General features: G+C 67.5%; 54 protein-coding genes, 1 tRNA gene and 1 riboswitch (1 of these 56 cut by a window edge). Of the genes, 32 read left to right on the plus strand and 23 right to left on the minus strand.

Translation table 11 applies throughout. The features are described 5' to 3' along the window. A partial coding sequence (locus tag CXY91_RS13105) for an amidase family protein (RefSeq protein ID WP_100961834.1) occupies positions 1-1,439 on the plus strand: 1,439 nt, incomplete at its 5' end. A 2-nt stretch (positions 1,440-1,441) separates the two neighbouring features. On the opposite strand, the gene CXY91_RS13110 is transcribed toward CXY91_RS13105, so the two are convergent. From CXY91_RS13110 to CXY91_RS13120, 3 genes are read right to left on the minus strand one after another with little or no spacing between them, the layout of a single operon-like run. After that, positions 1,442-2,467, minus strand: a complete 1,026-nt coding sequence (locus CXY91_RS13110; protein ID WP_100961835.1) for a DmpA family aminopeptidase — start codon at positions 2,465-2,467, stop codon at positions 1,442-1,444. 18 nt (positions 2,468-2,485) lie between these two features. Further along, positions 2,486-2,884 (minus strand): VOC family protein, encoded by a 399-nt coding sequence (locus CXY91_RS13115; protein WP_100961836.1) that lies wholly within the window; start codon positions 2,882-2,884, stop codon positions 2,486-2,488. Between the two features lie 17 nt (positions 2,885-2,901). Further along, positions 2,902-3,432 (minus strand): hypothetical protein, encoded by a 531-nt coding sequence (locus CXY91_RS13120; protein WP_091837621.1) that lies wholly within the window; start codon positions 3,430-3,432, stop codon positions 2,902-2,904. A 356-nt stretch (positions 3,433-3,788) separates the two neighbouring features. Here CXY91_RS13120 and CXY91_RS13125 point away from each other — a divergent pair, with 356 nt between their 5' ends. Both CXY91_RS13125 and CXY91_RS13130 read left to right on the plus strand, forming a co-directional pair. Beyond that, on the plus strand, positions 3,789-5,171 hold the full coding sequence (locus CXY91_RS13125; RefSeq protein WP_100961837.1) for an aminotransferase: 1,383 nt from the start codon (positions 3,789-3,791) through the stop codon (positions 5,169-5,171). 531 nt (positions 5,172-5,702) lie between these two features. Further along, complete coding sequence (locus CXY91_RS13130; RefSeq protein ID WP_100961838.1) at positions 5,703-6,599, plus strand: metallophosphoesterase; 897 nt, start codon at positions 5,703-5,705, stop codon at positions 6,597-6,599. A gap of 27 nt (positions 6,600-6,626) precedes the next feature. On the opposite strand, the gene CXY91_RS13135 is transcribed toward CXY91_RS13130, so the two are convergent. Then, positions 6,627-7,223 (minus strand): L,D-transpeptidase, encoded by a 597-nt coding sequence (locus CXY91_RS13135; RefSeq protein WP_100961839.1) that lies wholly within the window; start codon positions 7,221-7,223, stop codon positions 6,627-6,629. A 233-nt stretch (positions 7,224-7,456) separates the two neighbouring features. Between CXY91_RS13135 and CXY91_RS13140 the strand changes: the two genes are divergently transcribed. Further along, complete coding sequence (locus tag CXY91_RS13140) at positions 7,457-8,386, plus strand: histone deacetylase family protein (RefSeq protein ID WP_100961927.1); 930 nt, start codon at positions 7,457-7,459, stop codon at positions 8,384-8,386. A gap of 10 nt (positions 8,387-8,396) precedes the next feature. Here CXY91_RS13140 and ribB read toward each other — a convergent pair whose 3' ends face one another. Both ribB and CXY91_RS13150 read right to left on the minus strand, forming a co-directional pair. Further along, positions 8,397-9,683 carry a 3,4-dihydroxy-2-butanone-4-phosphate synthase gene (gene ribB / locus CXY91_RS13145; RefSeq protein WP_091837631.1) on the minus strand — a complete coding sequence of 429 codons (1,287 nt, stop codon included), beginning with the start codon at positions 9,681-9,683 and terminating at the stop codon, positions 8,397-8,399. An 84-nt stretch (positions 9,684-9,767) separates the two neighbouring features. After that, entirely contained in the window at positions 9,768-10,973 is a 1,206-nt protein-coding gene (locus CXY91_RS13150) for a serine hydrolase domain-containing protein (RefSeq protein ID WP_100961840.1), read from the minus strand. 65 nt (positions 10,974-11,038) lie between these two features. Here CXY91_RS13150 and CXY91_RS13155 point away from each other — a divergent pair, with 65 nt between their 5' ends. Continuing rightward, the gene (locus CXY91_RS13155; protein ID WP_248307460.1) at positions 11,039-11,671 is read left to right on the plus strand and encodes a TetR/AcrR family transcriptional regulator; all 633 of its coding nucleotides are present in this window, start codon (positions 11,039-11,041) and stop codon (positions 11,669-11,671) included. Between the two features lie 4 nt (positions 11,672-11,675). On the opposite strand, the gene aroC is transcribed toward CXY91_RS13155, so the two are convergent. The 3 genes from aroC to CXY91_RS13170 form a co-directional block, all read right to left on the minus strand. Next, the gene (gene aroC / locus CXY91_RS13160) at positions 11,676-12,794 is read right to left on the minus strand and encodes a chorismate synthase (protein WP_100961842.1); all 1,119 of its coding nucleotides are present in this window, start codon (positions 12,792-12,794) and stop codon (positions 11,676-11,678) included. A 66-nt stretch (positions 12,795-12,860) separates the two neighbouring features. Beyond that, positions 12,861-16,868, minus strand: a complete 4,008-nt coding sequence (locus tag CXY91_RS13165; RefSeq protein WP_100961843.1) for a Pls/PosA family non-ribosomal peptide synthetase — start codon at positions 16,866-16,868, stop codon at positions 12,861-12,863. A gap of 224 nt (positions 16,869-17,092) precedes the next feature. Further along, positions 17,093-17,701, minus strand: a complete 609-nt coding sequence (locus tag CXY91_RS13170) for a histidine phosphatase family protein (RefSeq protein WP_199777421.1) — start codon at positions 17,699-17,701, stop codon at positions 17,093-17,095. A 145-nt stretch (positions 17,702-17,846) separates the two neighbouring features. Here CXY91_RS13170 and folP point away from each other — a divergent pair, with 145 nt between their 5' ends. Genes folP through folK form a run of 3 tightly spaced genes read left to right on the plus strand, consistent with a single transcriptional unit; the run spans position 17,847 to position 19,566 of the window. Beyond that, positions 17,847-18,680 carry a dihydropteroate synthase gene (folP, locus tag CXY91_RS13175; RefSeq protein WP_100961844.1) on the plus strand — a complete coding sequence of 278 codons (834 nt, stop codon included), beginning with the start codon at positions 17,847-17,849 and terminating at the stop codon, positions 18,678-18,680. Then, entirely contained in the window at positions 18,677-19,045 is a 369-nt protein-coding gene (folB, locus tag CXY91_RS13180; RefSeq protein ID WP_091837644.1) for a dihydroneopterin aldolase, read from the plus strand. The genes folP and folB overlap by 4 nt, the downstream gene beginning before the upstream one ends. Continuing rightward, entirely contained in the window at positions 19,042-19,566 is a 525-nt protein-coding gene (gene folK, locus CXY91_RS13185) for a 2-amino-4-hydroxy-6-hydroxymethyldihydropteridine diphosphokinase (RefSeq protein WP_100961845.1), read from the plus strand. The genes folB and folK overlap by 4 nt, the downstream gene beginning before the upstream one ends. Here the strand turns inward: folK and CXY91_RS13190 are convergent. From CXY91_RS13190 to CXY91_RS13210, 5 genes are all read right to left on the minus strand, one after another. Further along, positions 19,554-19,874 (minus strand): type II toxin-antitoxin system PemK/MazF family toxin, encoded by a 321-nt coding sequence (locus CXY91_RS13190; protein WP_100961846.1) that lies wholly within the window; start codon positions 19,872-19,874, stop codon positions 19,554-19,556. The two genes, folK and CXY91_RS13190, sit on opposite strands and share 13 nt — an antisense overlap. Then, positions 19,868-20,122 carry an AbrB/MazE/SpoVT family DNA-binding domain-containing protein gene (locus CXY91_RS13195; RefSeq protein WP_091837655.1) on the minus strand — a complete coding sequence of 85 codons (255 nt, stop codon included), beginning with the start codon at positions 20,120-20,122 and terminating at the stop codon, positions 19,868-19,870. The genes CXY91_RS13190 and CXY91_RS13195 overlap by 7 nt, the downstream gene beginning before the upstream one ends. A 108-nt stretch (positions 20,123-20,230) precedes the next feature. Further along, positions 20,231-21,070, minus strand: a complete 840-nt coding sequence (fabI, locus tag CXY91_RS13200; protein ID WP_091837658.1) for an enoyl-ACP reductase FabI — start codon at positions 21,068-21,070, stop codon at positions 20,231-20,233. Positions 21,071-21,167: 97 nt separating this feature from the next. Then, on the minus strand, positions 21,168-22,091 hold the full coding sequence (locus tag CXY91_RS13205; RefSeq protein WP_100961847.1) for a DnaJ C-terminal domain-containing protein: 924 nt from the start codon (positions 22,089-22,091) through the stop codon (positions 21,168-21,170). Between the two features lie 85 nt (positions 22,092-22,176). After that, positions 22,177-22,617, minus strand: coding sequence for an RT0821/Lpp0805 family surface protein (locus CXY91_RS13210; RefSeq protein WP_248307461.1), 441 nt, complete (start codon positions 22,615-22,617; stop codon positions 22,177-22,179). 148 nt (positions 22,618-22,765) lie between these two features. Between CXY91_RS13210 and pdxH the strand changes: the two genes are divergently transcribed. From pdxH to CXY91_RS13235, 5 genes are all read left to right on the plus strand, one after another. After that, positions 22,766-23,380 (plus strand): pyridoxamine 5'-phosphate oxidase, encoded by a 615-nt coding sequence (gene pdxH, locus CXY91_RS13215; RefSeq protein ID WP_091837665.1) that lies wholly within the window; start codon positions 22,766-22,768, stop codon positions 23,378-23,380. Between the two features lie 71 nt (positions 23,381-23,451). After that, entirely contained in the window at positions 23,452-24,174 is a 723-nt protein-coding gene (locus CXY91_RS13220) for an SDR family NAD(P)-dependent oxidoreductase (protein ID WP_091838316.1), read from the plus strand. Next, complete coding sequence (locus tag CXY91_RS13225; RefSeq protein WP_349236591.1) at positions 24,171-24,665, plus strand: NUDIX hydrolase; 495 nt, start codon at positions 24,171-24,173, stop codon at positions 24,663-24,665. The genes CXY91_RS13220 and CXY91_RS13225 overlap by 4 nt, the downstream gene beginning before the upstream one ends. Continuing rightward, entirely contained in the window at positions 24,662-25,111 is a 450-nt protein-coding gene (locus CXY91_RS13230; RefSeq protein ID WP_100961849.1) for a TIGR02301 family protein, read from the plus strand. Before CXY91_RS13225 ends, CXY91_RS13230 begins: the two co-directional genes overlap by 4 nt. A 274-nt stretch (positions 25,112-25,385) precedes the next feature. Then, entirely contained in the window at positions 25,386-25,655 is a 270-nt protein-coding gene (locus CXY91_RS13235) for a hypothetical protein (protein WP_244543908.1), read from the plus strand. A 105-nt stretch (positions 25,656-25,760) separates the two neighbouring features. Here the strand turns inward: CXY91_RS13235 and CXY91_RS13240 are convergent, their stop codons facing one another. The 4 genes from CXY91_RS13240 to CXY91_RS13255 all read right to left on the minus strand — a co-directional run bounded on the left by CXY91_RS13240 (position 25,761) and on the right by CXY91_RS13255 (position 28,780). Then, positions 25,761-27,035 carry an RNA polymerase sigma factor gene (locus CXY91_RS13240; protein ID WP_100961850.1) on the minus strand — a complete coding sequence of 425 codons (1,275 nt, stop codon included), beginning with the start codon at positions 27,033-27,035 and terminating at the stop codon, positions 25,761-25,763. Between the two features lie 42 nt (positions 27,036-27,077). Next, positions 27,078-27,503 (minus strand): YciI family protein, encoded by a 426-nt coding sequence (locus tag CXY91_RS13245; RefSeq protein WP_100961851.1) that lies wholly within the window; start codon positions 27,501-27,503, stop codon positions 27,078-27,080. A 74-nt stretch (positions 27,504-27,577) separates the two neighbouring features. Next, complete coding sequence (locus tag CXY91_RS13250; RefSeq protein WP_091837674.1) at positions 27,578-28,000, minus strand: YciI family protein; 423 nt, start codon at positions 27,998-28,000, stop codon at positions 27,578-27,580. A 117-nt stretch (positions 28,001-28,117) separates the two neighbouring features. Continuing rightward, positions 28,118-28,780, minus strand: a complete 663-nt coding sequence (locus CXY91_RS13255) for a dihydrofolate reductase family protein (RefSeq protein ID WP_100961852.1) — start codon at positions 28,778-28,780, stop codon at positions 28,118-28,120. Between the two features lie 289 nt (positions 28,781-29,069). Between CXY91_RS13255 and ygfZ the strand changes: the two genes are divergently transcribed. Genes ygfZ through CXY91_RS13270 form a run of 3 tightly spaced genes read left to right on the plus strand, consistent with a single transcriptional unit; the run spans position 29,070 to position 31,191 of the window. Beyond that, entirely contained in the window at positions 29,070-29,957 is an 888-nt protein-coding gene (ygfZ, locus tag CXY91_RS13260) for a CAF17-like 4Fe-4S cluster assembly/insertion protein YgfZ (protein ID WP_100961853.1), read from the plus strand. Next, the gene (locus CXY91_RS13265) at positions 29,954-30,589 is read left to right on the plus strand and encodes a DNA-3-methyladenine glycosylase I (protein ID WP_100961854.1); all 636 of its coding nucleotides are present in this window, start codon (positions 29,954-29,956) and stop codon (positions 30,587-30,589) included. Before ygfZ ends, CXY91_RS13265 begins: the two co-directional genes overlap by 4 nt. Continuing rightward, the gene (locus CXY91_RS13270) at positions 30,589-31,191 is read left to right on the plus strand and encodes a YfbR-like 5'-deoxynucleotidase (protein WP_100961855.1); all 603 of its coding nucleotides are present in this window, start codon (positions 30,589-30,591) and stop codon (positions 31,189-31,191) included. Before CXY91_RS13265 ends, CXY91_RS13270 begins: the two co-directional genes overlap by 1 nt. A gap of 109 nt (positions 31,192-31,300) precedes the next feature. Here the strand turns inward: CXY91_RS13270 and CXY91_RS13275 are convergent, their stop codons facing one another. After that, positions 31,301-31,588: an SH3 domain-containing protein gene (locus CXY91_RS13275; RefSeq protein ID WP_244543909.1), complete on the minus strand. Its 288-nt coding sequence runs from the start codon at positions 31,586-31,588 to the stop codon at positions 31,301-31,303. A 198-nt stretch (positions 31,589-31,786) separates the two neighbouring features. Between CXY91_RS13275 and aceB the strand changes: the two genes are divergently transcribed. After that, on the plus strand, positions 31,787-33,394 hold the full coding sequence (gene aceB, locus CXY91_RS13280; RefSeq protein WP_100961856.1) for a malate synthase A: 1,608 nt from the start codon (positions 31,787-31,789) through the stop codon (positions 33,392-33,394). Positions 33,395-33,527: 133 nt separating this feature from the next. Here the strand turns inward: aceB and CXY91_RS13285 are convergent, their stop codons facing one another. Next, a complete protein-coding gene (locus CXY91_RS13285) occupies positions 33,528-34,544 on the minus strand; it encodes a DUF1254 domain-containing protein (protein ID WP_199777422.1) in 1,017 nt (338 codons plus the stop codon). Positions 34,545-34,960: 416 nt separating this feature from the next. Between CXY91_RS13285 and argC the strand changes: the two genes are divergently transcribed. Next, positions 34,961-35,935, plus strand: a complete 975-nt coding sequence (argC, locus tag CXY91_RS13290; protein ID WP_100961858.1) for an N-acetyl-gamma-glutamyl-phosphate reductase — start codon at positions 34,961-34,963, stop codon at positions 35,933-35,935. Between the two features lie 78 nt (positions 35,936-36,013). Here the strand turns inward: argC and CXY91_RS13295 are convergent, their stop codons facing one another. Further along, positions 36,014-36,517: a hypothetical protein gene (locus CXY91_RS13295; RefSeq protein WP_100961859.1), complete on the minus strand. Its 504-nt coding sequence runs from the start codon at positions 36,515-36,517 to the stop codon at positions 36,014-36,016. Positions 36,518-36,849: 332 nt separating this feature from the next. On the opposite strand from CXY91_RS13295, the gene CXY91_RS13300 reads away from it, so the two are divergent. The 3 genes from CXY91_RS13300 (at position 36,850) to CXY91_RS13310 (ending at position 39,511) form a co-directional block, all read left to right on the plus strand. Beyond that, complete coding sequence (locus CXY91_RS13300; RefSeq protein ID WP_100961860.1) at positions 36,850-37,881, plus strand: DUF3616 domain-containing protein; 1,032 nt, start codon at positions 36,850-36,852, stop codon at positions 37,879-37,881. 43 nt (positions 37,882-37,924) lie between these two features. Continuing rightward, positions 37,925-38,494 carry an NUDIX hydrolase gene (locus CXY91_RS13305; RefSeq protein WP_158673396.1) on the plus strand — a complete coding sequence of 190 codons (570 nt, stop codon included), beginning with the start codon at positions 37,925-37,927 and terminating at the stop codon, positions 38,492-38,494. A 120-nt stretch (positions 38,495-38,614) separates the two neighbouring features. Next, on the plus strand, positions 38,615-39,511 hold the full coding sequence (locus CXY91_RS13310; protein ID WP_100961862.1) for a hypothetical protein: 897 nt from the start codon (positions 38,615-38,617) through the stop codon (positions 39,509-39,511). 15 nt (positions 39,512-39,526) lie between these two features. Here the strand turns inward: CXY91_RS13310 and CXY91_RS13315 are convergent, their stop codons facing one another. Then, positions 39,527-41,914 (minus strand): AI-2E family transporter, encoded by a 2,388-nt coding sequence (locus CXY91_RS13315; RefSeq protein ID WP_100961863.1) that lies wholly within the window; start codon positions 41,912-41,914, stop codon positions 39,527-39,529. Between the two features lie 137 nt (positions 41,915-42,051). On the opposite strand from CXY91_RS13315, the gene CXY91_RS13320 reads away from it, so the two are divergent. The 9 genes from CXY91_RS13320 (at position 42,052) to CXY91_RS13360 (ending at position 55,208) form a co-directional block, all read left to right on the plus strand. After that, positions 42,052-42,807, plus strand: a complete 756-nt coding sequence (locus tag CXY91_RS13320; RefSeq protein WP_100961864.1) for a GntR family transcriptional regulator — start codon at positions 42,052-42,054, stop codon at positions 42,805-42,807. 49 nt (positions 42,808-42,856) lie between these two features. After that, positions 42,857-43,054, plus strand: a riboswitch (cobalamin riboswitch). Positions 43,055-43,173: 119 nt separating this feature from the next. After that, positions 43,174-45,117: a TonB-dependent receptor plug domain-containing protein gene (locus CXY91_RS13325; protein ID WP_248307462.1), complete on the plus strand. Its 1,944-nt coding sequence runs from the start codon at positions 43,174-43,176 to the stop codon at positions 45,115-45,117. Between the two features lie 287 nt (positions 45,118-45,404). Next, positions 45,405-46,226, plus strand: coding sequence for an ABC transporter substrate-binding protein (locus CXY91_RS13330; protein ID WP_158673397.1), 822 nt, complete (start codon positions 45,405-45,407; stop codon positions 46,224-46,226). Beyond that, on the plus strand, positions 46,223-47,248 hold the full coding sequence (locus CXY91_RS13335) for an iron ABC transporter permease (RefSeq protein ID WP_100961866.1): 1,026 nt from the start codon (positions 46,223-46,225) through the stop codon (positions 47,246-47,248). Before CXY91_RS13330 ends, CXY91_RS13335 begins: the two co-directional genes overlap by 4 nt. After that, on the plus strand, positions 47,248-48,039 hold the full coding sequence (locus CXY91_RS13340; RefSeq protein WP_100961867.1) for an ABC transporter ATP-binding protein: 792 nt from the start codon (positions 47,248-47,250) through the stop codon (positions 48,037-48,039). Before CXY91_RS13335 ends, CXY91_RS13340 begins: the two co-directional genes overlap by 1 nt. Next, on the plus strand, positions 48,036-49,043 hold the full coding sequence (locus CXY91_RS13345) for a DUF6925 family protein (protein WP_100961868.1): 1,008 nt from the start codon (positions 48,036-48,038) through the stop codon (positions 49,041-49,043). The genes CXY91_RS13340 and CXY91_RS13345 overlap by 4 nt, the downstream gene beginning before the upstream one ends. 104 nt (positions 49,044-49,147) lie before the next feature. Next, positions 49,148-50,755 carry an FMN-binding glutamate synthase family protein gene (locus tag CXY91_RS13350; RefSeq protein ID WP_199777423.1) on the plus strand — a complete coding sequence of 536 codons (1,608 nt, stop codon included), beginning with the start codon at positions 49,148-49,150 and terminating at the stop codon, positions 50,753-50,755. A gap of 159 nt (positions 50,756-50,914) precedes the next feature. After that, entirely contained in the window at positions 50,915-52,069 is a 1,155-nt protein-coding gene (locus CXY91_RS13355; protein ID WP_248307463.1) for an efflux RND transporter periplasmic adaptor subunit, read from the plus strand. A 4-nt stretch (positions 52,070-52,073) separates the two neighbouring features. Further along, entirely contained in the window at positions 52,074-55,208 is a 3,135-nt protein-coding gene (locus CXY91_RS13360; RefSeq protein ID WP_100961870.1) for an efflux RND transporter permease subunit, read from the plus strand. A 25-nt stretch (positions 55,209-55,233) separates the two neighbouring features. Here CXY91_RS13360 and CXY91_RS13365 read toward each other — a convergent pair whose 3' ends face one another. Beyond that, positions 55,234-55,632, minus strand: a complete 399-nt coding sequence (locus tag CXY91_RS13365) for a hypothetical protein (protein WP_100961871.1) — start codon at positions 55,630-55,632, stop codon at positions 55,234-55,236. Between the two features lie 147 nt (positions 55,633-55,779). On the opposite strand from CXY91_RS13365, the gene CXY91_RS13370 reads away from it, so the two are divergent. Together CXY91_RS13370 and CXY91_RS13375 are read left to right on the plus strand one after the other, a co-directional pair. Next, positions 55,780-55,856: transfer RNA gene (locus CXY91_RS13370), tRNA-Arg, on the plus strand. A 211-nt stretch (positions 55,857-56,067) separates the two neighbouring features. Beyond that, positions 56,068-56,163, plus strand: partial view of a metallophosphoesterase family protein gene (locus tag CXY91_RS13375; RefSeq protein ID WP_100961872.1) — the 5' portion only. 1,026 nt of this gene lie beyond the right edge of the window; the window shows 96 of its 1,122 coding nt (coding positions 1-96); the start codon lies at positions 56,068-56,070; its stop codon lies beyond the right edge, outside the window.

A 56,163-nucleotide genomic window follows, 5' to 3' on the forward strand; every position in this document is an offset into this window, starting at 1 on the left:
CCGCCACGAGCCTGCGCGCCGGTCTGCTTGCCAGACGCTTCACAGCGGCGGAGCTGCTCGAGGCGACCTTCGCCCGTATCGATGCGCTGAACCCCACGCTCAACGCCATCGTCGCGCAGGATCGCGACACCGCGCGGGCGATGGCAGCTGAGTCGGATCGGCGCATCGCCACTGGGCAAGCCCGCCCGCTCGAAGGCCTGCCGATCACGATCAAGGACGCCTTCGACGTCGCCGGCCTGCCCTCCTCCGGCGGCCTGCCCGCGTACAAGGAGCGCGTCCCGCAGGAGGATGCCGCAGCCGTCGCCCGCCTGCGCGCCGCCGGCGCGGTGATCCTCGGCAAGACGCTTGTTCCGGTCTTCTCCGGCGACTTCCAGAGCTACAACCCGGCCCATGGCATCGCCAACAACCCGTGGAATCCCGAGTATTCGCCCGGCGGCTCTTCGGGCGGGGCAGCGGTCGCGGTCGCCACGGGCATGAGCGCCTTCGAGCTCGGCTCCGATCTCGGCTCCTCGATCCGCTGGCCGGCGCAGGCCTGCGGCGTCTTCGGGCTCAAGACCAGCTGGGGCCTGGTCTCGACCTGGGGTCTGATCCCGCCGCCGCCCGAGCGGCGCACCTTGCGCAATGCCGACCTCGTCGTCGCCGGCCCGATCGCCCGCGCCACCGAAGACCTCGACCTGATCCTGCCGGTGCTGACCGGCCCGCGCGACCCGAATATAGCGGGAGCGCCGCTGCCCGCCCCGCGCAGGACGGAGGCGAAGGGCCTGCGGGTCGCAATCTGGGCGCAGGAGCCGTTCGCTCCGGTGACCAAGGAGGTCTCGGACACCGTGCGCGAAGCCGGCCGGCGCCTCACTGAGGCCGGCGCCATCGTCGACGAGGCCGCCCGCCCCGGCTTCCGCTTCAGCGAGGCCTATGAGGTCTATGCGCTCCTGAATCACGCCGTCGTCGCCTATGGCCTGCCGCCGAAGGTGCGCGCCCGCATCCAGGCGCAAGCGGCGAAGTTCGCGCCCGGCGACCTCTCGCATCAGGCGCTGCAGGCGCGCGGCGCAAGGATGACGCCCGGGCTCTATCAGCAGCTCCAGCAGCGCCGCCTCGCCCTGAAGCGGCAATGGGCCCGCTTCTTCCAGAACTGGGATGTGCTGCTCTGCCCGCCGGCGCCGGTCGCAAGCCAGAAGCACGACCATCTGCCCGATTTCCACGCCCGCCGGCTCGACATCGACGGCGTAGAGCGGCCCTATCTCGACTTCCTGTGCTGGGCGAGCCTCGCCACCGGCGCCGACCTGCCCTCGCTGAGCGCCCCGGTGGGCTTGTCGCAGGCTGGCCTGCCGACCGGTGTCCAGATCATCGCACCCCTCAGTGAGGACCGGACGGCGATCGCGGTCGGCGCGATGCTGGAGAGACTGGGTGGCGGCTATCGCGTGCCGCCTGTCGCTGCGGCCTGAGCCTACAGCCAATCCGCCAGCGACGGCCGGCGCTTGCCGTCGCGTCCGATCGTCTCCGGCGCGGCCAGCATCGCGTTCAGCACCGCCTCCTGCGTCGCCTCGGCCGCGGCGCGGAAGGGCAGGTCGATCCGGTTCTCATTGAGGACCGTGAGCGGGACGAGATCGGCCGCCTCGAAATGCGCGATCCGGCCCGCGGTCGAGAAGGCGATGGCGATGTCGCCGCTGCCATTGCCCCAGAAGGCGCCGAGCCGGGCCAGCCCCGCGCCGCAGCGCCGGGCGATGCGGCTGAGCTGCCGGCTCTCCAGCGGCAGGTCGGTCGCCAGGATGATGATCACCGAACCGCGCTCCGGCGGCTGGGTGCCTTGCTCGGGCGGCACCGGCCGGCGGCCATCCGGCAGGACGAGGTCGCCGGCATTCCCGAAATTCGCCTGCACCAGCACGCCGACCGTGAAGCTGCGGCCATCGAGCTGGACCAATCGCGAGGCCGTGCCGATCCCGCCCTTGAAGCCGAAGGCGCTCATGCCGGTGCCGGCGCCGACCGCGCCCTCCTCGACCGGTCCGCTTTTGGCAGCATCGAGCGCAGCTTCCGCATCGGCGATGGTCAGGCGGCGCGCCCTGATATCGGAGAGGAAGCCGTCATTGCATTCGAGCACGAGCGAATTGACCGTACCGGTGCTGCGGCCGATCTCGGGATTGGCCGCGAGCGCCCGCCCGACCAGCGCCTCGATTCCCGTCGCGACCGCAAAGGTGTTGCCGAGCAGGAGCGGCGTCTCGATCTGGCCGAGCTCGGCGAGCTGCATCAGCCCGGCGCTCTTGCCGAATCCGTTGATGACGTCGACGCCGGCCCTCACCTTCTCGCGGAAGAGGTCGCCGTCATGCGGCAGCACCGCGGTGAAGCCGGTGCGGATATCGCCCTCGCGGATGGTGCGGTGGCCGACGGCGACGCCGGCAACATCGGTGATCGCATTGAGCGGGCCCGGCGGCAGCGAGCCGCAGATCAGGCCATAGTCCCGCGCCCGCTTGCTCAATCGAGTCTCCAATTCCGATTAGACGGCGGTGTTGAACACGGCTTCGATGTTGTGGCCATCGGGATCGGTGACGAAGGCCGCATAGTAGTGCGGGCCGTAATGGGCGCGCAGGCCCGGCCCGCCATTGTCGCGCCCGCCATGCTGGAGAGCTGTCAGATGGAAAGCATCGACCGCTTCCCGGCTGGGAGCCGCGAAGGCGACATGGAACCCCGGTCCCGGCGGCCGCTGCCCGTCCGGGCGGTGCTTCAGCGCCAGACCGTCCCCACCGCCCGCAACACCGTAGCCGACCGCCTGATTGGCCTCGCCCGGCCGAAGATCGCTCCAGACCCGGACGTAACCCAGCGGCGCGAGCACGGCATCGTAGAAGGCCGCGGCCCGCGCGATATCGGCCACGCCGAATGACAGGTGATGCAGCATCGGCCGTTCCGGCACGCTCACGCCGCGGCCTTGACCTTCGCGACGGTCACACGCGGCCGTCCGCCTGCGAGCTCCTCGCGCAGGACCAGCCGCTCGTCTGCAGCGAGTATACCGAGCGGCACGTCATGCGTCGGCATGACGGCGGTCGCCGACTTGTTCAGGAAGACGATCACCGGGCGGTTGCCGGCGGCGGCCCAGCGCCGCAGCTGGGTCAGATAGGGCTCCTTGCGCCAGGCCTGCGGCGCGCCGGGGTCGAGCTGGACGAAGAGCCAGTTGGTCGCCGGGTCCATGGTCAGCACGAAGCGGGCTTTGTCGGGCTTCCATTCCGGCCCGAGGAAGTTCTGCGTCATCCAGAGGCAGAAGAAGGCCCGGCAATGATCCGGCCGCGTCGCATGGATGCCGCAGCCCCGGCCGGGCAGGCAATGCTTGCACCAGCTGCCGGCGACGCTCTCGACCGCCGGCACATCATAGACCTTGCAGCACAATGTGCACGTGCCGCAGTCGCGGCCGGGCGCCGGCTGGTTCACCATACGGGCGGGATCGATCATCGGGCTCTCTCGAAAGCGCGCAGAACCATGCGCATCGTCGCGGCGGCTGGCAAGCCGGTTTGGAATGATTCCAGCCGCAATACCCGCCTCTCAGCCCTCATCCTGAGGAGCAGCCTTCAGGCTGCGTCTCGAAGGATGCTCCAAGGGGCTCCTGAACCATCTGGAGCATCCTTCGAGACGCGATCTGCGATCGCTCCTCAGGATGAGGGCTGCAGATTGGAAGCTGCCTCAAGAATCCGACGCGCCGGCCCCGCCCCGCGCCAGACTCTGCTCCGATCTGCAGGAAAATCGCTCAGCGCTTGCGCTGGCCGCGGTCTATGCTCGCATAAATCACGCATAAACATCGGGAGCCGGGAATGCTGACCAACCTCGCCGTCCGCGACATCGAGACGCTCGTCCACCCCTACACCAACCTTGCCACCCATCGCGAGGTCGGCCCGCTGGTGCTGGAGCGCGGCAAGGGGGTCTTCGTCTACGACACCACCGGCAAGGACTATATCGAGGGCATGGCCGGGCTCTGGTGCACCTCGCTCGGCTATTCCAACCAGGAGCTGGCCGAGACCGCCTATGAGCAGCTGAAGAAGCTGCCCTTCACCCATCTCTTCTCCGGCCGCAGCCACGACCCGGCGATCGAGCTGGCCGAGAAGCTGAAGGAGATCGCCCCGGTCCCGATCTCCAAGGTGTTCTACGGCGCCTCCGGCTCGGACGCGAACGACACCCAGGTCAAGCTGGTCTGGTACATGAACAATGCGCTCGGCCGGCCCAGGAAGAAGAAGATCATCTCGCGTCTGAAGGGCTATCACGGCGTCACCGTCGCTTCGGCTTCGCTGACCGGCCTGCCGGCCAACCATACCGATTTCGATCTGCCGTTGCCTGGCATTCTGCACACCTCGTCCCCGCACCATTATCGCTTTGCACAGCCGGGCGAGAGCGAGCTCGACTTCTCGGCGCGGCTCGCCGCCGAGCTCGACGAGATGATCCAGCGCGAGGGGCCGGACACGGTCGCCGCCTTCATCGCCGAGCCGGTGATGGGCGCCGGCGGCGCCGTCACCCCGCCCGAGGGCTATTTCGAGGCGATCAACGCCGTCCTCGCCAAATACGACATCCTGTTCATCGCCGACGAGGTCATCACCGGCTTCGGCCGCACCGGCGAGATGTTCGGCACGACCACCTACAAGATGAAGGCCGACACGCTTTCCTGCGCCAAGGCCCTGACCTCGGCCTATTTCCCGCTCAGCGCCGTGCTGATCAACGAGCCGGTCTATGAGGTGCTCGTCGACCAGAGCAAGAAGATCGGCACCTTCGGCCATGGCAACACCTATGCCGGCCACCCGGTCGGCTGCGCGGTCGCGGTCAAGACGCTGGAGATCTACAAGCGCGACAAGATCATCGATCACGTCCGCAAGGTCGCGCCGAAATTCCTGCAGCGCCTGACCAAGCTCGCCGAGCATCCGCTGATCGGCGAAGCCCGCGGCGTTGGCCTGATCGGCGGCATCGAATTCGTCAAGGACAAGGCGAGCAAGGCGCAGTTCGAGGCCAAGAAGGGCGTCGCCCTGAAGTCGACCAGCTTCGCCCAGGAGGAAGGGCTGATCCTGCGCGCTCTGGGCGGCGACCGCGTCGCCTTCTGCCCGCCGCTGGTGATCAGCGAAGCCGAGATCGACGAGTTGTTCGACCGTTACGAGCGGGCGCTGGGCAAGACGCTCGACTGGGTCAAGGCCGAAGGCCTGATCGCGGGCTGAAGGCGCACTCTGGAACCACGACGTCATGCTCGCCCTTGTGGCGAGCATCCACGTCTTGGGCACCGCATCTGGTGAAGGAAGACGTGGATGGTCGGGACAGGCCCGACCATGCCGTGAAACGGCGGCTGGCAGTGAATTTTGCCTGCCGCCCCGCGAAACTGTGCCAAAGCTGACCAAAGCCTCGGTGTGACACGAAAAATGTCACGACAATTTCAAAATGCCGCCGCCGGCCCGACCCGATCGGCAGCGACATTTGCGGTGCTGACGGCCAGGAACCGTCGGCGCCACAACCGGAAACCGAGGATCATGTCTACGCATAAGCCGCGCCACCCCGCGCACCGCTCCGCCAGCTTTCATGACGCCAGCGCGCGTGAGGCCTATGCATCGCGCTTTCGTCCGATCGCGATTCCTGCGATTCTCGCGGGAACCCGTTGGACCCCGGCCGCGTTGACCTCGCAGCACAGGGACGTTCCGGCGCTCCTGCGCAACGGTTTCGAAGATTGATACGACGACCTCCGACTGAGACCCCAAATGCTTGACCGGCGCAGAGTTCTTCAGACTCTCGCCGGTCTTTTTTTGTCCAGCTTCGGCCTGGGCGGTTACGCCTATGCCTGGGAACCGACGCATCAGGGCGTGACCCGCTACCGGCTGAAGCCCGCCCGCTGGCCCGAAGGGCGCCGGCTGCGGCTCGCCGTGATCACGGACCTGCATGTCGGCGGACCGCATATGCCGGTTGCGCGCGTGCGTGAGATCGTCGCGCAGACCAATGCGCTGAAGCCGGACCTGACCTTGCTGGTCGGTGATTTCGTCGCCAGCCGAACCCGCAGGCCAAGCGACCCCGCACCGGCTGAATGGGCAGCCGAGCTCGCCCGCCTGGAAGCGCCTGCCGGCCGTTTCGCCGTGCTCGGCAATCACGACTGGTGGCAGGACGAGCGCGCTCAGAAGGAGCTCCGCGGACCAACCCAGTCCACGGTCGCGCTCGAAGCGGTGGGCATTCCCGTCCTGGAGAACCGGGCGGTCCGGCTCGAAACCAGCGCCGGCCCGCTCTGGATCGCCGGGCTCGGCGACCAGGAGGCCTTCGTCCTGCGCCGTCGTCCGCGCGGGCTGCGCTACGGCCTCGACGACCTGCCGGCCACGCTCGCCATGATCGGCGACGACGCGCCGGTGATCCTGATGGCGCATGAGCCCGATATCTTCGCCAGGGTGCCCTCTCGCGTCGCGCTGACCCTTGCGGGCCATACCCATGGCGGCCAGGTCAGGCTGTTCGGCTGGTCGCCGATCGTGCCCTCGCGCTACGGCAACCGCTATGCCTACGGCCATGTCCGGGAGAATGGCCGCGACCTCGTGGTCTCGGCCGGGCTCGGCACCAGCAAGCTGCCGATCCGGCTGGGCGCGCCGCCGGAGATCGTGCTGATCGAATTGGGATGATGGGCGACGCCGCAGCGCCGCTCCGGGTCAGCGGACGATGACCTTCCCGCCGACAGCGGCGCGGTTGTAGAGGTCGATCGCGTCGATGTTGCGCATCCGGATGCAGCCGGACGAGGCCGAGCGGCCGATCGTCTCCGGCTCGTTGGTGCCGTGAATGCGGTAGAGCGTGTCCTTGCCGTTCTGGTAGAGATAGAGCGCGCGGGCGCCGAGCGGATTGTCCGGCCCGCCCTCCATGCCGCCGGCGCGCGGCGCCAGATGCGGCCAGCGCGCGATCATCTCGGCCGGCGGCGTCCAGCGCGGCCACTCGGCCTTGCGCTGCATCACGGCCGTGCCGGTCCAGCCGAAGGCCTCGTCGCCGGTCGCGACGCCGTAGCGGATCGCCTTCTTGTTCGGCAGGACGAAGTAGAGGAACTTCTCGGTGGTATCGACCACGATCGTGCCGGGCTCTTCGCCGGTCGGGTCGGTGATCTCGTAAGGCAGATGCGTGATCTGCGTCTCGAAATTCGGGACGAGCGCCATGTATTCGGCATCGCGCGCCGACAGCGACGGTGCATGCACCGTCTTGTACTGGCAGGCTCCGAGAAGCACCGACAGGCCGAGCACCGTAACGAGAGTCTGCTTCATGGGGTCCACCGCCGGCACCGAGACGGTGCTCGTTATGATGAATGCATCGTTAAAAAACGGTGACCCGACGAGAGACGGCCCGGGTCGAACACAGGCTGGTCTTACGGCGCAAATGACTCACAGGCAATGAAGTTCGGCACCTGCTCTGGCGTCTTGCTGCATTGCAGTGACAATATGGTCACGCTTGCGGGCTACCCCGTTTGGAAAGCTTCGCGACCATCGGAGACTTGCGCGTGACGACGCTGCTGATCAGCCATCCTTCCAGCCTCCGCCATGTCACGCCGCCGGGCCATCCCGAACGCGCCGACCGCATCCGCGCCGTCCAGCAGGCCCTTGAGGATGAGCGATTCGCACTCCTGCAGCGCGTCGAGGCCCCGGAAGGCACGCTCGCCCAGGTCGCGCTCTGCCACCCCGCCGCCTATGCGCAGGCGATCGTCGAAGCCGCGCCCCAAGAGGGCATGGTCCAGGTCGACGCCGACACCATCATGTCGCCGGGGACACTCGCTGCGGCGCTTCACGGCGTCGGGGCGGCCGTCCACGCCGTCGACGAGGTCATGAGCCGACGCGCGACCAACGCCTTCAGCGCCATGCGCCCGCCTGGCCATCATGCCGAGAGCGACAAGGCGATGGGCTTCTGCTTCTTCAACAACGCCGCCATCGCCGCCCGCCATGCGCAGAGGGCCCATGGCGCCGAGCGCGTCGCCATCGTCGACTGGGACGTCCATCACGGCAACGGCACGCAGGAGATCTTCTGGGGCGATGCCAGCGTGCTTTACGCCTCGACCCATGAGATGCCGCTCTACCCCGGCACCGGCGCGCCGTCCGAGCGCGGTGAGCACGGCACGATCGTCAATGCCCCGCTTCGGGCCGGCGACGGCACGGACGTCTTCCGCGACGCCTTCGAGAGCGCGATCCTGCCGCGGCTCGCGGCCTTCGCGCCCGACCTCGTGATCATCTCGGCCGGCTTCGACGCGCATTGGCGCGACCCGCTCGCCAACATCAACCTGAAGGAAGCGGATTTCGCCTGGGCGACGCAGAAGCTGATGGAGATCGCCGACCGTCATGCCGACGGGCGGCTCGTCTCGATCCTGGAGGGCGGCTACGACCTCGAAGGCCTGTCGAAATCGACCGCCGCCCATGTCATGGCGCTGATGCGGGGCTAACCGTCGCCGCTCACTCCAGCGGCGCCGTCTCGGCGATCTCGATGCCGAAGCCGGAGAGGCCGACGAAGGCGCGGGTCGAGGACGCCAGGTTGACGATCGAGGCGACGCCGAGATCACGCAGGATCTGGGCGCCGAGACCGACCTCGCGCCATTGCTGCGAGCGCAGCGCGTCCGAGCCTTCCTCGCCATCGACACTCTTGATCGGCACGCCGGCCGAACCGTCGCGCAGATAGACCAGCACGCCCTTGCCTTCCTGCTGGAAGCGGCGCAGCACGCACTGGATCGAGGACGCCCCGCCGAGCACGTCGGCAACGACATTGGCGCGGTGCAGACGGGCCGGCACCTTCTCGCCGTCGCCGAGCTTGCCCATCACGAAGGCGAAATGCTGGGTGTCGTCGAAAGGCGTCACATAGACATGGCCGGTCATCTCGCCGAACTCAGTCTTGACCGGGAAGGAATGCACGCGCTCGACCAGCTTCTCGCGCGCCTGGCGATAGGCGATCAGGTCGGCGACGGTGATCTGCTTGAGATTGTGCTTCTGGGCGAAGGCGGTGATCTGCGCGCCCTTCATCACCGTGCCGTCGTCGTTGGCGAGTTCGCAGATCACGCCGACCGGCGGCAGATCGGCCAGCTTGCAGAGATCGACGGCGGCTTCGGTATGGCCAGAGCGCATCAGCACGCCGCCATCCTTCGCGATCAGCGGGAAGACATGGCCGGGCCGGACGAAATCGGCGGCGCCCATATTGCCGTTGGCGAGCGCGCGCACCGTATTGGTGCGCTGCTCGGCCGAGATGCCGGTGGTCAGCCCATGCTTGACGTCGACGGTGATGGTGAAGGCGGTGCCGAGCGGGGCATCGTTGGAGGAGACCATCGGGTCGAGCCGCAGGCGGCGCGCCTCGCCCGACGTCAGCGGCGCGCAGACGATGCCGCAGGTGTTGCGGATGATGAAGGCCATCTTCTCCGGCGTGCAGAGCGAGGCGGCGACGATGAGATCGCCCTCGTTCTCACGATCGTCGTCATCGGTGACGATGACGATCTCGCCGCGCGCGAAGGCTTCGACGGTCTCGGCGACATTGCTTGCGGTCATGGCAGCCTCGCGCGGGCTCTGCAGGCCCAGAAAGTCGTTGGGGGTGACGGCGCCTCCGGTCGCGGCGGCGATACGCTCGGCGCTCTCGCGGGAGATCCAGGAAGTGGGATCGTTGCAGAGCGCCGTGACGCTGGCCGGAGACAGGCCGACCTGGCGCGCGAAGGCGCTGCGGGCGGTCTTGGTTTGCTGGAGCCAGGCGTCGAGCTTCATGGCGTGATAGCTAGCACCGCCACCCTTCGATTTCAATGAAGCGGATCGGCTTATTTCAGTATTACTGAAAAGCGCGATCTGGCGTCATCTGGCCGTGCCATAAACGGCATCGCGCAACTGCGTCACGAACGGCCCCGCCATGCCCTCGAAGGCCGTGTTGGTCAGCGCGACCACGATGAGCTCATTGGTCGGATCGACGAACCAGCTGTGGCCGTAGGCGCCGCCCCATTGCAGCGTGCCCCGGGCCTGCGGGGTCGCGGCCGCCTTCGGGTCGTCGAGCACCGCCCAGCCATAGCCGAAGCCCCAGCCCGGCCCCTGCGTCGCCGCCTGGACTCCGACCTGGTCCTGCATCATCGCCGCCACCGTTTCGCGCTTCAAAATCGGCGCACCGCCCGTCCTGATCGCCTCCAAGAACCGCAGCAGGTCCCCGGCGGTGCCGACCATTCCGGCGCCGCCCGAGGGAAATGAGGCCGGATCGAGGACGCGGCTCGGGGTAAAGAGAACACTGCCCGTCCCAAAAGGCACCGCCATGTCGTCCGTGATCTTCACGGGGGCGGGCCTTCCGTCGGCGTAGGGCACGGCGAGCCTCGTCGAGTCCGCCACCGCAAAGCCTGTGTCCTTCATGCCGAGCGGGCGGGTGACCAGGCGCTGGACGACCGCGGGCAGCGATTCGCCCGAGGCAACCTCGAGCACACCGCCGAGCACGTCGATGCCGAGCGAATAACTCCATTTCGTCCCGGGAGCGAACCCGAGCGGCGCCTGGCCGAGGCGGCGCAGATTCTCCTTCAGGCTCAACCCGGGTTGGTCCATTCCGTCCGACACGTTGAGCGTGTGATAGGCGCTGCCCGACGGCTCGAAGAAGCGATAGCTCAACCCCGATGTGTGGGTCAGGAGTTGGCGCACCGTGATCGTCGGCTGCGTCCGGTCCGGGAGGGCAGGCCGGAAATCCGGCAGGAAGCGCGTCACCGGATCATCCAGGCGAAGCTTGCCCTCCTCCACCAGCTTCATCGCTGCCGCAGAGACGATCGGCTTCGTCACCGAGGCGAAGCGGAAGATCGCATCTTCCTGCATCGGCCGGCCCGCCTCGCGATCGGCGAACCCGGCGGCCTGGTGATGGATGAGCTTGCCGCCGCGAGAGACGAGCACGACGGCCCCGACGAGCCGCTTCTCCGCAATGGCCTGCGCGACGACGCGCTCGATCCGGGCCGAGAGCGCCGTATCGGGGGCCGGCTGCGCCATGGCTTGCAGCGAGAGCATGAGTCCGACCAGCAGAATGGGAAGGCTACGCATGGCGATCGACTTTCGATATAAGGAGCGATCGCTCCTGATATCGCGCTTCCAGAATGAATTCCAGAGTGATCACTGTGATAAATAAGGATGAGACGGATCGCCGGCCGCGCGGCCGGCCGCGCGCCTTCGATCGGGAGAAGGCGCTGGCCGCCGCCGGCAAGACCTTCTGGAAACTCGGCTATGAGGGTGCTTCGCTCGTCGATCTCACCGAGGCGATGGGGATCACGCCGCAGAGCCTCTATGCCGCCTTCAAATCGAAGGCAGACCTCTTCCGCGAGTCGCTCGGCTGGTATCTCGGCGAGGTCGGCTCGGCGGCGCGTGCGGCGCTCGACGAGCCGGATATCGTCGAGGCCTTCAGGCAGTTCTACGCCGCATCCGTGCGCCAGTTCTGCAGCGAGGGGCAGCCGAGGGGCTGCATGCTGTCAGCGGCGCTGGTGAACTACGGCAGCGAGCACGGCGATATCGCCAGGGAGGTTGCGGGCTACCGCGCCGCAAGCATCGCCCTCTTCCAGGCCCGGCTGGAGCGCGCCGTCGCCGAGCATCAGCTCAAGGACGAGACCGATTGCGCGGCACTGGCCCGTTATCTCGGAGCGATCCTGCAAGGGCTCTCGATCCAGGCCAATGACGGCGCGGCTGCAGGCGAACTCGACGCCGTCGCGGCGCTGGCGGTCACTACGATCGCAAGCGCCCGGCGCTGATCAGTCAGCTTTCGAACGGCCAGCGCGGTTCGATCACGCCGACCTGCGCCCGATGGCGCAGATACTGGTCGGCGAGCACGCAGGCGACCATGGCCTCGCCGACCGGCACGGCACGGATGCCGACGCAGGGGTCATGCCGGCCCTTGGTGAACATCTCGGTCTCGCCGCCGGTGCGGTTCACCGTGGCGCGGGGCGACAGGATCGACGAGGTCGGCTTGACCGCAAAGCGCGCCACGATCGGCTGGCCGGTCGAGATGCCGCCGAGGATACCGCCGGCATGGTTCGACAGGAACAGCGGCTTGCCGTCATTGCCGGCGCGCATCTCGTCGGCGTTCTCCTCGCCGGAAAGCTCGGCTGCGGCGAAACCGTCGCCGATCTCGACGCCCTTGACCGCGTTGATGCTCATCAGCGCCGCGGCGAGCTCGGCGTCGAGCTTGCCGTAGATCGGCGCGCCGAGGCCCGCCGGCACGCCTTCGGCGACGATCTCCAGCACCGCCCCGATCGAGGAGCCGGACTTGCGGATGCCGTCGAGATAATCGGCGAAGCGCTCGGCCGCCTTCGCATCCGGGCAGAAGAACGGGTTGTTGCCGACCTCGTCCCAGTCCCAGTTGCCGCGATCGATCTTGTGCGGTCCCATCTGGACGAGGGCGCCGCGCACCACCATGCCCGGCACGACCTTGCGGGCGATCGCCCCGGCCGCGACCCGCATCGCCGTCTCGCGCGCCGAGGAGCGGCCACCGCCGCGATAGTCACGGATGCCGTATTTCACGTCGTAGGTGAAATCGGCATGGCCGGGCCGATACTTGTCCTTGATCTCGGAATAGTCCTTCGAGCGCTGGTCGACATTGTCGATCAGCAGCCCGATCGAGGTTCCCGTCGTGACCTGCTCGCCATCGGCCTCGCGCGCGAAGACGCCGGAGACGATGCGGACCTGGTCCGGCTCCTGGCGCTGCGTGGTGTAGCGCGACTGGCCGGGCCGGCGCTTGTCGAGGTCGCGCTGGATCTCGGCCGCGCTCAGCGGGATCAGCGGCGGGCAGCCATCGACGACGCAGCCGATCGCAGGACCATGGCTCTCGCCGAAGGTGGTGACGCGGAAGAGATGGCCGAAGGTGTTGTGCGACATGGGAGCCCGACGCTGCTTTGCGTCAGGCTCTTAGTCCCATGGCGGAAGGCTGGCAAACACCGCGGGTCAATGCCCCGCCGCCGGCACCGCCGGCGCGCCTTCCCAGCGGGTGTTCGCCGGCAGGTTCTCGCCCTTCATGATCACGGTGAGCAGGCCGATCTGGGCGTAATCGCCGACATGGGTGTCGTAGAGCACGGTCGCGCCGGCGCCGACGCAGACGCCCTTGCCGAGCGTGACCTTGCCGACCTTCATCACCCGGTCCTCGTAGAGATGGGTCTGCAGCGCCGAATGGGCGTTGACGGTGCAGAAGTCGCCGACCTTGATGCAGTCGAACTCGGTGATGTCCGTCGAATCCAGCCAGACTCCCTGGCCGTACTGCGCGCCGAACAGGCGCAGGAACCAGGGCAGGAACGGCGTGCCGCGTAGATAGTCGAACAGCACCTTGCCGCCCAGGCCCCAGTACAGCACGGCGATCGCCTCGGTGCGCATCGCCCAGAACGACCACATCGGCTTCATCACCGGCTTGTAGACGCCCATCAGCAACCATTTCATCAGCGCGCAGATCAGCGCCTGAGTGACGGCGATCAGCACCGCGCAGCCCATGAAGGCGAATACGAGGCCGACCCAGTCGCGGTCGAAGATTTTCTGCTGCAGCACGAGATCGACGGCGAGCGTGCCGAAGGAGATGAACAGCATCGCCGGGAACGAGGTGTGCAGTGCCTCGAAGACGGCGCGCGCCAGCTTCTTGCCCGTCGAGGGCTTGTAGGTCCAGTCGGCACCGAGATCGACCTTCTGCCGCGTCGGTAGCCTAATCGGCGGCGAGCCGAACCAGGTGTCGCCTGGGCTCATCAGCTCGTTCGCCGGCGGCTTCGACTTGATGCCGATCAGCACCTTGTCGGGGATCACCGCACCCGGCGGCACCACCGCATCGTTGCCGACGAAGACCTGCTCGCCGGTGCGGGTCATGTCGAGGCGCATATAGCCGCGCCGCATGTCCTCGTCGCCGAAGATCACCTCGTCGGCGATGAAGTTGCCGGCGCCGATCCCGGTGATGTCGTAGCGCCCTGAGAGATTGGTCGAGATCTCGGCCCCGTTGCCGATGCGCGCGCCCATCATCCGGTACCAGAAGCGCATATAGATCGTCGCGAACAGTGAGGACAGCGTCTCCAGGGTCACCTCGGTCGCCAGCGCCACCGTCCATTTGCGGGCGTAGAAGCCCGAGTGGATCGAATAGGTGCCCGACGAGACGCGCGGCAGGATCGCCCAGCGCAGCGCGCAGATCAGGAAGACCGTGACGGTGATGAGCCCGATCGCCGTCGGCCAGGTCAGGATCGGCAGATACCAGAGATAGCTGACGTCCGACCAGGTCGCGACCCAGTTGTCGATCCTGTCGAACAGCCAGAAGGCCGGGAAGATCGGCAACAGGCTGATCGGCGGCAGTACGATCAGCATGACGATGTAGAACAGCGTCATCGCCGCCCGGCGCCCGGCGCTGGCCTCGGCTTGCGGCGGCAGGGCCTCGACATCGACCATGCCGGTCTTGCGCGCCGGCGAGCCGTCCCAGATTTCGGCCGTGCCGATGGTGGCACCCGGCGCGATCGCCGTGAGATCGCCGATCTCGGCATGGTCGCCGACGGTGCAGCCATGGCCGAACACCACGGAGGAGCCGGCATAGACGTCCTTGCCGATGGTGATGCGGCCGATGATGAAGTCGGCGCCAACAGCCTCGGCATTGGCGAAGGTGGTCTTCGATCCCAGCGTCGTGCCGTCGCCGAGCGTGACCAGGTCGACCGCGCCAGCCTCGTAATCGGAGATGATGACGTCGCGCCCGACCTTGGCGCCGAGCAGGCGCCAATAGAAGCGCATCACCGGCGTGCCCTGCAGCCATTTGATGTGCACGAGCCCGGCGACGCGCGAGGCAAACCACCAGCGGAAATAATAGACGCCCCAGAGCGGATAGGTGCCGGGCTTGGTCCGGCCGAGCACCAGCCATTTCAGGCCGATCGCGATGAAGCCGGTGACGAGCGTGATCGCGACATAGATGCCGAGCAGCGCAAAGACCTGCGCCATCGCCGACAATTCTTCGCCCGAGAGCAGCATGTAGCTGACGAAGATGCCGAGCCATTGCGCCGTCGACAGGCTGATGATGATCGGCAGCGCAATCGCCTGGGCCAGCCCGCAGAGAAAGCGGCGGCGCAGCGGCGGCGGCGTGAAGGAGAGGTCCTCTTCGGCCCGGATACCGCGCGAATCGAGCAGCTCCGCCATCGCCCGCAAGGTTCGCGCGCCATAGACGTCCTGCAGGGTGATGCCGGCATAGGCCGGCGTCTCTCGCACGATCGAGATGAAGCGCGCCGCCAGCAGCGAATGCCCGCCGAGATCGACGAAGAAGTCGGCTTCCAGCGGCAGTGCCTGCGCCCCGAGCACGCGCTTGGCCGCGTCGAGCAGGGCGGCCTCGGTCTCGTTGCGCGGCGGCTCCTGCTCGCCGCTGGCGGCCGGCGCCGTCAATGGCGCGGCCTTCAGCATCTTGCGGTCGACCTTGCCGGAGATCATGCGCGGCAGCGAGCCGACCGGCTCGAAATGCGCCGGGATCATGTACGGCGGCAGCTTCTCGCGCAGCGACGCCCGCAGTACCTTGCCCTCGATCTGCACGCCTGGCTCGCCGACCAGGAAGGCGACGAGGCGTTCGATGCCGTCATCGGTCCGCAGCACCACCGCGGCCTGGCTGATGCCGGCCTCGTCGGACAAGGCCGTCTCGATCTCGCCGAGCTCGACGCGGAAGCCGCGGATCTTGACCTGGTCGTCGATCCGGCCGTGGAAGACGATGTTACCGTTCTCGTCGAGGCTGACGGCATCGCCGGAGCGATAGAGCACCGGGTCGCCGCCGCTGCCACCGAACGGATTAGCGATGAACTTCTCGGCCGTCAGCTCCGGCCTCAAGTGGTAGCCCTTGGCGACGCCGGGACCACCGATCAGCAGTTCGCCCTGCTGGCCGACGCCGGTCAGCTTCATCTCGTCGTCGACGATATAGGCGGTGTAGTTCGGGATCGGCCGGCCGATGGTGACCGTCTCGCCCGGCTCGACCGGCGCGGCCGTCGCCACCACCGTCGCTTCCGTCGGCCCATAGGTGTTGAAGATGCGCCGGCCGGGCTTCGACCATTTCTGCACGATCGAGGGCGGCAGCGCCTCACCGCCTAGAAGGATCAATGTCAGCGAGGGCACGTCGGCCGGGAGGATGCCGAGCAGGGTCGGCACCGTGTCGATCACGGTGACGCCGGCATCGGTCAGGATCGCGGGCAGCTTCTCGGCATCGCCCATCATCTGCGGCGTCGCCACGAACAGGGTCGCGCCGACGAGATAGGGCGTCCAGATCTCCTCCATCGACAGGTCGAAGGCGACCGAGGCGCCCTGGAAGACGATGTCCTCCGGACCCATCCCGTAGAGCGCATTCCCGGAGCGCAGGAAATGGCAGATGTTGCGCTGGCTGATGACGATCGCCTTGGGCGTGCCGGTCGAGCCCGAGGTGTAGATCAGATAGGCCGGGTGGTCCGGCGTCAGCCCGACAGGACGAGCCGGCATCGGCTTGCCGTCGCTCGCCTCGGCGAGCTGCTGCGGACACCAGATCGTGCGTTCGGTCGCAGCGGCACGCGCCTTCCAGTCGGTCTGCGTCACCAGCCCCTTGGCGCTGGCATCGTTGAGGCAGATCGCGATGCGTTCGACCGGCGCCTCGGCGTCGAAGGGCAGCCAGGCGGCACCCGACAGCGTGATCGCGATCTGCGCCACAAGGAGCTCGATGCCGCGCGGCATCCACAGGCCGACCATGTCGCCCGGCCCGACGCCGGACAGCGCGAGCCCGCGTGCCTGCTTCTGCGCCTCCGCCCAAACCTCGGCATAGCTCAGCCGCCGCTCGCCGCAGATCAGCGCCGGGTGATCGGGGCGCGCGGAGACGCTCGCCGCGAAGATCTCGGCGAGCACCTCGTCGCGCAGCAGCTCCGGCCGCTTCTCGCCCGCCAGCATCGCAAGCGCGGTCGCGCCTGTATCGGCGCCGCCCGCCGAAACCGTGGTGATGTCGTTCATTCTGCCCCGCCGCAGGTCGCGGCCTGATCGCCCGGCCTGCACCTCACGTCGAACGCCCCGCCTCCCCGCGACGACGCGTCCATCGAATCCAAGGCCGGACACCCGCAGCCGCGCGGAAACTCGCCTGCCGGCCGTATCTGAGCAGATTTGGCTTAACCGCGGCTGAACGGCAAGCCTGAAGACGGCATGGTATCAAGCGTCGGCGCCGCACCTGCGGCCGCCTTTCACATCCAGGTCGCCTTGCCGCCTTCGACCACTAGGATCTTGCCCTGCCAGATCTCGACACGCGCCGCATCCGCCGTGCCGACGGCGCCGATCAGAGCCAGCACCGCCCGCGCCACGCCCCCATGGCTGACCATAACCGTGTCCGGCGCCAGCCCTTCGAGCACCGGCCTGATCCGCTCGGCCAGCATGCGGTAGCTTTCGCCACCAGGCGGCACGAAGCCCCATTTGTCGCTCTCGCGCGCTCGGGCGAGCTCTCGCTCGCTGGCCTTCGCGCTCTTGCGGATCTCGCGCCAGGTGAAGCCTTCCCAGTCGCCGAAGGTCAGCTCGCGCAAGCGCTCGTCGATGCGGAAACCGTCCGGTGGCAGCTCGAGTTCGCGGCGCAGGATCGTCATCGTCTCGCGCGCCCGCTCCATCGGCGAGCAGACATAGTCGACGGTGGCGTAGTTCGGCGTCAGCGCCTTGAGCCGGCGCGCCGCCTCCTCGGCCTGCATGCGACCAAGCCCGTTGAGCGGAATGTCCTTCCCGCCCTGCAACCGGCCCTCGCGATTCCAGTCGGTTTCGCCGTGGCGAACGAGGAAGAGGCGGCCGGGAATCGTCAGCGGGATCATGCCTCGCCTCATGCACGCTGCAGGCCGGCTCGTCAAAGCGGCGAAACCGCCGCAGGCCGCATCCTCACCGCCTCGTGAGCTTTGTGGTGGCCGCGCCCCGCCGCCATGTGTAAGAGGCAGCCTCCAGCATCAACCCGATCGCCGCATGAGCGCCACGCTGACATTGCCGGATGGCCGCAGGCTCGACCTCGGCGCCAGGCCCCTGCTGATGGGCGTGGTCAACGTCACCCCGGATTCCTTTTCGGATGGCGGCCTCTTCGCCGACCCCGCCGTGGCGGTCGCGCATGGGCTGACGCTGGCGCGGCAGGGCGCCGACATCGTCGATGTCGGCGGCGAGTCGACGCGGCCGGACCATACCCGCCTCGATGCGGCAAGCGAGCTCGCGCGTGTCCTGCCGGTGATCACCGGCATCGTCGCGCAGAGCGACATCCCGATCTCGATCGACACCTACAAGGCCGAAGTCGCCGACGCCGCACTCAAGGCGGGTGCCTCGATTGTCAACGATGTCTGGGGTGCGCAACGCGAGCCTGCCATCGCCGGCGTCGCGGCCCGCCATGGCGCCCCGATCGTCCTGATGCACAATCGCGAGAGGGTCGATCCCGGGCTCGATATCCTCAGCGACGTCATGCGCTTCCTCGAACGCTCAATCGAAATCGCCATCGAAGCCGGCGTGCCGCGCAGCCAGATCGTCGTCGATCCCGGCATCGGCCGCTTCGGCAAGACTGCGGAGCAGTCGTTGTTGCTGATGAGAGAGCTTCGCCGGCTCGGCGAGCTCGGCTGCCCGGTCCTGCTCGGCGCCTCCCGCAAATCGGTGCTCGGCCATGTCATCGGCAAGGCGGTGCCGGCGCAGCGCGTCGCCGCCAGCATCGCCGCGCATCTCTACGGCGTCACCCAAGGCGCCGCCATCATCCGCGCCCACGACGTCGACGAGCATGTCGACGCCTTGAAGATCTGGGCGGCGATCGGAGCAGCACAATGAGCGCGACCGGACAGATCTTCATCGAGGCGCTCGACCTCTACGCCTATCACGGCCATTTCGCCGAGGAGGGCCGTCTCGGCCAGCGCTTCTCGATGGACCTCGTGCTGGACTGCGATCTGCGGGCATCCTCGCTCAGCGACGACATCGCCGACACCGTCGATTATGGCGAGGTCGTCGGCCTGGTGACGCGCACCTTCTCGGGCAAGCGCTTCAAGCTGCTGGAGGCGGCGGCGCGGGCTCTGGCCGAGGCGATCCTGGCCGGATACCCCGCCGTGACCAAGGTCGCGGTCACGCTGCGCAAGCCCGCCCCGCCCATCCCGGGCCGCATGGATTCGGTCGGGGTCAAGCTGGACTTCACGCGGTGATCGTCGAGGCGACCCTCGGCTTCGGCGGCAATCTCGGCGATCCCGTGGCGGCCTTCGCTGCGGCCCTGTCGCGGCTGCGCGCGCACGCCGCCGTTGAGGTCAAGGCCGTGTCCTCGGTCTGGCGCACAGCGCCCTGGGGCAAGCTCGACCAGCCGGAATTCCGCAACATGGCGGTTCTGATCGAGACCACGCTTCCGGCCGAGGACCTGCTGTCGCTCTGCCTCGCCATCGAGCGCGAGAGCGGCCGCGAACGGCGCGAGCGCTGGGGCCCGCGCACGCTCGACATCGACATCCTGACCTATGGCGGGCAGACGATCGATCGGCCCGGCCTGCAAATCCCGCATCCGCGCATCGCCGAACGCGCCTTCGTGATGGCGCCGCTGGCGGAGATCGCGCCGGGGATCACGATAGGGGAACGCAGCGTCGCTGATCTGCTGGCAGTGATCGCGAGCCAGGATGTCAACCGGGACGAGGACGGAACACGCCGGCTGCACTCCGTCTCACCGGCTCAGTCCGCGTAGAGCTCCCGCAAGGTTTGCAACACCTGCCCGAGGGTCGCGTCGGCAACGCTGCCGAGCTTCCTTCGGAGCCTTAGCTTGTCGAGCGCGCGACTCTGCTCGAGCAGGATCAGCCCGTCGACGCCCTGAAGCTGCACCGGCACACGAAAGCCGGCAGGGCGACTGCCCGACGTCATCGGTGCGACGATGACAGTCCGCAGATGATCGTGGATTTCCGGCGGCGAGATGACGAGGCAAGGCCGTGTCTTCTGGATTTCGCTGCCGATCGTTGGATCGAGCGCGGCCAGCCAGATCTCGCCGCGCTTCACCATGTCAGGGTCTCATCCTCGCTGTTGCCGAATTCCGGCCAGACGAGTCCGTCGTCCTGTTCCCGTGCGAGCCGCTGCGAATCCTCGGCCCAGCCAGCACGCGCCGGGCGGATAACGGGCTCGATCACGAGGCGCCCGCCCTCGACCTTGAGTTCGACGCTGTCGCCGGCCTTGGCGCCGATCTCGGCCAGCAAAGGCTTGGGGATCAGGATGCCGGCAGAGTTCCCGAACTTCTTGACTGCACTCAGCATCGCTCGCTCCCGCTCTCGCGAGCAAGATAGGCGATATGCTATTCCGTTACAACAAAGTAGCTACAGAATAGGCCCCCTGCAACACGCCGTTGCGGGCGCGCCTCAACCTTACTCGCCCTTGTCGAGCGAGATGTCCGGCGCGGTCGGCACCTTCATGCCGACGACATGGTAGCCGGCGTCGACATGCATCACCTCGCCGGTGATGCCGCGCGACATGTCGGAAACCAGGAAGACTGCGGTCTCGCCGACCTCCTCGATCGTGACCGTGCGGCGCAGCGGCGAGTTGTACTCGTTCCAGCGCAGGATATAGCGGAAATCGCCGATGCCCGAGGCCGCCAATGTCTTGATCGGCCCGGCCGAGATCGCATTGACGCGAATCTTCGATGGGCCGAGATCGGCGGCGAGATACTGCACGCTCGATTCCAGCGCGGCCTTGGCGACGCCCATGACGTTGTAGTGCGGCATCCATTTCTCGGCGCCGTAATAGGTCAGCGTCAGCAGCGAGCCGCCATCCGGCATCAGCTTTTCGGCACGCTGGGTGATCGCGGTGAACGAATAGGCGGAGATCAGCAGCGACTTCGAGAAATTGGCCTCGGTCGTATCGACATAGCGGCCGGTCAGCTCGTCCTTGTCGGAGAAGGCGATGCAGTGGACGACGAAGTCGAGCTTGCCCCAGAGCTTTTCGATTTCGGCGAAGACGGCGTCGATCGTCGCCCCGTCGGTGACGTCGCAATGGCCGACGACATGGCCGCCGAGCTGCTGCGCCAGCGGCTCGACCCGCTTCTTCAGCGCATCGCCCTGATAGGTGAAGGCGAGCTCGGCGCCGGCATCCGCCGCAGCCTTGGCGATGCCCCAGGCGATCGAGCGGTTGTTGGCGACGCCCATGACGAGACCGCGCTTGCCCCGCAGGAGGTTGGCGGTCGGGGCGGCGCTGCTGGATTCAGGCATCTGAGACCTTCGAACTGGACGAACCGGCAAAAGAGAACCGGACGGTCTCATAACCGAGGCGGCCGAAGGGTGGAAGCGCCCTGTGCCGAAATCCTGTTCAGGCGTCTCCGCCGGCCCGCGCCTTCATCAGCGCTGTCAGCTCGGCATCCTCGCTGGGCATCTCGATGTCGATGGAGACAAAGAGATCGCCATGCTCGCCCTTCTTGGCGCCGGGCAGGCCCTTGCCGCGCAGGCGGAACTGGCGCGCCGTGCCGGTCAGCGGCGGCACTTTCATCTCGACGGCGCCCGACAGCGTCGGCACATGGATCGGCCCGCCCAGCACCGCGGTCGCCAGCGGCACCGCAACGCGCGCTCGCAGATTGATGCCGTCGACGGTAAAGCGGGAATCGGGCTTCACCTTGATCGTCATCAAGACGTCACCGGCCTCGCCGGTGAGCGGATGGGTCTGGCCGAGGCCGCGCAGGCGCATGACCTTGCCGTCGGCGACGCCCTCGGGGATCGTCACCTCGACCTCGCGCCCGCCGGGCAGCTTCACCCGGCGCGTGCCGCCATTGACCGCCTCGGCCAGCCCGACCTCGAGGGTGAAGCTCTGCTCCGGCGGCTTCTGCGGCTGGCTCTGCCGGCCACGCCCGCCACCGCGTCTGGCCGCCTCGCCGAAGAGCGAGCCGAAGATGTCGGCCGGATCGAAGCCGGGATCGCCGCCGCGGCCGGGGCCGCCGCCGTCGAAATGGAAATCGAAGCCGCCATGCTGCGCACCGCGCCGCCCGGCACCCATGCCCTCGAAGCCGGAAAAGCGCGGCTTGCCCTCGGCGTCGATCTCGCCGCGATCGAACTGCTTGCGCTTGTCGGCGTCGCCGAGGACCTCATAAGCCGTGTTCAGCTCGGAGAATTTCTCCTGCGCCTTCGGGTCGCCCTGGTTGCGGTCGGGATGCAGGTCCTTGGCGCGGCGGCGATAAGCCTTCTTGATCTCGGCCTCGTCGGCCGATTTCGCCACGCCCAGAACCTGATACGGATCACGCATTCAAACACACCCTCGGAAGCTTCGTATTCCGGCGTACCGGAACCGCTCCCTAGATGGGAAGACTGTGGCGCGGTTGCAACAGGCTTCAGGCCGCACCTTTCCACGGTTTTGCATCTTTCACCGCCCATTCGCCACCCGACGGCCGGCAGGCGGTGCCCTGCAGTTTCACGGGGCCGGTCTGCAGGCTCATCGAGGCCAGGAAGGCGCGACAGATCTCGTCCGATTTCAGGAACGGCCCGCCGACCGGCGTGAACGTGCCCTTCATGCCGCTCTGGGCGTTGTCCCAGGAAACCGGCGCGCCGTTGCCCTGCGGATCGAGCGCCAGCGCCATGGCGCCATCCGCCCGGCGCCAGTCCTCGGGACCGAGATCGGGCGCGAGCGTGGCGAGCGGGCTCTTGCCCTCGACGGCGCGTGCCGGCAGCACCGAGGCGGTGGTCATCGCGACCTCGTCCTCGGCCTTGCTCGACAAACCCATGATCGGGAAGGAGATCGAGCAGCCCGCCGAGGCCAGCCCGAGCAGGAGCACGCCGAGGAGCGATGCCCCTGATGCAAGGGGACTGCGCTCACGCGGCCTCTGGCTCCGCTGCGCGCGGGGCTTATATATGACTGCCAACTCAAACCGCATTACGGATCGCGCTCGCCCGACGCTTCCAAAACTTGCGAGGATTTAAGACGTGAATCCGTTAACGAGCGGTGACTTCACCGAGGCTCAGGAGCCTTTCGCCCTGTTCGAAAGCTGGCTGGAGGAAGCCAAGGCCTCCGAACCGAACGACCCGAACGGCATGGCTCTCTCGACGGTTGATGCCGACGGCATGCCCAATTCCCGCATGGTCCTGCTCAACGGCCGCAGCCCCGAGGGCTTCGTCTTCTACACCAACACCCAGAGCCAGAAGGGCGAGGAGCTCGCCGGCCAGCCCAAGGCGGCCGCGCTGTTCCATTGGAAGAGCCTGCGCCGGCAGGTCCGCCTCCGGGGCCCGGTCAGCCGCGTCAGCGACGCCGAGGCCGACGCCTACTTCCAGTCGCGCCCGCGTGACAGCCGGATCGGCGCCTGGGCCTCGCAGCAGTCCAGGCCGCTTGAGAGCCGGTTCGCGCTTGAAAAGGCGGTGGCGAGCTACGCGCTGAAATTCGGCGTCGGCGAGGTGCCGCGCCCACCGCACTGGACCGGCTTCCGCATCGCCCCGGTCTACATGGAGTTCTGGCGCGACGGTGCCTTCCGCCTGCATGACCGCATCGTCTTCCGCCGCGCCACGCCGGCCGACGCCTGGACGAAGGCGCGGCTCTACCCCTGAGGGAAAGTCACAACCACATGGCCATGCCCAAGTTCGACTTCCCGAAGACTGAAGCGGGCAAGCGCCCGGTCATGCTGCTGACCGGCGCCAGCCGCGGCATCGGCCATGCCACGGTGATGCAGTTCGCCATGGCCGGCTGGCGCATCCTCTCCTGCTCGCGCCAGGCCTTCTCGGACAAGTGCCCCTGGCCCTCGGGCGCCGACGACCATGTCCAGATCGACCTCGGCGACCCCGAGGACACGATGCGCGGCATCGCCGAGATCAAGAAGCGTCTCGCCGCCGAGGGCGGCAAGCTCAACGCGCTCGTCAACAATGCCGGCATCTCGCCGAAGGGGCCGAAGGGCGGCCGGCTCGGCGCTGCGACGACCTCGTTCAACGACTGGCATCAGGTCTTCCAGGTCAACTTCTTCGCGCCGATCATGCTGGCGCGCGGTCTGCTCGACGAGCTGACCGTCGCGAAGGGCGCGATCGTCAACGTCACCTCGATCGCCGGCTCGCGCGTCCACCCCTTCGCCGGGGCGGCCTATGCGACGTCGAAAGCGGCGCTCGCCAGCCTGACCCGCGAGATGGCCGCCGATTTCGGCCCGCTCGGCATCCGCGTCAATGCGATCTCGCCCGGCGAGATCGATACCGCCATCCTCTCCCCCGGCACCGACAAGATCGTCGAGAAGTTGCCGATGCAGCGCCTCGGCAAGACCGAGGAGGTCGCCAAGGCGATCCATTTCCTCTGCACCGATGCCTCGAGCTACGTCACCGGCGCCGAGCTCCACATCAATGGCGGGCAGCACGTGTGAGCGGGCAGGACAACGGCCAGGACAACAACCGGGTCATCCCCTTCCCCAATCCCGCCCGCGCCGCGGCACGCCCGGTGCTGGCCGCCTCGATCGCCGTCTTCCGCGACGGCAAGGTCCTGCTGGCGACGCGGACCAAGCCTCCGGCCGACCAGCTCTGGTCGCTGCCGGGCGGCAAGGTCGAGGCCGGCGAGAGCCTGGACGAGGCGGCGCTGCGCGAGCTCGAGGAGGAGGTCGGCATCAATGCCCGGATCATCGGCTTCAACCGCCATGTCGAGATCGTCGGCCGCGACCCCAAGGGCGCGGTGACCCATCATTTCGTCATCGCTTCCTTCGTCGGGGAATGGCTCTCCGGCGAGCCGCGGCCGGGTCCCGAAGCCGGCGCCGTGATGTGGGCAGATCCCCTCAAGCTCGGCGGCCTGCCGACGACGCGCGAGCTCGGCGACGTGCTGCGCCGCGCTGCCGCCATTGTAGCTGGCAAGGCCGGCGCATGACGAAAGGCGCGCTCGCAGCCCTGATGCTCGCCGCGCTGACCGCGAGCCCGCAGGCGCTGCTGGCGCAGGCCCGGCGGCCGGCCCAGCCGCAACAGCAGCAGCAACGTCCCGCCGAGCCGGTCCCGCCGGAACCTGAATCGCCCGCCCCGCCCTATGAGCCGCAATTGCTGCAGCTCGCCGAGATCATCGGCTCGCTCTCCTATCTGCGCACGCTCTGCGAGGCCCGCGAGGCGCAGGACTGGCGCGAACGCATGGCAACCCTGCTCGAATCGGAAGGCCGCTCGCCCCAGCGGCGCGAGCGGCTGGCCAGCGCCTATAACCGCGGGTACCGCGCCTATTCGGCGACGCACCGCACCTGCAGCGACGGCACCCAGGAGGCCTCCGCCCGTCTGGCGCAAGAGGGCGAGAAGCTGGCCAAGGCGCTGGCGAGCCGCTTCGGCGGCTGAAGCAGGATGCCCGTTTTCGGGACAATCAACGATTTTGGCGCAGGATGAACTCCCGTTTTACATCGTCCGGGAGGCTTGGCGATGCGGTTTCGGCACGGGCTTGCGCCATTCTTAAGCAGAATTGTCCCCCGAGAATTAACCTTTCTTAAAGACCGTGATGGCGCCGGCCATCGACGGATCGTATCCTGACCGGGCAAATCACTGGAACAGTCGCGGTCCATGCGCGCCCGTTCCGTCCGACAGGTTCCTTCAGACGCCGGATACCGCTGCCTTCATGTCCGCTCTCTCCGACGACCTGCCGCTCGACCCGACCCTCGCCGAGGACGTCAAGGACGCCCGCCGCGTTGCCTATTGCTATGTCGAAGACGCCTTCATCGAGGCGCGCCAGGACGGCCTCGACTCCGACTCGCTGGCCCATGCCGCGCTGTTCGCGGCGATGCGCACGCTGGTCGAGACCTATGGCGAGGAGGCGACCGCCGTCTTCGCCGAGGCCCTGCCGGAGAAGATCCGCTGCGGCAACTTCACAACCGGCACCCGCCACTGAGCGCCTGGCTCGGGCTTGACCCGAGCATCTCGGAAACGAGTGCCTGACCGTACTGAGATTCTCGGCTCTGCGCTACGCTCCGGCCGAGAATGACGACCGGCGCATTCAATTCACGCCTTGCGCCTGTCGCGCCGTCTCCGCCCGTCCGAGCAGCAAATCGCGCTCGCGCCGGTTCCGGGTCATCCCGGCAGCCCGGGTGAACTCGGCCTGCGCCTCATCATGCCGGCCGAGCTTGACCAGGAAATCGGCGCGCACGCTCGGCAGCAGGTGGTAGTTCTTCAGCGCCGGTGCCGAGGCGAGCGCATCGACCAGCACCAGTCCCGCCGCCGGCCCCTCCGCCATCGAGACTGCGACGGCGCGATTGAGTTCGATCACCGGCGAGGGCGTCAGCGCAAAGAGAGCGCCATAAAGCGAAGCGATCCTGCGCCAATCGGTCTCTTCGGCGGTATTGGCGCGGGCATGGCAGGCGGCGAGTTCGGCCTGCAGGACATAAGGGCTGGGCTCGGTCGACAGCCGCCGCGCGGTCTCCAGCGCCTTGAGGCCGTGATTGATCAGCAGACGGTCCCAGCGCGCCCGGTTCTGGTCGAGCAGCAGCACCGGCTCGCCATCCGGGCCGATCCGCGCGCGCAGGCGCGAAGCCTGCAACTCCATCAGCGCGACGAGGCCGTGCACCTCCGGCTCCTGCGGCGCAAGCCCAGCAAGGATGCGCCCGAGCCGCATCGCCTCCTGGCACAGAGCCGGGCGGACCCAGTCCTCGCCGCCAGTCGCGGCATAGCCCTCGTTGAATATCAGGTAGACCACCTCCAGCACCGAGGCGAGGCGGTTCGCCAGCTCGGGACCATGCGGCACCTCATAGGGCACCTTGGCCTCGGCCAGCGCCTTCTTCGCCCGGACCAGGCGCTGCGCCATGGTCGGTTCCGGCACCAGGAAGGCGCGAGCGATCTCCTCGGTGGTGAGGCCGCCGATCAGGCGCAGCGTCAGCGCCAGGCGCGCCTCGACCGAGAGGACGGGATGGCAGGCGGTGAAGATCAGGCGCAGGAGATCGTCGCCGACTTCGTCGTCGAGCGCGTCCTCGATCCCGGCGACCGGGTCATCGTCCTCGTCGAGGTCGCGGCCGATCTCCTCATGCTTGCGCTTCAGCATCCTGGCGCGCCGGAGGTCGTCGAGCGCGCGGTGCTTGGCCACCTGCATCAGCCAGGCGCCGGGATTGCGCGGTACGCCCTCGCTCGGCCATTGCTGCAGCGCGGCGACGAGCGCGTCCTGCGCCAGCTCCTCGGCCCGGCCGACATCGCGGGTGACGCGGGCGAGGCCCGCGATCAGTCTCGGGGCCTCGATCCGGAAGACCGCCTCGATGGCGGGGTGTGCATCGCTTGCCGTCATGGCCTGCGATACACACCATCAGCATGGAAGCTGGCAAGCGGCTCAGCCGTTGTCGCCGACTTCCTTCTTGAGACGCTTCCAGGCCGCGTCGGCCTCGGGCGAGACAGCATCGCCGAAATCGGCGAGATCGACGACCTGGCGGATCTCGATCTCAGACGGCCCAGGCATCGGGTTGGGGCAGCGCTTGACCCAGGCAATCGCCTCGTCGAGCGACTTGCACTCCCAGAGCCAGTAGCCGGCGACCAGTTCCTTGGTCTCCGCGAACGGCCCGTCGACCACAGCGCGCTTCTCGCCATCGAACTGCACGCGTGCGCCCTTGGCGCTCGGCTGCAGCCCGTCACCGCCCTTCATGATGCCGGCTTTCACCAGCTCTTCGTTATAGGCCATCATGGCGTCGACCAGCTCGCGGGTCGGCGGGGCGCCGGCTTCGCTGTCCTTGGTCGCCTTGACCAGAACCATGAAACGCATCTGTCTTCTCCGCTTGGTTGGAGCGGCGCGGGCCTCGCCTCGCACCGGTCTGGTTGAATGACGTTCTGAGACTGTCAGCCGGCGCGCTTCTCCGTCTCGGCACGCAGGCGTTCTTCCTGCTCGCGCAGCTCCGGCGTCAGGGCCTCGCCGAAATCCTCCATCTCGAAGATCGGGCGCAGCTCGATCTCGGTGCCGCCGTCGAACGGCGCGCGCTTCAGCCACTCGACCGCCTCGTCGAAAGAGCGGACCTGCCAGATCCAGAAACCGGCGAGCAGCTCCTTGGTCTCGGCGAAGGGGCCGTCGGTGATCACCCTCTGCGATCCTGAGAAGCGCATGCGCACCCCCCTCGAACTCGGATGCAGACCGTCGCCCGCCAGCATCACGCCGGCCTTCACCAGCTCCTCGTTATAGGCGCCCATCCTGGTGAGGATGTCCTCGCTCGGCATCACGCCGGCTTCGCTGTCCTTGTCGGCCTTGACCAGAACCATCACACGCATCGGTCTTCTCCTCTCTGTCTTGGTTGATTTCGCTTCGGTATGGGGCGGGAGAATTCCCGCCCTCTGTCGTCACGTCGAACGAGGCGCGCCCCGATCGACAGGCCTGCGAATTTTTTTTCAGCCCCTGGCCGCATATTTTTCGCGGCGGGCGATTTCGGCGGCGCTCGGCTCGGCGAACTCGAAGGAGCCGGTGGTGACCTCGCCCTCGCGGCGATAGGTCGCCATGAGGACGCCGGTGCTGGACGCGCTGCTCTCGGTGAGCTTGAAGGCGGCGGGCATGGCGCCCTTGCCGAACAGCCGCTTGCCCTTGCCGAGCACCACCGGGAAGGTCAGCAGCGTGATCTCGTCGATCAGGTCCTTCGCCAGCAGCGCCTGGATCAATTCGCTCGAGCCCTGCAGCAGGAGCTTGCGCCCATCCTGGCGCTTCAGCGCCGCGACTTCCGCCGCGACATCGCCATGGAGCGCGACGCTGTTCTGCCAGCTCAGCGTCTGCGGCTCCGAGGTCGCGACATATTTTGTGATGGCATTGAACTTGACCGCGATCGGATCGTCGCCGGCATAGGGCCAGTGCGCCGCGAAGATGTCGTAGGTCCAGCGGCCGAGCAGCAGGTCGAATTCTTCGGACAACGCCTTGTCCATCACCTTGCCCATCGCCTCGTCCCAGTAATGGAAGGTCCAGCCGCCATGGCTGAAGCCGCCCTGCGGATCCTCCTGCGGGCCGCCCGGCGCCTGCATGACGCCATCGAGGGACACGAAGGTGGCAGCAACGACTTGTCTCATCTGATCTCTCCCGAACGCGCGGGAGCCTGGTCCCCGCATTGCGTCTGTCGAAGCTCGGGCGGGCGCCGCAATGACCAGCGGCCTCCGCTGCTTCTTGCTGACACGTCGAATGGGAAAACGCCGGATCGACAGGTCCTCGAAAAAAATTTCACCGGGGGCAGCCGCGCGGCGTACGGCACCCGTTTCCTGTCACCCCGATCGCATCGGTTGAGCCTTTGGCCGAAGCACCCTAACTATCGGGGCGAACGGCGCGCCATGCCGAAACAGCGATCGCTCAGAGAGCCCCACCATGCCGGCAACCAGACTGGTCGACCGCGGCGTCATCCGCGTCAGCGGCGACGATGCCCGCGACTTCCTCGACAACATCGTCACCAACGCGATGGAGACCGTCACGCCCGAGCGCGCCGGATACGGCGGGCTGCTGACACCGCAAGGCAAGATCATCGGCGATTTTCTGGTTGTCGCCGTGCCGAACGCGGAAGGCGGCGGCTTCCTGCTCGATACGTCCTTGCTCCAGATCCCCGACCTGATGAAGAAGCTGAAGCTCTACAAGCTGCGCGCCAAGGTCACGCTCGACGATCTCAGCGAGCGAGCGACGGTGATCGCCGCGACCGATGGCGGCAGGCTGCCGGCCGATGCCGGGCTGGTCTATGCCGATCCGCGCCTCCCCGAACTCGGCGAGCGCGCCATCGTCGACCGCGATGGCGCCGACGAGCTCGTCGATGCGTCGATGGACGACTACCACGCCCGTCGCATCGGCCTCGGCATTCCCGATGGCGGGCGCGATTTCCTCTATGGCGACACCTTCCCGCATGAAGCGCTGTTCGACCAGCTCGGCGGCGTCTCCTTCAGGAAGGGTTGCTATATCGGCCAGGAGGTGGTCTCGCGCATGCAGCACCGCGGCACCGCCCGCTCGCGCGTCGTGCCGGTCGTCTTCAGCGAGGGCCTCAATCCGGATGACGGCGTCGAGGCCAGCGCCGGCGGCAAGACGCTCGGCCGCGTCGGCTCCTGCGCCAATGGCCGCGGCCTTGCCCTGTTGCGGCTCGACCGGGTGGCGGATGCGCTCGCCGCCGGCCACGAACTGGACGCCGGTGGCCTTGCCTTCACGCTGGCGCCCAAGCCGTCCTTCATCCGCTTCCCCTATCCGGGCGAGCCTGAATTCGGAGCTGCGGCATGACCGACGTCATCGGCGGGCGGGCGGCGGTCGAGGGACCCGACGGCCGATATCGCTGCATCTGGCCGGGGAGCGATCCGCTCTATCTTGCCTATCACGACACCGAATGGGGCGTGCCGGAATACGATTCCCGCGCGCTCTGGGAAAAGCTGATGCTCGACGGCTTCCAGGCCGGCCTGTCCTGGATCACCATCCTGAGGAAGCGCGACGCCTTCCGCGCCGGCTTCGCCGGTTTCGAGCCCGAGACGGTCGCCCGCTTCGGCGAGGCCGATGTCCAAAGGCTGCTGGCCGATGCCGGCATCGTGCGCCATCGCGGCAAGATCGAGGGCACGATCCGCAATGCGCAGGCCTATCTCAGGCTGAGCGAAAAGGGCCCCTTCGCCGACTTCCTCTGGAAGCATCTCGACGGACGCGTGATCCAGAACGCCTTCCGCACCCATGAGCAGGTTCCGGCCGAGACCGCCGTCTCCAAGGCGATTTCCAAGGAACTCAAGGCGGCCGGCTTCACCTTCTGCGGCCCGACCATCGTCTATGCGGTGATGCAGGCCTGCGGCATGGTCAACGACCACCTCACCGGCTGCTTCCGCTGGCAGGAATGCGCGGCCCTCGCCCGCGACACGCGCCCCGCCGCCTGATGGCCAAACCGCCCGCTCCGCCGCGCGCCTGGCAGCGCATGCTCTCGGGCCGGCGGCTCGATCTGCTCGATCCCTCGCCGCTCGATGTCGAGATCGAGGACATCGCCCATGGCCTTGCGCGCGTCGCCCGCTGGAACGGCCAGACACGCGGCGCGCATTCCTTCTCGGTTGCGCAGCATTGCCTGCTGGTCGAGGCGATCGCCGGCCATCTCAATCCGGACTGGCCGCGGGACTGGCGCCTGATGGCGCTGCTGCACGACGCACCGGAATACGTCATCGGCGACATGATCTCGCCGTTCAAGGCAGTGATGGGCGATGCCTACAAGGGCGTCGAACTGCGCTTGCTTGGCGCGATCCATCTGCGCTTCGGCCTGCCGGCGGCAACGCCGGCGATCGTCAAGCGCAAGACCAAGGACGCCGACAAGATCTCGGCCTTCCTGGAAGCGACCGAGCTCGCCGGCTTCGAGCGCGAAGAGGCCCTGCGCTTCTTCGGGCGGCCTCAGGCTTTGCCGCGCGAGGTGCTGGCGCTGATCGAGCCGCAGGCGACGGAAGTGGCGCAGGGGGCGTTTCTGAAGCGGTTTGCGGAGCTGGCCGAGCGGTAGTGCCATACGTCATTCTCGGCCGGAGCGCAGCGAAGAGCCGAGAATCTCAGGACGAGAAGGCACTGGTTTCCGAGATGCTCGGGTCAAGCCCGAGCATGACGCTCTTTGCTCAATAACAGGACACGAATTCCCGGTAGACCCAGCCCACCACATGATTCCGCCCGCGCGGGCTGATCAGGGCCCAGGGTCGGCCGCGCTCGTCGAAGGACGTATTCATCACGCGGATGCCGGCGCCATTGCTGACGCGGCCGATGATCTCGCCATTCGGCGTCTCGCGGATGTTGAGCGGCGTGCCCGTCGGGTCGGTGACGGCGCAACGGTTCTGGGCGAAGGCCGGCGCAGCCGATAGGCACGCGGCGAATGCGGCTGTCAGAAGGCCGAGGCGGATGGCGGTCATGAACATATCCCCTGATCGTCAACCGGCACGCCCCGCGCCGTGACACGCATTTGCAATGGCGGCGTCAGGGCCGCTTTCGCGTCCACTACGGATTGTTTCCATTCGTGATCAGATCATCTGACATTCTCTGCGGTTCCAGCCATAATCACGAAGCCCCATAATGCACTCATTCGATCGCAGCTCTGGGAGATGACAGCCATGACCGCCCCGACCAGCCTGAAGCTTCCTGCCGGCGTCGTCGTGAAGGGCGCGCTCGCCGAGCGCTATGACGAGGTCCTGAGCCATGACGCGCTCGCTTTCGTCGCCGATCTGCAACGCCGCTTCAACGAGACCCGCAAGCGCCTGCTCGCTCTGCGCAAGGAGCGCCAGAAGCGCTTCGATGCCGGCGAGACCCCGGACTTCCTGCCTGAGACCAGGCACATCCGCGAGGGCGACTGGAAGGTTGCGGCCATCCCGGCCGATCTGCAGGACCGCCGCGTCGAGATCACCGGCCCGGTCGACCGCAAGATGATCGTCAACGCGCTGAACTCCGGCGCCAAGGTCTTCATGGCCGATTTCGAGGATGCCTCCTCGCCGGTCTGGGCCAACATGGTCGAGGGCCAGATCAACCTCAAAGACCGCTGGGCCGGCAAGATCGACTTCACCGATGCGACCTCGGGCAAGGCCTACAAGCTCAAGGACAAGCCCGCCGTCCTGATCATCCGCCCGCGCGGCTGGCATCTGCCGGAACGCCATATCGAGATCGACGGCGAGATCGCCTCGGGCTCGCTGGTCGATTTCGGCCTCTATCTCTTCCACAACGCCAAGGCGGCGCTGGCCCAGGGCTCGGGCCCCTATTTCTACCTGCCCAAGCTCGAGAGCCATCTCGAGGCGCGCCTCTGGAACGACGTCTTCGTCGCCGCCCAGACCGCGCTCGGCCTCAAGACCGGCACGATCAAGGCGACCGTGCTGATCGAGACCCTGCCGGCCGCCTTCGAGATGGACGAGATCCTCTACGAATTGCGCGAGCACATGGCCGGCCTCAACTGCGGCCGCTGGGACTACATCTTCTCCTTCATCAAGAAGCTCGCCCGCAACAAGGCCTTCGTCCTGCCCGACCGCTCGCAGGTGGTGATGACCAAGGCCTTCCTGCGCGCCTATTCGCTGCTCTTGATCAAGACCTGCCATCGCCGTGGTGCCTTCGCCATGGGTGGCATGGCGGCGCAGATTCCGGTCAAGAACAATCCCGAGGCCAATGCCGCCGCCTTCGCCAAGGTCAAGGCCGACAAGGAGCGCGAGGCCGGCGACGGCCATGACGGCACCTGGGTCGCCCATCCCGATCTCGTCCCCGTCGCGATGGAGGTGTTCGATCGGCTGATGCCGCAGCCGAACCAGCTCGGCAAGCTGCGCGAAGATGTGCAGGTCGGGCGCGAAAACCTGCTCGAAGTGCACGAGGGCACCCGCACCGAGGAAGGCTTCCGCGAGAATATCCGCGTCGGCGTGCAGTATCTCGAGGCCTGGCTGCGCGGCCGCGGCGCCGTGCCGATCTACAACATGATGGAGGACGCCGCGACCGCCGAGATCAGCCGCGCCCAGATCTGGCAGTTCGTCCAATACGGCGTCGCGCTCGAAGGCGGCGCCAAGGTCGATGCCGACCTCTTCAAGCGCTGCCTGCCCGAGGAAATGGCGCGGGTGAAGAGCGAGCTCGGCGCCGAGGCCTATGACAAGGGCCGCTTCCCCGAGGCGATCGACCTGTTCTCGAAGCTCTCGCTGGCGCCGGAGTTCGAGGAGTTTCTGACCGTGCCGGCTTATAGCAAGCTCGGCTGAGTTGACGTCTCGCGCCGCTCATATGGGCGGCGCGAGTTTGCTTTCTTTTTCTGATCATAGATGTCAGCATTTGTCCGCAACGGGTGGGAGGCGGCCTTTCTGCCGCCTCCCACGGGCGAACGCGTGGAGGAGATCAGTTCACCGGCTGTGCCTCAGGGAATTTCCAAGTCCCGTCGAGGACAGCTGAGCGCGGCCGGTAGAGCCGTACCATGTAGTTCCAGTCCTTCATGATGGGCAGGCAATTCGGCACCTTGCCGTCACATCCACCGAACCGGACCAACACCGCGCCCTCCTGATCGGCCTTTGCGGTGATGTTGTTCAGGGTGTAGGCGTTATATGGGTTCTTTTGATAATATCCCTCGCCGTTATAAAGGCTGACTGACCAGAAACCGTCGACCGGCACGTCCTTCACTTTCAGCGTATAGTTCGTGCCGCCATCGTTCTTCGGCGGGACTACATTGAGATAGATGGCATCTTGAGGCGCGTTGGCGCCCCAGGCCGAGGCGGCGCCAATCAGATACTGAACCGGATCGACGTCACCCTTCCTGCCGAAGGCGCGGCGCGTATCAGCAACGGTTGTCGCAAGAACCAGAAGCGCGTCCCGAACCTTCGTCTGACTGGTCTTGTCCCAGTTCGGGATTTCGAATTTCCCCGGCCCGCCCGGCTGAGAAACCTTGATCGCATCCTGAAGCGCATGAACGCGCTTCAAATCCTCCGCGTCATTCGGGTCAACCAGGGTGCGAACGCCAGCGAGCACGTAGCGTGTTCCGACTTTCGCCTTATCGATGGTGCGTTCATCAAGACCGTATTCGGTCCACGTGTATTGGTCCTCAGTGATGATCTGCAAGGACATGTACCGCTGCCCGGCATCGGGCAGCGTGATGGTGACCGGACCGGCATCAAGATCGAAGACACGCGAGGAATACAATGTATCCCGGTTTCCACGGATGACGGGTTGATGATCGATCGGGATGAGATCCCGGATGTGGTGCCAGGCACCAAATCCACCGCCATTGACCGAATTGGTGAAATAGCGATCGGTTTCAGCCCGCACAAAGTTGTCGACCGTTACAGGCACGGGCGCCTGGGCAAAGGCGGGGGCGCCCATCACTAACCCGAGCCCGAGGATCGACACTGCGAAGCTTCTCATGGGGACCTCCCTACTGCGCCGCGACGCGTTCGACGTCCGGCAAACGCCCAACCTAGACCTGCAAACTACACTGCCCGAGAGCGGACACTCCAGACGTCGGCAATGGGCCAACTCCGGCCGCCGGTACCTCCCGGCTTGTATGTCCCGAGATGGGTCGCCAGCAGACATCCCACTTGACGACGACTATCGGTGCCGACAGTGTCGCAAGGCATGTTCAGGAACCGGACCATTTGCGACCGACGCCGACGCCGCTTCATCCGAGCGGCGGCTTCTTGGCTGCGCGTCGATCAGCGTCCTTCCGCGTGAAGGCCTCACCATAGGCCACAGCCGAAGCGACTTCGACCCGCATTCCTGAACCCCCGCAGCCCTCGGCTCCGGGGGTTTTTGTTTGCCCGCCCCCCAAAGAGGACACCACCATGAGCATTCGCGTCGGCATTGTCGGCATCAGCGGTTTTGGCGGCGGCGAGGCGCTGCGCCTGATCGCGAGCCACCCGTCTTTCGAGCTGGTCTACGCCGCCGGCGAGAGCAGCGCCGGCAGCCGTCTGGTCGACCGCTTCCCCGGTGTGCCGGCCAAGCTCGCCGAACTGGTGATCGAGAAATGGGACCCTGCGACCCTGCCGAAGCTCGACCTGCTGTTCGCCTCGCTGCCCACCGGCGCCTCGGCCGAGGCGCTGGCACGCGTCCCCAGGCACGTGAAGATCGTCGATATCGGCGGCGATCACCGCTATGTCGACGGCTGGGCCTATGGCCTCGCCGATATCTGGCCGGCTGAGATCGAGGGGCAGACCCGCGTCGCCAATCCCGGCTGCTTTCCCGCTGCGACGCTGACCCCGCTCGCGCCGCTGCTGGCCGACAGGCTGATCGAGCCCGGCAATATCGTCATCGACGTCAAGACGGGCATCTCCGGTGCCGGCCGCGGCGGCGACAGCAAGTTCGGCTATGCCGAGAGCAACGAGAACCTGGTGCCCTACGGGCTGCTCAAGCACACCCACATGCCCGAGATCGCCAGCACGATCGAGCGGCTGAGCGGCGGCAGCGCGGCCGGGCTGGTGTTCACGCCGCATCTGGTGCCGATGACCCGCGGCATCCTCGCCACCATCTATTGCCGCGGCCGCGCCACCACGGAGCAGTGCCTTGACGCAGCACGGCGCTTCTATGCCGGGCGTTCCTTCGTCCGCGTGACCGACAGGCCGCCGCAGACCAAATGGGCGACCGGCTCGAACCTCGCTTTCGTCAGCTATGCGGCCGATCCCGAGCGCAACCTGGTGATCGCGCTGGGCGTGGTCGACAATCTCGGCAAGGGAGCGGCGGGCCAGGCGGTGCAGAACGCGAACCTGATCTGCGGCCTGCCGGAAACCGCGGGGCTGGACGGCGCACCCGTCTGGCCGTGATGACGGCGGGCCTCCGCGCAGTTGTTCAATCTGCTGCGGAGGTCCGCTCATGCGCGGAAGCGGAGCCGGCGTCGCGGTTCAAAAGCCGTGCAGCGCGATCATGATCGCGAAGGCGATGGTGAACAGGAGGCCGGCCAATATCGGCGCGGTCACGATGAAGGCGGCCAGGATCGGATGGCGGTTCCGCCACGCCAGCGCCGCGGCCGAGACCGCGATCACGGGCAATGCGAGGAAGTAGGCCAATGTGAGCCGCGTTTCGGCGTTGACGTCGAACCCGCTGCGGATGACGGCTGACAGAGTCCCCAGCCATCCCAGCATCCAGCACGCGGCCACGGCGAGGGTCGCGCCGCGCAGATCGCGCCGGGCGATGAACATGAAGGCCACCGCAGCGGCTGCGAGCTGGAGCGCGCCTGCTGCCGGAACGATCCAGCGCTCGATTCCCGTGTAGAGGTCCGGCGCCCCGAAAAACGGCAGCAGCAGCGAAGACAGCCCGAAATAGGCGGCGAGCCCGGCCGACAGGATGAGAAGCAGCCAGCCCGCCCTGCCGAAGAACGAGCTGCCGCCGGGCTCGACATTCGCCACCGCCACCTCGTTCGATTACAAGCGCGGAAGATAGCGGCTCGAGCATCCTCGCCTCCCGCCTCCTAGCCCATTCCCCACGATAGCGAGCAGCGCACGCGCCTGCCAAGCCTCGCGGCCGCTCCGCGGCCCCTCAATCGGTACAACCTGCGGGGTGGCCTCGGGTGGTGGGGACAGCATTCGGGCGTGGGCAGCGGAACTGACCGCGCGCTGATCTCGAAAGGCGAAAATCGCTCCTGCAATCAGCCGTCCTCGCCCGGCGCAAGAATTGACGCTCCGGCCTTTGCAACCGCCCCCGCGCCCCCTATTTCGGCTCTTTCCATCGGAGCAAGACCATGCGGCTCGTGATCCTGTCCGCCTTCGCGCTCGGCCTCTTCGCAACCGATGCCGCTCGCGCCGAGGCTCTGAAGCCCGAGCGCAAGGTCGAGGCCACCTCCGACTTCGCCGGCAAGAAGCCGCGCAAGGCCGCCAAGGACATCAGCGGCATCGCCTGCCGCCCGCCTGCCGGCGGCGACTATCGCTGCCTCGTGATCAATGACGAGAACAAGGCCGCCCAGTTCGCGACGCTGAAGCAGGGCGCGATCATGCCAGGCCCGAGCCTGCCGTTGATCAAGGACAGCGCCCCCGCCGGCGCAAGCGGGCGCCAGCCGACGATCGGCTGCCCGCAGCAGGGCGATTTCGAGGATTTCGACGGCGAGGGCGTCGCCTTTGCCGACCGCCATTTCTATGTCGTCGGCTCGCATGGCTGCTCGCGGCGCAGCGGCGAATACCGGCCTTCCTCCTTCCTGCTGGCCCGGATCGCTGCCGGCAACGGCGAGGCGGGCACGCCCGAGCTGAGCTGGCGCGTCGCCGATCTGCTCGGCGCGGCCGGCGAGGTCGCCCCCTTCGTCGGCAAGGCACTCGACGAGACGAGCAACGGGCTCAACATCGAAGGCCTCGCGGTGGTCGGCGATCGGCTCTGGCTCGGCCTGCGCGCGCCAACACTTGGCGGGCGCGCCTTCCTCGTCGGCGGCAGCGTCGCCGAACTGTTCAAGCCGGGCAGCGAGCCGGGAACGGGCAAGCCGCAGCTCCTCGCCTTTGCCGCCGGAGCTCAGCGCGGCGTGCGCGATCTCGCCCCGCTCGCCGATGGCCGCCTGCTCGTCCTCGTCGGCCCGGCGCAGGAGCAGGACGTACCCTATGCGATCATGCTGCTCGACCCCGCTGACCCAGCCGGCGCCAGCGAGCTCGGCCAGCTGCCCCGGCGCAAGGACGGCAAGGCGGAGGCGCTCGCCGTGCTGGCCCAGGAGCGCGGCGAACTGCGCGTCCTCGTCGGCTATGACAGCGTGAAGAACGGCGGCTTCGAGGAATACCGGCTGAAGCTGCCCTGATCGGAATGCAGCCTTTCCGGCTGGCCCCGGACATGCGATGCGCATGGCCATGAGCTTCCTTGCGCGCCTCGATTCGACCGTCTCCCGCTATCTCGCCGAGGTCGCAGGCCCGCGCGAACGGCTGGCACTGCTGCGCTGGCAGATCTCCGAGCGCCATATCCTCGACCGGCGCGAGACCATGCCGGGCCATGTCACCACCAGCGCCTTCGTGCTCTCGCCCGACCATGCGCAGGTGCTGCTGATCGACCATGTCGTGATCGGCCGCTGGCTCCAGCCCGGCGGCCATTACGAGCCGGCCGCGAGCTTCCACGGCTCGGCACTGCGCGAGGCGGTAGAGGAGACCGGCGTCGCCGCTGCGGTCCTGCATTTCTGGCATCGCGACGGCGATCTGCCCTTCGCCATCGACAGCCATGAGGTGCCGGGCAATCCGCGCCGCAGCGAGCCGCCGCACATCCATCACGACCTGCAATATCTCTTCATCGCCGATCCCGCCCTGCCGCTGATCGCCCAGGAAGAGGAAGTCCATGCCGCCGCCTGGAAGCCCATCGCAGCTCTGGCGGAGATCGCGCCGGTGGCGTTCGCAAGGCTGCGCACCGTGGACGTCCCAGGCTGAGCCGCCAGCGCCTGTTGCATTGCAGCAACAATACGCCGGTATAGCGCAGTGACCGAAGAGTGCATGTTGCGACTCATTCGCATTTACTCGACAGTGGGTTCGTCAACAGGATCGCCAGCCATGCTGAAGCCCGCCGTCGTCGCTCTCGCCGCTGCGAGCCTGTTCTCGCCCGCCTTCGCCGCCGACCTGCCCTCGCGCAAAGGCGCCCCGGCCGTGCCGCCCGTGCTCTCGGCCTGCAGCGAGAGCGAGGGCATCCCGACCGACGCCTTCGGCTTCACCACCGGCTCGGATGTCGCCGATCCCGGCTCCTTCGGTGCCAGCCTGACCTATAATGGCGGCTTCGGTGTCCGCGACGGCCGCCAGGCCGCGCATGGCCTGCAGCTGCAGGGCTCCTACGGGCTCTTCCCCTGCTTCGAGGTCGGCCCTTACCTCCTCGGCGGGTACACCGACGCCACCATCGCCGGCGCCAAGGCCGACAGCCGCAGCGCCGGTGCCGGCGTCGAGATGAAATACCGCCTGCTCGGCCGCGACCTGCACGGCATCGGCCTCACCGTCATCGTCGATCCCAGCTTCAACCGCACCGATCCGACCGGCGCAGGCAACTTCACCACCTACAACACCGGCCTGCGCATTTTCGCCGACAAGACGCTCGTCCCCGGCAAGCTCTACGCCGCGCTCAACCTCTCGCACGACCTGACCTGGACGGGGCCGAGCCCCTATCTGCGCTCCTCGACCTTCACGGTCGGCGGCTCGCTCGCCTGGCAAGTGCTCGACGGCCTCTATCTCAGCGGCGAAGTGCGCCATCAGCGCCGCCACAACGAACTCGGCTTCGGCAAGGAAGCCGGCTACGCCACCTTCGCCGGCCCCGGCATCTTCTGGCAGGCGAGCAAGCAGCTCGCCATCTCGGCCGCCTACAACGTCCAGATTGGCGGAAAGGCCAAGGGCGTGCCGGGCGATCTCGACATCACTAATTTCAGCCAGCATCTGCTGAAGGTGAAGGCGGCCTACAGCTTCTGAGGCACGCGGCAGCGATCAGTCCGGGACCTGCTGCGCGACGGTCGCGCTTGCCTCGGTTTCCGGCTCGCCGGACTGCTGTCGCGAGCTGCCGGCACGAGCGCGGCTGATCGTCTCGACGACATCGGCCGCGAGCTTCTCAAGCAGCTCGCGTTCGCGCTGGTCGAGATTGCGGGCTTCCGCATCGAGGATGCAGAGCGCTCCCAGCACATGGCCGTCGGACGAGCGCAGCGGTGCCCCGGCGTAGAAGCGCAACCCCCAAGCCTTGGCGACGGGATTGTCGGTGAAGCGGGCATCGCGCTCGGTATCGGCGACGACCAACGTCTCGCCGCTGGCCACGACATGGTCGCAGATCGCCGCCCGGCGTGGCAGGGTCGGCCGTCCGGTCTTGTCCCGGCCGAAACCGGAGAGCTCCCTGCTGCCGCCGATGACGATCTCCTGCTCGGCATCGATCGCCGAGATCATCGCCACGTCGACGTCGAAGGCATCGGCCGCGCGCTTGGCGATCGCATCGAGATCGTCGCGCAGCGCCTCGTCGAGAAACGCCGTGCCCTGGAGCGCCGCCACGCGCTCGGCATCGTCGGCCGGCATCGCTGCCACAGCCGGTTCGCTCGCTGTCTCTGGCAATAGGCGCTGGACCCGGCCGATCGTCTCCTGGATCGAGGCCGCAATCTCGTCTGCACCGATCCCCTTGCTCGCCTGCCCTGCCAGCCTCTCGGGCGGCACGGTCCAGAGAACCACGACGATCTTCAACTCCGGCCAGCGCTGCCGCAGGCGCCGGCAGAACTGCCGGGCGGCATTGTCGGGCTCGCCGCTGAAATAGTTGAGGCAGACGATCGGCACCCCGTCGAGATCGAGCCTGGCGACTGCGCCCGTCGTGACATGGGCGATCCTGCGCACCTGCGCCGGGATGCCTTCGAGATCGAGTGCATGGGCCAGCATCTGCGCGGCGATCCCGTCGATCTCCCATTTGCCGCCGATGCAGACCACCTTGGGGGCCAAGCCCTCGGCAGCCGCGGCGGGATGAGCCTCGCGCAACTCCTCCAGCAGCGCCTCCATCCCCTCCGCGATGCGCAGCCGGTGCGCCGCAGTAGCCTGCCGACCGTAATCGTCGCTGGCGAGGCGCAGGACCGCGACGCCGACGGCGTCATAGAAAGGCACCACCGCCAGCGTCTCTATCTCGCTTTCGGCGATCTCGATGGCTTCGTCGACATCGCCCGCGAGCAGGCGCTGGTAGATGCGTTCGGTCGGACTAAGCACCGGCACCGAGCCGAGCAGGGTGTCGAGGAATTGCAACTGCGGCAGGGTCTTGCCGAGGACCAATAGGCAGACCGTCAGCGGCGTCGACAGGATCAGGCCGACCGGACCCCAGAGCGCGGTCCAGAATGTCGCGGCGGCGATCAGCGATATCGCCGAGAGGCCAGTGCTGGTGCCGTAGAGCATCGGCTCGACGATATTGTTGCTGATGAGCTCGAGCCCCGCGATCAGCGCCAGCGTCCACAGCACCATGTGCCAGCCGGGATCGACCGCGAACGCCAGCGCCAGCGGAAAGACCGCGGAAATCAGCGCACCAAGATAAGGCACGAAGCGCAGCACGGCTGCGACGACGCCCCAGAGCAGCGCACCGGGCACGCCGATCAGCCACAGGCCGAGCGCCAGCGGGATGGCGAAGGTCGTGTTCACCACGAGCTGCATCAGAAGATAGCGGCTGATCCGCCTGCCGGCATCCTCGATCGCATCGGTCGAGCGGTGCAGGTTGCCGCCAAGGATGCGCAGCAGCCGGTCACGCAGGTCGGTCCGGTCAAGCAGTGCCAGCACCACGAAGACGAGGACGATACCGGCCGTCGCCAGCGGTTCGAGCACACGGCCGAGCCAGACCAGCGCGACCTGCATCTGGGTGCCCGGCGCTGGCACGATCTCGACCCGCTGAGCACCGGCGCCCTGCACCGATTCCACTTCCTTTTGCAGGGACGCGATCGCGTTGAGCGCGCCATCGAGCATCCCCGGCGCCCTGAACTGCGCCTTGAGATCGTTGAGCTTGTTATGGATGGTCGATTGATAGCTCGGCAGTTGCTCGCCCAGCGAACGGACCTGCGTTCCCAGCACGAGGAAGAGGCCGGCGAGGAGAACGAGCACGACGGTCATCACCGCCACGATCGCGATCACCTTGGGCAGCCCGCGCCGGCGCAGCCACAGCACCGGGGGATTGAGCGCGAAGCCGATCAGGAAGGCGAAGGCGAGCGGGATCAGGATGTCCTGCCCGTAGTAGAGTGCTGCGATGATCACCGCAGCCGAGACGAGCGCCGCCGCCACCTTTACGATGTCCGCCCCGGCCAGGTCGGCCGCAGCGATGGCGCCCGCCTCTGGCTGGACCCCCCTTCGGCTCGGAGCCGGTGTCGTTGTCATGGCGAAGCCCCCCGGCCCGCATTGGGTCGCCTTATGAACGTTAGAGGGGCTGCCCGGTTCCCCGGCATCCCAATCTGCATTGCGAACTGCAAGGCGCAGACGCTAAGACGAAGGACGTTCAACCACTGGTATCGGCGATGGCGCGGGAAGAGGCCGGAAACGGCGCATCGGACAAGGCCGGGATGATCTGCCGGGCGCTGCGCCGCGCGATCATCGAGCGCGCGCTCGAGCCCGGCGCGGCCTTGCCCGAGGATGCGCTCGGCGAACGCTTCGGTGTCAGCCGTACGCTGGCGCGCCATGCGCTCGCCCAGCTCGCCGCCGAAGGGCTGGTCGAACTGCGCCGCAATCGCTCCGCCGTTGTGGCGACGCCGAGCTGGCAGGAGGCGCGCGACACCTTCGACATCCGCATCGAGCTGGAGCGGCTCGTCGTGCGCCAGCTCGCCGGCCGGCTGAGCAAGGCGCAGCTTGCGACGCTGCGGGCCCATGTCGACTCCGAGGATGAGGCGCGTGGCGGGCCCGACGCGATCTCGATCCGGCTCGCGACCGAGTTCCATATCCTGCTCGCAGAGATGACGGAGAGCCCGATCCTCATCCGCTATGTCAGCGAGCTGTCCTATCGCTGCTGCCTGATCCTGTCGCTGTACAGCCGGCCGCATTCCTCGGAATGCGGCGTTAACGAGCACCGCCTGCTGATCGACGCCCTTACGACCGGCGACGTCGAAAAAGTCACGAGACTGATGCACAGTCATCTCGATTCGGTGGCGGAGCGCGCGCTGGTAGCCGAGGCCAAGCCGCGCGAACGGGACATCATGGCGATCCTGGCGCCCTATGCGCAGGCCCCTCAACCCGCCGTCAAACCGCGTCCGAAGCGCTCGCTCAAGGCAGCCGAATAATCCGCTCACAACGGCTGGCGGGCGAATTGACGCTGCCGCCTTTCCACCCTACTCGTGAACGCGACGGTTCCCTTACGGGATCAAAAGGGAACGCAGTGCGGATGGCCTGGCCATCTCATGCTGCGGCTGCCCCCGCAACTGTAAGCGGCGAGCCTTTCGCCATACGCCACTGGGACCTCGGCCCTGGGAAGGCGGCGAAGGGCAGCGACCCGCGAGCCAGGAGACCTGCCGTCAGCCGTGGTCACACGCGAACACATCGGCCGGGGTGCGCTGATGGGTGGTAGAACCATGCGCGCCCGGTTTCGGGCGCGGGTGGGGACATCTCGTTCGCGGTGACGTGCCACTGACGTTACCGCCGAGGTTCCCGTGTTCCGTTTGCCAAAGCCCGCCAGGAGCGGGCGTTTCTCACTTGCCTTCCCCCTGCTCGCCGCTTCGACCGTGCTGATATCGCCCGCTGCGCTGGCGCAGTCGGGTGAGAAGCCGATCGCGCTCGACGAGATCGTGATTAGCCCGACCGGCGTTCCGACCCCGGCAAGGGAGATCGCGAGCGCCGTCACCGTCGTCACCGCGAAGGAGATCGAGCGCGAGCAGCGCCGCACCTTGCCGCAGGCGCTCGCCGCCGTTCCCGGCCTCAATATCGTCCAGACCGGCGGGCCGGGCGGGCTTACGTCGGTCTTCATGCGCGGCACCAACTCCAACCACGTCAAGGTGCTGATCGACGGTATCGAGGTGAACGATCCCTCGACGCCGAACCGCTCCTTCGACTTCGGCCAGATGCTGACCACTGACATCGAGCGCATCGAGGTGCTGCGCGGCCCGCAGAGCGGTCTCTATGGCGCCAATGCGCTGGGCGGCGTGATCTCGATCACCAGCAAGCGCGGCGAGGGGCCGCCCAAGGTGACCGGCTCGGTCGAAGCCGGCTCCTATGGCGCCTTCAACAAGAGCCTCGGGGTCAGCGGCGGCGACGACCGCTTCGACTACGCCTTCGGCATCAGCCATTTCAGGGCGGATTCGACACCGGTGACACCACCGGAACTGGTTCCCGCCGGCCGGCGGCGCAACCCCAATTCCTATGACAACTGGAGCTATTCCGCCCGCCTCGGCGCCAGGCTGACCGACACGCTGAGCGTCAACTGGGTCGGCCGCTATATCGACGGGCAATTGCTGTTCACCGGCGATTCCGGCTTCCCGAGCCTGCCCAGCAGCTTCCGGTCCAGCCAGAACTATCGCCAGGCCTTCACCCGCGGCGAGATCGTCTGGGACCCGCTGGGCGGGCAGTTCGTCAACCGCTTCGGCGTCTCCTACAGCAACCAGGATCGCTCCAATCGCCGGCCTAACGCCTTCGGCATCCTCGACGTGCCGACCGAGAACCTCGGTGAGCGCATCAAATACGACTGGCGTGGCGACCTGAAGCTCACCCGGAGCCAGACACTGGTGATGGGGCTGCAATACGAGAACGAACGCTTCGACACGCCCAACAAGACCGTCTCGAACGGAAACCGGGGCGCCTTCGTCGAATTGCAGTCGAACTGGACCGACCGCTTCTTCACCACCGCCAATATCCGCTACGATGACGACGACAAGTTCGGCGGCCACACCACCTATCGCATCGCACCGGTCTTCATCGTGCCAGGCACCGACACCAAGCTGAAGGCGAGCTACGGCACCGGCTTCAAGGCGCCGACGCTGAGCGAACGCTTCAGCGATCCCCGCCCGGCCTTCAACTTCTATGGCAACCCGAACCTCAAGCCGGAGGAAAGCCGCGGCTGGGATGTCGGCTTCGAGCAGCCGCTGGTGAACGGGCAGGTGAATGTCGGTGCGACCTACTTCCACAACGACATCGACAACCTGATCCTGACCAACGCCGCGCGCACCTCCTATACGAATATCGGCCGCGCCACGACCAAGGGTGTCGAGGCCTTCGCGGCGCTGGAACTGACGCCGCAGTTCAAGGTCCGCGCCGACTACACCTTCACCCTGGCCAAGGATGAGACCGCGTATCAGGAGCTGCTGCGCCGGCCACGCCACAAGGCCAGCATCACCGCGAGCTGGGTGCCGATCGAGAAGCTGACCTTGTCGGCGACGCTGATCTATGTCGGCGAGCGCATGGATGGGAACCGCGACTTCTCGATCTCCAGGATGCGCGCACCGGGCGCCGCCATCGTCAACCTCGCCGCCGACTACAAGGTCGACGAGAAGCTCACCGTGTTCGGCCGCGTCGATAACCTGTTCGACAAGCGCTACGAGAACCCGGTCGGCTTCCTGGTGCCGGGCCTCAGCGCCTTCGGCGGGATCAGGGTGAGCCTGTGAGGCTGTCGAGCTCCGCCGTCATGCTCGCCCTTGCGGCGAAAGATGACGCGGGTCGTCCGATGAAGAACGCGGGGAACCCTTCTCCCGTGTGGGAGAAGGGCAGGGATGAGGGCCTGCCCTCGCCCCTTGAAGTCGCAGCGGCGCCGTCGCGCGCCAATAATCAGCGGCGGTCCCTCACCCCTATCCCATCCGGGAGAGGGGTTCCCCGCGGATACGCTTGCCGCCATCGCATACTGACGACTCTTCAGCAGACCGTTCTCCGTCTGAGTGCGGCTGTTCTCTGCCTGGTGGCCGCGAACGCCGCCACCCACGCCGACGACATACCCGCGAAGCCGCAGCGCATCGTCTCGCTCAACATGTGCACCGACGAGCTGGTGCTGCGCCTCGCCTCCCCGAAGCACGTCGCGTCGGTGACCTGGCTGTCGCAGAACCCGCGCAACGCCAACATGGCTGCGCGCGCCCTGACGATCCCGGCCAATCACGGGCTGGTCGAGGAGGTGCTGGCGCACAAGCCCGACCTCGTGATCGCCGGCGCCTATACGACTCGTTCGACCGTCGCGCTGCTGAAGCGCGTCGGCGTGACGGTCCGCGAATTCGGCGTGCCGGGGAACCTTGCCGAGATGCGCGCGCAGATCCGCGACATGGCGAACCTGCTCGGCGAGCAACAGAACGGCGAAGCCCTGATCGCGGAGATCGACAAGCGTCTCGCCGCGCTGGCGGATCGCCCTCGCCCGGCGCATCCGCGTGCGATCGTGCTGCGCCCAAACGGCTTCACCACCGGGCGCGGCTCGCTCGTCGACGAGATCCTGACGGCAGCGGGGCTGACCAACCTCGCCGCCGAGCTCGGCATCGACAATTACGGCCAGATCGCGCTCGAGACGGTCGCGCTCGGCAAGGCCGATATCCTGATCCTCAACACTACGCCGGACGGCCCGCCCTCGCTGGCGCACGAGATCCTGCATCACCCTGTTTTTACTCGCCTCGGCGACCGGCTAAAGCTCGTCGCCCTGCCCTCGAAGCTCTGGACCTGCGCCGGCCCGGCCGTGATCGACGCGATCGAACTGCTGCTCGACGCAAGCGCGCCGACGACAGCCGGGAAAAGCCCATGAGCAGCGCTGCCATGCCATCGTCCACATCCGAACGGATGTCCTATTGGCGGCTCGTCGCCCTGCTCGCTGCCGCGACGCTCGTCATGGCGGCGCTGTCTCTCGCCGTCGGCTATGCCCGGCTCGACCTTGTCGCCGCGCTTGGCGACTGGCTCGCCGGCCGGCAGAGCCTGCCCGCGCTCGTGCTCGTCGAACTCCGCCTGCCGCGCGCCATCCTCGGCGCGCTGGTCGGCTTCAGCCTCGGCCTCGCCGGCGCTGCGATGCAGGGGCTGCTGCGCAACCCGCTGGCCGAGCCCGGCATCGTCGGCATCTCCAGCGCCGCCGCCTTCGGCGCCGTCACCGTGTTCTATTCCGGCTTTGCGGGAGCCTTCGCGCTCGCTTTGCCGCTCGGCGGCATCGCCGGGGCGCTGCTCGCGGTCCTCTTGCTCTTTGCCCTCAATGGCCGCGGCGCCGGCACGATGACGCTGATCCTCGCCGGCGTCGCCATCAACAGCTTCGCCGGGGCGATGACCTCGCTCGCCCTCAACCTCGCGCCCAATCCCTATGCCGCGCTGGAGATCGTGTTCTGGCTGATGGGCTCGCTCGCCGATCGCAGCCTGGTCCATGTCTGGCTGGTGCTGCCGCTGATGCTGGTCGGCTGGGCCCTGCTGCTCTCGTCCGCGCCGGCGCTGGACGGCCTCACCCTCGGCGAGGACACCGCGCGCAGCCTCGGCTTCGACCTGACCTGGCTGCGGATGCGATTGATCGGCGGCGCGGCCCTCGCCGTCGGCAGCGCCGTCGCCGTCACCGGCGCGATCGGCTTCGTCGGGCTCGTCGTGCCGCACCTCTTACGCCCGCTAGTCGGCCACAAGCCCGGCCGGCTCCTGCTGGTCAGCGGGTTTGGCGGCGCGATCCTGCTGCTCGCCGCCGACACGGCGCTGCGGCTCATGCCGATCCGGCCCGAACTCAAGCTCGGCGTCGTCACCGCGCTGATCGGCGCGCCCTTCCTGTTCAGCCTGATCCAGCGCCTGCGGCGGGAGGCGTGATGCGTATTGAAGCGAACGGCATCGCGATCGCCTTCGACGGCAAGCCGATCCTCACCGGGATCGATCTTGCGCTACGGCCGGGCGAACTCGTCGGCCTGATCGGCGCCAATGGCGCCGGCAAGACCACCTTGCTGCGCATCCTAGCCGACCTGCTGCCGCCAGCAGCAGGCACGGTCCTTTATGACGGCAAGCCCGCCAGGACGCTGGGACGCCGCGCACTTGCACAGCGCCTCGCCTTCCTTGCCCAGGGCGGCAGCGTGCAATGGCAGATGCGGGCGGAAGCCGTCGTCGCGCTCGGCCGCCTGCCGCATCGTCGCCCCTTCGCCGACCTGACCGAGACCGACCGCGCCGCGATCGACAAAGCTTTCGCCGCGACCGATGCCAGCGCCTTCCGTGAGCGCAGCCTGGGTAGCCTCTCGGGAGGCGAACGCATGCGCGTGCTGCTGGCGCGGGCACTGGCGGTAGAAGCGGAGATGCTGCTCGCCGACGAGCCGCTGGTCGGGCTCGACCCGCGCCATCAGCTCGAGGCGATGGCGCTGTTCAGGCGCATCGCCGCTGCCGGCACCGGCGTCGTCGTCGTGCTGCACGATCTTTCGCTGGCAGGGCGCTTCTGCGACCGGCTCGTCCTGCTCGAAAGCGGGCGCATCCTCGCCGACGGGCCACCCGCCACCGTGCTTGACGATGACAATCTCGCCCGCGCCTTCGGCATCGCGGTCGCGCGCGGCAAGCGTAATGGCGAGGATTTCGTCCAGCCCTGGCGGGCTCTGACCAACGAGGAAGCCAGCCGATGACTGCAGACGACGTGGCCAGCCTGATCCATCAGGAACTCGCCACCCAGACCACGCAGTGGTCTCTCGGCACCTTCGGCGCCATTGCCGAATTCCTGCGCGATCCCGGTGAGCCGGTCGATTTCGGCGACGGGCCGGGCCGGCTCTTCGCCGTCACCGCTCGCGGCGGCATCGGCTTCGACGATCTCTTTGAGGTCAGGCTCGTCGCCTCGGAGACCGCGGTCGGCCAGGGCTGGAGCCATCGCGTCGCGCTCTGCCTGCCGGAGGCCGCCTGCGCGATGAACCGGCGCAGCGTCCTGACCGAGCTCGGGCCCGACGAAGCGGCGCTGCGGCCGCAGGACACCGGCGACATCCTGTTCGACATGGGCCTTGGCACGCTGCAGGTCGACATCTGCATCCGCACCGGCGATCCCGCGCTGATCGCGACCTTTCGCTCCGCTGCCGGCAGGAGCCTGTTCGAGGCCGGCAATCCGGCGATGGGCGCGATCGTCGCCAAGGGGCCACATCGCGTCTTCATCGCGCGCCCAGGCCGCTGCGAGGTCTACCAGCCGATCCCGCCGGCCGACGGCAAGAGCCCGGAAGGGCCGCACACCCATGTCCTGCCGCAATTGCTGCGCAGCGGCCGCACCCATGCGGCGACCGAGCCGGTTCCGGAGGGCTGGGTCCCCTTTGCCCATCTCGTCCCGGCCCATCCGCTGAAGGATGCGATGGGCCGGCCGCGGCCCTGGGACGACGCGGCACATAAGCGTTTCCAGGCGCTCCTCGCCGCGACCGGCGACCCGGAGCTGACGGCGCTGAAGCAACAGGTTGTGACGGCGATCCGCTCCGGCTCCGACGCCGCGAGCTTCCGCGAGCCGGCAAACAAATTCGCCCGTCACACCTTGCGTGTCAGCTTGCGGCAGTTGCGGGCCGGCCCGCCGCTGCCCGGCCTGTCGCGCTGGCTCGAAGCCTTCGACAAGCAGGAGCCAGCGAGCGAAGACGGCGCCGATGCCTACGGCCATGGCTGACGACAGGCCGGAGCCCGGATCACGTCCCGGCGCCGGGCCACGATGCCTTTACACCGGCTCGAAACTACGGGGAGATAGCGTCCTCCTTCGGATGGGCCTTGAATATGACGTTGCGACTGAGCCGTTTCAGCACCCTCACCCTCTGCATCCTCGTCGCGCTCGCGGCCATCCCGCTGGCCTTCAGCCATCCCTGGCTCTGGCTGCCCGGCCTGCTGGCCCTGGCACTGGCGCTGATCGGTCTCTGGGACCTCTCCCAGACCGAGCACGCGATCCGGCGCAACTACCCGGTGATCGGCCATATCCGCTGGTTCGCCGAGCTGGTCCGGCCAGAGCTGCGCCAGTACCTGTTCGAGGCTGACGAGGAGGCGGCGCCGTTCTCGCGGTCGCAGCGCTCGCTGGTCTATCGCCGCGCCAAGAACCTCGCCGGCGATCACCCGTTCGGCACGCTGCTCGACGTCTATCGCGAAGGCTACGAGTTCATCGGCCATTCGACCCGGCCGGCGCCGGTCTCCGATCCCGAGAGCTTTCGCATCACCATCGGCAACGACCAGTGCCGGCAGCCCTATTCGGCGTCCGTCTTCAACATCTCGGCGATGAGCTTCGGCTCGCTCTCGGCCAATGCCATCCGGGCGCTGAACACCGGCGCTCGCCTCGGCCGCTTCAGCCATGACACCGGCGAGGGCAGCATCAGCCCCTATCACCGCGAGGGCGGTGGCGACATCGTCTGGGAACTCGGCAGCGGCTATTTCGGCTGCCGCGACGACAAGGGCCGCTTCGATCCCGAGCGCTTCGCAAGACAGGCCGTCGATCCTCAGGTCAAGATGATCGAGATCAAGCTGAGCCAGGGCGCCAAGCCCGGCCATGGCGGCATCCTGCCGGCGCCGAAGGTGACCCCCGAGATCGCGGCGACGCGCGGTGTCCCGGTCGGACAGGACTGCGTATCGCCAGCGAGCCACAGCGCCTTCTCGACCCCGCTGGAGATGATGGCCTTCATCGCACAGCTGCGTGAACTCTCCGGCGGCAAGCCGGTCGGCTTCAAGCTCTGCCTGGGCCATCCCTGGGAGTTCATGGGGCTCGTCAAGGCGATGCTGGAGAGCGGGGTCGTGCCCGATTTCATCGTCGTCGACGGTGCCGAGGGCGGCACCGGCGCCGCCCCGGTCGAGTTCAGCGACCATATCGGCCTGCCGATGCGCGAGGGCCTGCTCTTCGTCCACAATGTGCTGGTCGGGGCCGGCCTGCGCGACAAGGTCAAGATCGGCGTCGCCGGGCGCATCGTCAGCGCCTTCGATATCGCCAGCGTCCTCGCCATCGGCGCCGACTGGGCCAATGCGGCGCGCGGCTTCATGTTCGCGCTCGGCTGCGTCCAGTCGCTGTCCTGCAACACCAACCGCTGCCCGACCGGCGTCGCGACGCAGGATGCGGTACGCCAGCGGGCTCTCGTCGTGCCGGATAAAGCGCAGCGCGTCCACCGCTTCCACGCCAACACGCTGCACGCGCTGGCCGACATGCTGGCAGCGGCCGGCCTGACCCATCCCGAGGAACTCGGTCCCCACCATCTCGTACGCCGCGTCAGCGCCACCGAGATCCGCCTGTTCTCCGACCTGCACGTCTTCCTGCAGCCAGGCGAATTGCTGACCGGGCTGTGCGAGCACGCCTTCTATCGCCGCAACTGGGATCTCGCCCGCGCCGACAGCTTCGACAGGGTGTCGTGAGCACCTTCGCATCGTCGCAAGGCAGGCATTCCGAACGCGTCCGCCGGTTGTAACAAGACCGTAGCGCTCCTGACAGAAAACGCACAGTATCGACGCGGGATAGGTTTGCGCCCGGTGCTGACAACAGTGGCGGAGCGAGACGGCGAAGAGGAGTGGCCGATGTCTGAGCGTTCCCGGATGGCACGCACGAAGCGGATCTCTTCGACCTTGCCTCTCTCCGTCATGGCGCTTGCGGCCGCCTTCGGGCTTGGAACGGGCGCCCTCGCCCAGCAGCCCGCACCCACCGCCGTCCCTGTCGGCACCGTCATGGCCGAGAAGCGCGCCATCACCCAGACCGCCGATTTCGTCGGGCGGATCGAGGCGGTCAACCGCGTCGACATCCGTGCCCGCGTCATCGGCTATCTCGAAGAGGTCCTGTTCAAGGACGGCGCGACCGTCGCCGAGGGGGCTCCGCTCTTCCGCATCGAGCGCGCGCCGTTCGAAGCGGCGGTCGAGCAGGCGCAAGGCGCGCTCGAGAAGGCCCAGGGCGCGCTCCAGAACGCCACCGTGCAGCGCCAGCGCGCCGAGGAGCTGCTGCGTACCAATGCCGGCTCGGTGGCCATCCGCGACCAGCGCGTCGCCGAGGAAAAGGGCGCGCAGGGGGACCTGACCGTCGCCGAAGCCAATCTGAAGTCCGCCCAGATCAATCTCGGCTACACCGAGATCAAGGCGCCGATCGCCGGTCGCATCGGCCGCACCAAGGTGACCAAGGGCAATGTCGTCGGACCCGACAGCGGCGTGCTGGCCCAGATCGTCAGCGACGACCCGATGTACGTCACCTTCCCGGTCAGCCAGCGCGAATTCCTGGCGCTGAAGACGAACCGCCTGCCGGCGGACGGCTCCGCCCCGCTCGTCAGCCTGAAGTTCTCGGACGGCTCGACCTACGACCAGCAGGGCCGGGTCGATTTTGTCGATGTCTCCGTCGAGCGCTCCACCGATACCGTGCTGGTCCGCGCCACTCTGCCTAATCCGGGGGGCAAGCTCCTTGACGGCACGCTCGTTCGCGTCGGCGTCCAGGCGCCTCAAAGCGAGGAGAAGGTGCTGGTGCCGCAATCGGCGCTGATCGCCGACCAGCAGGGCTCCTACGTCTTCGCCGTCGAGGACGGCAAGGCGGTGGTGAAGCGGGTCAAGGTCGGGGCCGAGGCCGGCTCCTATATCGCGATCGACCAGGGCCTTTCCGGCAACGAGCAGATCGTCATCCAGGGCCTGCAGAACCTCCGGCCCGGTGTGCCGGTGCTGGCCTCGCCGGTGACCCTGACGACCGGCCGGAGCTGACCTCATGCTGAGCTCCGTCTTCGTCGACCGGCCCCGGCTGGCGATCGTCATCGCGCTCGTCACCACGATCGCGGGCCTGATCTCCCTGTTCGCGATTCCCGTCGCGCAGTATCCCGACATCGTGCCGCCGCAGATCTCGGTGCGGGCGTCCTATCCCGGCGCTTCGGCCGCGGTGGTCGAGCAGACCGTCGCCCAGCCGATCGAGGCCCAGATCGTCGGCACCGACAAGATGCTCTACATGAAGAGCGTCAGCGGCAATGACGGCAGCTACTCGCTGCAGGTCTCCTTCGAGCTCGGCACCAACCCCGACATCAACAACGTCAACGTCAACAACCGCGTCCAGCTCGCTCTGTCGAAGCTGCCGCAGGAGGTCCAGCGCAGCGGCGTCGTCGTCAAGAAGCAGTCCTCGGCGCTGCTCGGCGTCATCGCCGTCTATGCGCCGAAGGGCAATTACGACACGCTCTTTGTCTCGAACTACGTCACCATCAACCTGCTCGACGCGATCAAGTCCACGGCCGGCGTCGGCGACGCATCGCTCTTCGGCGCACAGGACTACGCCATCCGCGCCTGGGTCCGCACCGACGCCCTGACCGGCCTCAACATCACCACCGGCGACATCATCGCCGCCATCCAGGGCCAGAACGCGCAGGCCGCGGTCGGTCGCATCGGCGCCCGCCCGATCTCCGACGACCAGCAGCTCCAGCTCAATATCCAGACCAAGGGCCGCCTGACCTCGCCGGAGGAGTTCGGCAAGATCGTGCTGCGCACCAATGCCGACGGCTCGGTGCTGCGGCTCTCGGACGTGGCGCGCCTCGAGCTAGGCGCCGCCAATCTCGACCGCGACACCCGCCTGAACGGCGGTCCGGCTGTGCTGATCGGCGTCTACCAGGCGCCCGGCGCCAACGCCCTCACCGCCCTCGAATCGGTCAAGAAGACGATCGGCGATCTTGAGAAATCCTTCCCGGACGGCCTCGCCTGGAAGGTCACCTACGACCCAACCGCCTTCGTCACCGCCACGATCCACGAGGTCCAGAAGACGCTGATCGAGGCCTTCGTCCTCGTCGTGCTCGTCGTCTACATCTTCCTCGGCAATCTCAGGGCGACGCTGATCCCGACCATCGCCGTGCCGGTGAGCCTGGTCGGCGCCTTCATCGTCCTCAACGCCATCGGCTATTCCGCCAACACCGTCTCGCTGCTCGCGGTCGTCCTCGCCATCGGCATCGTCGTCGACGACGCGATCGTCGTGATCGAGAACGTCGAGCGCGTGATGGAGGAGCATCCGGAGCTCTCGCCGGCCGAGGCGACCAAGCGCGCCATGGGCGAGATCGTCGCCCCGATCGTCGCGATCACGCTGGTGCTGCTCTCGGTCTTCGTGCCGGTCGCCTTCATTCCCGGCATTTCCGGCGAGCTCTTCCGCCAGTTCGCCGTCACCGTCGCGGTCGCGATGGTGCTCTCGGCGATCAACGCGCTGACCCTGTCGCCAGCACTCTGCGCCATCCTGCTGAAGCCGCATCACGGGCCGCGGCGCGGGCCGATCGGCTACATCATGCGCGGCATCGACTGGACGCGCGACCGCTACGGCGACGGCGTGGCGCGTCTCGTGCGCATTTCGGCGATCAGCCTTGCGCTGACCGCGGCCTTCGGGGCCGGCATCTACGCCATGGGCCGGGTCACGCCGACCGGCTTCCTGCCGGAAGACGACCAGGGCGCCTTCTTCGTCGTCGCGCAATTGCCCGACGGCGCCTCGATCGGCCGCACCTCGACGCTCGCCGCCGAGGTCGAGGGCATCCTCAAGACCGAGAGGGCGATCGCCGATTATTCCACGATCATCGGCCTCAACTTCATCGACAATTACTCCCAGCCCAATGCCGGCTTCTTCGTCGTGACCCTGAAGCCGTTCGACCAGCGCACCAGCCCGGAGGATTCGGCCTCGGCCGTCATCGCCCGGCTTGCCCAGAAGTTCCGCAGCGTGCGCGACGGCAATGTCGTCCCGGTCGCGCCGCCGCCGATCATCGGTCTCGGCAGCGGCGGCGGCTTCAGCTACGTGCTGATGGACATGGGCTCCTCCGACGCCAAGGCGCTCGGCCAGGCGCTGCGCGGCCTGACGGTGGCCGCCAACCAGGACCCGCAATTGCGGCGGGTGTTCTCGACCTTCTCGGATTCGGCCCCGTCGATCTATCTCGATATCGACCGCGACAAGGTCCAGATCCTCGGCGTCGCCCTGAGCGACGTCTTCCAGGCGCTGCAGGCCTCGCTCGGCGGCTACTACGTCAACGACATGAACCTGTTCGGCCGCACCTGGCAGGTCCAGGTCCAGGCCGAGGGCACCGACCGCGCCTCGGTCAACGACATCTACCGCATCAATGTCCGCAGCAAGTCCGGCGACATGGTGCCGCTGCGCTCCTTCGTCGAGGCCAGGGTCGTGGTCGGCCCGCAGGCGCTGATCCGCTACAACAACCGCCTGGCGGTGACGCTGCAGGGCTCGCCCGCCCCGGGCGTCTCCTCCGGCCAGGCGCTGAAGGCGATGGAGGCGGTCGCGGCCAAGACCCTGTCGCCGGGCTATCGCGGCGAATGGACCGACGTCTCCTTCCAGGAGAAACGGGCCGAGGGGCAAACGGGGATCATCCTCGCCTTCGCGCTGCTCTTTGCCTATCTCTTCCTGGTCGCGCTCTACGAGAGCTGGACGATCCCCGTGCCGGTGCTGCTCTCGGTCGCGGTCGGTGTCCTCGGCGCCTTCATCGCAATCGTCCTGGCGAAGCTGACGCTCGATCTCTACGCCCAGATCGGCATCGTCGTGCTCATCGGCCTCGCCGCCAAGAACGGCATCCTGATCGTCGAGTTCGCCAAGGAGCTGCGCGAGAAGGGCCACCCGCTGCTGCACGCGGCGACCGAAGGCGCGCGCCTGCGCTTCCGCCCGGTGATGATGACCTCCTTCGCCTTCATCCTCGGCCTGCTGCCGCTGGTGATCGCGGAAGGGCCGTCGAAGCTCGCCCGGCGCGACGTCGGCACGCCCGTCTTCGGCGGCATGCTCGCGGCATCCTTCATCGGCATCTTCGTGATTCCGGCGCTCTATGTGGTCTTCCAAGGGCTGCGCGAGCGCCTGCGGCCCTCGACGCGCCCGAAGGAGGAGCAGGCCTGAGGCGGATCCGCGCGCCGACGGGCGGTCACGCCGGCCCGTCGATGACGATGCAATCCTGTCCTGCGGCCGCCATCGCCTTCAGCTGCGCCAGCGCGATCGCAAGCAGCTCGGGACGGCTGCCGAAGCGGAACTGGACGAGACGCGGCAGTTGTAGCAGCCGCGCGCCTTCCTCGCTCAGCGCGAGCTCGACATGGTCGAGACGCGCCGCCAGCCGGATCACCTCGCGGCCATCGCAGGCCAGATCCTGATCGGTGCGTTCGAGGTAGAGCAGGTCTTCGACCTGCGGCGGCTGATGGCTGCCGCGCTGCCGGCCACATGCGATATGCAGAATGTCCAGCGGATCGCCCGCCGACGCGAACCCCAGAGAGAGCACGAGGAGGTCGCCGTTCTCGGTGAACACCTCCTCGATCTCGAAGCCGTCCACTCCGTTCTCCAAATCGGCGGATCTCCCGTGCTGTCACCCGATATGTGGGAGCCTGGTGCGGGACCGATCCTGCAGCGTGAACCCGCATCATCGCAAATTCCCGCATTGCCGAAGCAGCGGGGATCGGCTATCCAGCCTGCACGGTTTGCGCCCGTAGCTCAGCTGGATAGAGCGTTGCCCTCCGAAGGCAAAGGTCACACGTTCGAATCGTGTCGGGCGCGCCATTTCAAACTCCTTCCTCAATCACCGTCTCCTTGCTGCGCCGGCTCTCGCCCAGCGGGCCGGGCAAGAGTATAGTGCAAGTCGATGACGTTCAGCGGGCGCGGAGCGCAATCTCGCTGATCGAGCTCCCGGCTTCATCGATCGGCCCGGTCCAGCGCGAGGCGGGCAGCCGGCATCTGGTCACGGCCGGAAGCGGCAGGTAGACCACGTCGGATGGTCCGTTTCCTTCACAGCGCCGACCTGCATCTCGGCAAGCCGTTCGGTTCGATGCCGGACGAGCTGCGCGGGCGGCTGCGCGAGGCCCGCCAC

Origin of the sequence: Allobosea sp. FBZP-16 (assembly GCF_002831785.1) — a bacterium.
Taxonomy (GTDB): domain Bacteria; phylum Pseudomonadota; class Alphaproteobacteria; order Rhizobiales; family Beijerinckiaceae; genus Allobosea; species Allobosea lupini.

Coding starts and splice junctions, on each gene's coding strand:
- CXY91_RS13270 (WP_100961855.1), top strand. CDS start 30,589: ATGGCCAAACCGCCCGCTCCGCCGCGCGCCTGGCAGCGCATGCTCTCG.
- folB (WP_091837644.1), top strand. CDS start 18,677: ATGAGCGCGACCGGACAGATCTTCATCGAGGCGCTCGACCTCTACGCC.
- aroC (WP_100961842.1), bottom strand. CDS start 12,794: ATGTCGCACAACACCTTCGGCCATCTCTTCCGCGTCACCACCTTCGGC.
- CXY91_RS13135 (WP_100961839.1), bottom strand. CDS start 7,223: ATGAAGCAGACTCTCGTTACGGTGCTCGGCCTGTCGGTGCTTCTCGGA.
- CXY91_RS13300 (WP_100961860.1), top strand. CDS start 36,850: ATGCGGCTCGTGATCCTGTCCGCCTTCGCGCTCGGCCTCTTCGCAACC.
- CXY91_RS13220 (WP_091838316.1), top strand. CDS start 23,452: ATGCTGCTGACCGGCGCCAGCCGCGGCATCGGCCATGCCACGGTGATG.
- CXY91_RS13240 (WP_100961850.1), bottom strand. CDS start 27,035: ATGACGGCAAGCGATGCACACCCCGCCATCGAGGCGGTCTTCCGGATC.
- CXY91_RS13255 (WP_100961852.1), bottom strand. CDS start 28,780: ATGAGACAAGTCGTTGCTGCCACCTTCGTGTCCCTCGATGGCGTCATG.
- aceB (WP_100961856.1), top strand. CDS start 31,787: ATGACCGCCCCGACCAGCCTGAAGCTTCCTGCCGGCGTCGTCGTGAAG.
- CXY91_RS13320 (WP_100961864.1), top strand. CDS start 42,052: ATGGCGCGGGAAGAGGCCGGAAACGGCGCATCGGACAAGGCCGGGATG.
- fabI (WP_091837658.1), bottom strand. CDS start 21,070: ATGCCTGAATCCAGCAGCGCCGCCCCGACCGCCAACCTCCTGCGGGGC.
- CXY91_RS13150 (WP_100961840.1), bottom strand. CDS start 10,973: ATGCGTAGCCTTCCCATTCTGCTGGTCGGACTCATGCTCTCGCTGCAA.
- CXY91_RS13235 (WP_244543908.1), top strand. CDS start 25,386: ATGTCCGCTCTCTCCGACGACCTGCCGCTCGACCCGACCCTCGCCGAG.
- CXY91_RS13205 (WP_100961847.1), bottom strand. CDS start 22,091: ATGCGTGATCCGTATCAGGTTCTGGGCGTGGCGAAATCGGCCGACGAG.
- CXY91_RS13285 (WP_199777422.1), bottom strand. CDS start 34,544: ATGAGAAGCTTCGCAGTGTCGATCCTCGGGCTCGGGTTAGTGATGGGC.
- CXY91_RS13115 (WP_100961836.1), bottom strand. CDS start 2,884: ATGCTGCATCACCTGTCATTCGGCGTGGCCGATATCGCGCGGGCCGCG.
- CXY91_RS13170 (WP_199777421.1), bottom strand. CDS start 17,701: ATGATCCCGCTGACGATTCCCGGCCGCCTCTTCCTCGTTCGCCACGGC.
- CXY91_RS13120 (WP_091837621.1), bottom strand. CDS start 3,432: ATGATCGATCCCGCCCGTATGGTGAACCAGCCGGCGCCCGGCCGCGAC.
- CXY91_RS13245 (WP_100961851.1), bottom strand. CDS start 27,503: ATGCGTTTCATGGTTCTGGTCAAGGCGACCAAGGACAGCGAAGCCGGC.
- CXY91_RS13345 (WP_100961868.1), top strand. CDS start 48,036: ATGACTGCAGACGACGTGGCCAGCCTGATCCATCAGGAACTCGCCACC.
- CXY91_RS13350 (WP_199777423.1), top strand. CDS start 49,148: ATGACGTTGCGACTGAGCCGTTTCAGCACCCTCACCCTCTGCATCCTC.
- CXY91_RS13130 (WP_100961838.1), top strand. CDS start 5,703: ATGCTTGACCGGCGCAGAGTTCTTCAGACTCTCGCCGGTCTTTTTTTG.
- CXY91_RS13340 (WP_100961867.1), top strand. CDS start 47,248: ATGCGTATTGAAGCGAACGGCATCGCGATCGCCTTCGACGGCAAGCCG.
- CXY91_RS13165 (WP_100961843.1), bottom strand. CDS start 16,868: ATGAACGACATCACCACGGTTTCGGCGGGCGGCGCCGATACAGGCGCG.
- argC (WP_100961858.1), top strand. CDS start 34,961: ATGAGCATTCGCGTCGGCATTGTCGGCATCAGCGGTTTTGGCGGCGGC.
- ygfZ (WP_100961853.1), top strand. CDS start 29,070: ATGCCGGCAACCAGACTGGTCGACCGCGGCGTCATCCGCGTCAGCGGC.
- CXY91_RS13305 (WP_158673396.1), top strand. CDS start 37,925: ATGGCCATGAGCTTCCTTGCGCGCCTCGATTCGACCGTCTCCCGCTAT.
- CXY91_RS13315 (WP_100961863.1), bottom strand. CDS start 41,914: ATGACAACGACACCGGCTCCGAGCCGAAGGGGGGTCCAGCCAGAGGCG.
- ribB (WP_091837631.1), bottom strand. CDS start 9,683: ATGAAGCTCGACGCCTGGCTCCAGCAAACCAAGACCGCCCGCAGCGCC.
- CXY91_RS13125 (WP_100961837.1), top strand. CDS start 3,789: ATGCTGACCAACCTCGCCGTCCGCGACATCGAGACGCTCGTCCACCCC.
- CXY91_RS13355 (WP_248307463.1), top strand. CDS start 50,915: ATGTCTGAGCGTTCCCGGATGGCACGCACGAAGCGGATCTCTTCGACC.
- CXY91_RS13230 (WP_100961849.1), top strand. CDS start 24,662: ATGACGAAAGGCGCGCTCGCAGCCCTGATGCTCGCCGCGCTGACCGCG.
- CXY91_RS13190 (WP_100961846.1), bottom strand. CDS start 19,874: ATGGTGAAGCGCGGCGAGATCTGGCTGGCCGCGCTCGATCCAACGATC.
- folP (WP_100961844.1), top strand. CDS start 17,847: ATGAGCGCCACGCTGACATTGCCGGATGGCCGCAGGCTCGACCTCGGC.
- CXY91_RS13310 (WP_100961862.1), top strand. CDS start 38,615: ATGCTGAAGCCCGCCGTCGTCGCTCTCGCCGCTGCGAGCCTGTTCTCG.
- CXY91_RS13275 (WP_244543909.1), bottom strand. CDS start 31,588: ATGACCGCCATCCGCCTCGGCCTTCTGACAGCCGCATTCGCCGCGTGC.
- CXY91_RS13250 (WP_091837674.1), bottom strand. CDS start 28,000: ATGCGTGTGATGGTTCTGGTCAAGGCCGACAAGGACAGCGAAGCCGGC.
- CXY91_RS13335 (WP_100961866.1), top strand. CDS start 46,223: ATGAGCAGCGCTGCCATGCCATCGTCCACATCCGAACGGATGTCCTAT.
- CXY91_RS13265 (WP_100961854.1), top strand. CDS start 29,954: ATGACCGACGTCATCGGCGGGCGGGCGGCGGTCGAGGGACCCGACGGC.
- CXY91_RS13360 (WP_100961870.1), top strand. CDS start 52,074: ATGCTGAGCTCCGTCTTCGTCGACCGGCCCCGGCTGGCGATCGTCATC.
- CXY91_RS13195 (WP_091837655.1), bottom strand. CDS start 20,122: ATGCTGAGTGCAGTCAAGAAGTTCGGGAACTCTGCCGGCATCCTGATC.